Source organism: Bacillus yunxiaonensis, assembly GCF_037104695.1.
Classification (GTDB): domain Bacteria; phylum Bacillota; class Bacilli; order Bacillales; family Bacillaceae_G; genus Bacillus_A; species Bacillus_A yunxiaonensis.
The window spans coordinates 634,387-692,057 of the sequence record NZ_JBAWSV010000001.1 but is presented as its reverse complement, the minus strand read 5'-3'; the positions used below and the strand labels follow the sequence as shown (position 1 = coordinate 692,057).

Annotated in this window: 56 protein-coding genes and 3 pseudogenes (1 of these 59 running past the window's edge); 40 read left to right on the top strand and 19 right to left on the bottom strand. The window is 35.2% G+C overall.

The features are described from left to right. Positions 1-169 precede the first annotated feature (169 nt). The 6 genes from WAX78_RS03440 (at position 170) to WAX78_RS03415 (ending at position 4,901) form a co-directional block, all read left to right on the top strand. On the top strand, positions 170-811 hold the full coding sequence (locus WAX78_RS03440) for an FMN-dependent NADH-azoreductase (RefSeq protein ID WP_336480880.1): 642 nt from the start codon (positions 170-172) through the stop codon (positions 809-811). Between the two features lie 80 nt (positions 812-891). After that, positions 892-1,356: an NUDIX hydrolase gene (locus tag WAX78_RS03435; RefSeq protein WP_336480879.1), complete on the top strand. Its 465-nt coding sequence runs from the start codon at positions 892-894 to the stop codon at positions 1,354-1,356. A 402-nt stretch (positions 1,357-1,758) separates the two neighbouring features. Then, on the top strand, positions 1,759-2,187 hold the full coding sequence (locus WAX78_RS03430; protein WP_336480878.1) for a MarR family winged helix-turn-helix transcriptional regulator: 429 nt from the start codon (positions 1,759-1,761) through the stop codon (positions 2,185-2,187). Between the two features lie 35 nt (positions 2,188-2,222). Then, positions 2,223-2,861 (top strand): nitroreductase family protein, encoded by a 639-nt coding sequence (locus WAX78_RS03425; RefSeq protein WP_336480877.1) that lies wholly within the window; start codon positions 2,223-2,225, stop codon positions 2,859-2,861. Between the two features lie 86 nt (positions 2,862-2,947). Continuing rightward, positions 2,948-3,244, top strand: a complete 297-nt coding sequence (locus tag WAX78_RS03420) for a putative quinol monooxygenase (RefSeq protein ID WP_336480876.1) — start codon at positions 2,948-2,950, stop codon at positions 3,242-3,244. Between the two features lie 529 nt (positions 3,245-3,773). Further along, a complete protein-coding gene (locus WAX78_RS03415; RefSeq protein WP_336480875.1) occupies positions 3,774-4,901 on the top strand; it encodes an alkene reductase in 1,128 nt (375 codons plus the stop codon). Positions 4,902-5,093: 192 nt separating this feature from the next. On the opposite strand, the gene WAX78_RS03410 is transcribed toward WAX78_RS03415, so the two are convergent. From WAX78_RS03410 to WAX78_RS03390, 5 genes and pseudogenes are all read right to left on the bottom strand, one after another. After that, positions 5,094-6,047 (bottom strand): DUF4018 domain-containing protein, encoded by a 954-nt coding sequence (locus WAX78_RS03410; protein WP_461781919.1) that lies wholly within the window; start codon positions 6,045-6,047, stop codon positions 5,094-5,096. A gap of 103 nt (positions 6,048-6,150) precedes the next feature. Then, positions 6,151-7,316: pseudogene (locus tag WAX78_RS03405) on the bottom strand (DUF58 domain-containing protein). Beyond that, positions 7,313-8,242 (bottom strand): AAA family ATPase, encoded by a 930-nt coding sequence (locus WAX78_RS03400; RefSeq protein ID WP_336480874.1) that lies wholly within the window; start codon positions 8,240-8,242, stop codon positions 7,313-7,315. Before WAX78_RS03400 ends, WAX78_RS03405 begins: the two are co-directional and overlap by 4 nt. 140 nt (positions 8,243-8,382) lie before the next feature. Further along, entirely contained in the window at positions 8,383-8,742 is a 360-nt protein-coding gene (locus tag WAX78_RS03395) for a PH domain-containing protein (RefSeq protein WP_336480873.1), read from the bottom strand. Positions 8,743-9,204: 462 nt separating this feature from the next. Then, a complete protein-coding gene (locus tag WAX78_RS03390) occupies positions 9,205-10,104 on the bottom strand; it encodes a LysR family transcriptional regulator (RefSeq protein WP_336480872.1) in 900 nt (299 codons plus the stop codon). 291 nt (positions 10,105-10,395) lie between these two features. Here WAX78_RS03390 and WAX78_RS03385 point away from each other — a divergent pair. The 8 genes and pseudogenes from WAX78_RS03385 to WAX78_RS03350 all read left to right on the top strand — a co-directional run bounded on the left by WAX78_RS03385 (position 10,396) and on the right by WAX78_RS03350 (position 19,118). Beyond that, positions 10,396-11,687, top strand: a pseudogene (locus WAX78_RS03385) (purine/pyrimidine permease). Between the two features lie 36 nt (positions 11,688-11,723). Continuing rightward, positions 11,724-12,182, top strand: coding sequence for a nucleoside deaminase (locus WAX78_RS03380; protein WP_336480871.1), 459 nt, complete (start codon positions 11,724-11,726; stop codon positions 12,180-12,182). A gap of 123 nt (positions 12,183-12,305) precedes the next feature. Then, complete coding sequence (locus WAX78_RS03375; RefSeq protein WP_336480870.1) at positions 12,306-13,016, top strand: ankyrin repeat domain-containing protein; 711 nt, start codon at positions 12,306-12,308, stop codon at positions 13,014-13,016. Positions 13,017-13,123: 107 nt separating this feature from the next. Beyond that, positions 13,124-14,092: a DUF4822 domain-containing protein gene (locus WAX78_RS03370; protein WP_336480869.1), complete on the top strand. Its 969-nt coding sequence runs from the start codon at positions 13,124-13,126 to the stop codon at positions 14,090-14,092. A 522-nt stretch (positions 14,093-14,614) separates the two neighbouring features. Further along, positions 14,615-15,745 carry a DNA polymerase III subunit beta gene (gene dnaN, locus WAX78_RS03365; RefSeq protein WP_336480868.1) on the top strand — a complete coding sequence of 377 codons (1,131 nt, stop codon included), beginning with the start codon at positions 14,615-14,617 and terminating at the stop codon, positions 15,743-15,745. Between the two features lie 90 nt (positions 15,746-15,835). Then, a pseudogene (locus tag WAX78_RS03360) lies at positions 15,836-16,048 on the top strand (hypothetical protein); the annotation flags it as partial. 701 nt (positions 16,049-16,749) lie between these two features. Then, the gene (pdxR, locus tag WAX78_RS03355) at positions 16,750-18,198 is read left to right on the top strand and encodes a MocR-like pyridoxine biosynthesis transcription factor PdxR (RefSeq protein ID WP_336480867.1); all 1,449 of its coding nucleotides are present in this window, start codon (positions 16,750-16,752) and stop codon (positions 18,196-18,198) included. Between the two features lie 5 nt (positions 18,199-18,203). Next, positions 18,204-19,118, top strand: a complete 915-nt coding sequence (locus WAX78_RS03350; RefSeq protein WP_336480866.1) for a D-alanine--D-alanine ligase — start codon at positions 18,204-18,206, stop codon at positions 19,116-19,118. A gap of 391 nt (positions 19,119-19,509) precedes the next feature. Here WAX78_RS03350 and WAX78_RS03345 read toward each other — a convergent pair whose 3' ends face one another. After that, positions 19,510-19,755: a DNA alkylation repair protein gene (locus WAX78_RS03345; protein WP_098311155.1), complete on the bottom strand. Its 246-nt coding sequence runs from the start codon at positions 19,753-19,755 to the stop codon at positions 19,510-19,512. Between the two features lie 121 nt (positions 19,756-19,876). Here WAX78_RS03345 and WAX78_RS03340 point away from each other — a divergent pair, with 121 nt between their 5' ends. The 4 genes from WAX78_RS03340 (at position 19,877) to WAX78_RS03325 (ending at position 21,997) form a co-directional block, all read left to right on the top strand. Next, complete coding sequence (locus WAX78_RS03340) at positions 19,877-20,260, top strand: VOC family protein (protein WP_336480865.1); 384 nt, start codon at positions 19,877-19,879, stop codon at positions 20,258-20,260. Between the two features lie 14 nt (positions 20,261-20,274). Further along, complete coding sequence (locus tag WAX78_RS03335) at positions 20,275-20,838, top strand: GNAT family N-acetyltransferase (RefSeq protein WP_336480864.1); 564 nt, start codon at positions 20,275-20,277, stop codon at positions 20,836-20,838. Positions 20,839-21,016: 178 nt separating this feature from the next. After that, positions 21,017-21,511 (top strand): GNAT family N-acetyltransferase, encoded by a 495-nt coding sequence (locus WAX78_RS03330; RefSeq protein ID WP_336480862.1) that lies wholly within the window; start codon positions 21,017-21,019, stop codon positions 21,509-21,511. Positions 21,512-21,667: 156 nt separating this feature from the next. Continuing rightward, a complete protein-coding gene (locus tag WAX78_RS03325; protein ID WP_336480861.1) occupies positions 21,668-21,997 on the top strand; it encodes a cytochrome P450 in 330 nt (109 codons plus the stop codon). A gap of 323 nt (positions 21,998-22,320) precedes the next feature. Here the strand turns inward: WAX78_RS03325 and mle are convergent, their stop codons facing one another. After that, entirely contained in the window at positions 22,321-23,163 is an 843-nt protein-coding gene (gene mle / locus WAX78_RS03320) for an alpha/beta fold macrolide esterase (RefSeq protein WP_336480860.1), read from the bottom strand. A 499-nt stretch (positions 23,164-23,662) separates the two neighbouring features. On the opposite strand from mle, the gene WAX78_RS03315 reads away from it, so the two are divergent. The 5 genes from WAX78_RS03315 to iscB all read left to right on the top strand — a co-directional run bounded on the left by WAX78_RS03315 (position 23,663) and on the right by iscB (position 28,225). Continuing rightward, a complete protein-coding gene (locus tag WAX78_RS03315) occupies positions 23,663-23,953 on the top strand; it encodes a DUF3892 domain-containing protein (RefSeq protein WP_413789165.1) in 291 nt (96 codons plus the stop codon). A 702-nt stretch (positions 23,954-24,655) separates the two neighbouring features. Next, positions 24,656-25,510: an ABC transporter ATP-binding protein gene (locus tag WAX78_RS03310; RefSeq protein ID WP_336480859.1), complete on the top strand. Its 855-nt coding sequence runs from the start codon at positions 24,656-24,658 to the stop codon at positions 25,508-25,510. Further along, positions 25,503-26,159: an ABC-2 transporter permease gene (locus tag WAX78_RS03305; RefSeq protein ID WP_336480858.1), complete on the top strand. Its 657-nt coding sequence runs from the start codon at positions 25,503-25,505 to the stop codon at positions 26,157-26,159. Before WAX78_RS03310 ends, WAX78_RS03305 begins: the two co-directional genes overlap by 8 nt. Further along, positions 26,156-26,527 carry a GntR family transcriptional regulator gene (locus WAX78_RS03300; RefSeq protein WP_336480857.1) on the top strand — a complete coding sequence of 124 codons (372 nt, stop codon included), beginning with the start codon at positions 26,156-26,158 and terminating at the stop codon, positions 26,525-26,527. The genes WAX78_RS03305 and WAX78_RS03300 overlap by 4 nt, the downstream gene beginning before the upstream one ends. 450 nt (positions 26,528-26,977) lie before the next feature. Beyond that, a complete protein-coding gene (gene iscB / locus WAX78_RS03295) occupies positions 26,978-28,225 on the top strand; it encodes an RNA-guided endonuclease IscB (protein ID WP_336480856.1) in 1,248 nt (415 codons plus the stop codon). A gap of 330 nt (positions 28,226-28,555) precedes the next feature. Here iscB and WAX78_RS03290 read toward each other — a convergent pair whose 3' ends face one another. After that, a complete protein-coding gene (locus WAX78_RS03290; protein WP_336480855.1) occupies positions 28,556-29,974 on the bottom strand; it encodes a PQQ-dependent sugar dehydrogenase in 1,419 nt (472 codons plus the stop codon). A gap of 796 nt (positions 29,975-30,770) precedes the next feature. Here WAX78_RS03290 and ppsA point away from each other — a divergent pair. The 3 genes from ppsA (at position 30,771) to WAX78_RS03275 (ending at position 34,629) form a co-directional block, all read left to right on the top strand. Continuing rightward, positions 30,771-33,371 carry a phosphoenolpyruvate synthase gene (gene ppsA, locus WAX78_RS03285; protein WP_336480854.1) on the top strand — a complete coding sequence of 867 codons (2,601 nt, stop codon included), beginning with the start codon at positions 30,771-30,773 and terminating at the stop codon, positions 33,369-33,371. A gap of 409 nt (positions 33,372-33,780) precedes the next feature. Next, a complete protein-coding gene (locus tag WAX78_RS03280; RefSeq protein ID WP_336480853.1) occupies positions 33,781-34,350 on the top strand; it encodes a DJ-1/PfpI family protein in 570 nt (189 codons plus the stop codon). A gap of 81 nt (positions 34,351-34,431) precedes the next feature. Beyond that, complete coding sequence (locus tag WAX78_RS03275; protein WP_336480851.1) at positions 34,432-34,629, top strand: DUF4083 family protein; 198 nt, start codon at positions 34,432-34,434, stop codon at positions 34,627-34,629. Between the two features lie 122 nt (positions 34,630-34,751). Here WAX78_RS03275 and lsrF read toward each other — a convergent pair whose 3' ends face one another. The 4 genes from lsrF to WAX78_RS03255 are packed head-to-tail and all read right to left on the bottom strand — an operon-like array spanning position 34,752 to position 38,424. Continuing rightward, on the bottom strand, positions 34,752-35,534 hold the full coding sequence (gene lsrF / locus WAX78_RS03270; protein WP_253629719.1) for a 3-hydroxy-5-phosphonooxypentane-2,4-dione thiolase: 783 nt from the start codon (positions 35,532-35,534) through the stop codon (positions 34,752-34,754). Positions 35,535-35,547: 13 nt separating this feature from the next. Further along, positions 35,548-35,904 (bottom strand): cupin domain-containing protein, encoded by a 357-nt coding sequence (locus WAX78_RS03265; RefSeq protein WP_336480850.1) that lies wholly within the window; start codon positions 35,902-35,904, stop codon positions 35,548-35,550. Positions 35,905-35,929: 25 nt separating this feature from the next. After that, positions 35,930-37,492, bottom strand: a complete 1,563-nt coding sequence (lsrK, locus tag WAX78_RS03260) for an autoinducer-2 kinase (protein WP_336480849.1) — start codon at positions 37,490-37,492, stop codon at positions 35,930-35,932. Beyond that, on the bottom strand, positions 37,492-38,424 hold the full coding sequence (locus WAX78_RS03255) for a sugar-binding transcriptional regulator (RefSeq protein WP_336480848.1): 933 nt from the start codon (positions 38,422-38,424) through the stop codon (positions 37,492-37,494). Before WAX78_RS03255 ends, lsrK begins: the two co-directional genes overlap by 1 nt. A 199-nt stretch (positions 38,425-38,623) precedes the next feature. Here WAX78_RS03255 and WAX78_RS03250 point away from each other — a divergent pair, with 199 nt between their 5' ends. Genes WAX78_RS03250 through lsrB form a run of 4 tightly spaced genes read left to right on the top strand, consistent with a single transcriptional unit; the run spans position 38,624 to position 43,114 of the window. After that, a complete protein-coding gene (locus WAX78_RS03250; protein ID WP_336480847.1) occupies positions 38,624-40,117 on the top strand; it encodes a sugar ABC transporter ATP-binding protein in 1,494 nt (497 codons plus the stop codon). Then, positions 40,114-41,082 carry an ABC transporter permease subunit gene (locus WAX78_RS03245; protein WP_413789153.1) on the top strand — a complete coding sequence of 323 codons (969 nt, stop codon included), beginning with the start codon at positions 40,114-40,116 and terminating at the stop codon, positions 41,080-41,082. The genes WAX78_RS03250 and WAX78_RS03245 overlap by 4 nt, the downstream gene beginning before the upstream one ends. Beyond that, positions 41,079-42,074 (top strand): ABC transporter permease, encoded by a 996-nt coding sequence (locus WAX78_RS03240; RefSeq protein WP_413789152.1) that lies wholly within the window; start codon positions 41,079-41,081, stop codon positions 42,072-42,074. The genes WAX78_RS03245 and WAX78_RS03240 overlap by 4 nt, the downstream gene beginning before the upstream one ends. Further along, positions 42,071-43,114 (top strand): autoinducer 2 ABC transporter substrate-binding protein LsrB, encoded by a 1,044-nt coding sequence (gene lsrB, locus WAX78_RS03235; RefSeq protein ID WP_336480846.1) that lies wholly within the window; start codon positions 42,071-42,073, stop codon positions 43,112-43,114. Before WAX78_RS03240 ends, lsrB begins: the two co-directional genes overlap by 4 nt. Before the next feature lie 128 nt (positions 43,115-43,242). On the opposite strand, the gene WAX78_RS03230 is transcribed toward lsrB, so the two are convergent. The 3 genes from WAX78_RS03230 to WAX78_RS03220 all read right to left on the bottom strand — a co-directional run bounded on the left by WAX78_RS03230 (position 43,243) and on the right by WAX78_RS03220 (position 44,970). Beyond that, positions 43,243-43,524: a hypothetical protein gene (locus tag WAX78_RS03230; RefSeq protein WP_336480845.1), complete on the bottom strand. Its 282-nt coding sequence runs from the start codon at positions 43,522-43,524 to the stop codon at positions 43,243-43,245. Between the two features lie 200 nt (positions 43,525-43,724). Then, positions 43,725-44,174, bottom strand: coding sequence for a DUF5946 family protein (locus WAX78_RS03225; RefSeq protein ID WP_336480844.1), 450 nt, complete (start codon positions 44,172-44,174; stop codon positions 43,725-43,727). Positions 44,175-44,421: 247 nt separating this feature from the next. Continuing rightward, entirely contained in the window at positions 44,422-44,970 is a 549-nt protein-coding gene (locus tag WAX78_RS03220; RefSeq protein WP_336480843.1) for a DUF1572 family protein, read from the bottom strand. A gap of 171 nt (positions 44,971-45,141) precedes the next feature. On the opposite strand from WAX78_RS03220, the gene WAX78_RS03215 reads away from it, so the two are divergent. The 3 genes from WAX78_RS03215 to WAX78_RS03205 are packed head-to-tail and all read left to right on the top strand — an operon-like array spanning position 45,142 to position 46,745. Continuing rightward, the gene (locus WAX78_RS03215) at positions 45,142-45,693 is read left to right on the top strand and encodes a GNAT family N-acetyltransferase (protein ID WP_336480842.1); all 552 of its coding nucleotides are present in this window, start codon (positions 45,142-45,144) and stop codon (positions 45,691-45,693) included. Beyond that, a complete protein-coding gene (locus tag WAX78_RS03210) occupies positions 45,693-46,214 on the top strand; it encodes a cysteine hydrolase family protein (RefSeq protein ID WP_336480841.1) in 522 nt (173 codons plus the stop codon). Before WAX78_RS03215 ends, WAX78_RS03210 begins: the two co-directional genes overlap by 1 nt. Positions 46,215-46,241: 27 nt before the next feature. Further along, positions 46,242-46,745: a GNAT family N-acetyltransferase gene (locus WAX78_RS03205; protein ID WP_336480840.1), complete on the top strand. Its 504-nt coding sequence runs from the start codon at positions 46,242-46,244 to the stop codon at positions 46,743-46,745. Between the two features lie 508 nt (positions 46,746-47,253). On the opposite strand, the gene WAX78_RS03200 is transcribed toward WAX78_RS03205, so the two are convergent. After that, the gene (locus WAX78_RS03200; protein ID WP_336480839.1) at positions 47,254-47,808 is read right to left on the bottom strand and encodes a helix-turn-helix domain-containing protein; all 555 of its coding nucleotides are present in this window, start codon (positions 47,806-47,808) and stop codon (positions 47,254-47,256) included. Positions 47,809-47,994: 186 nt separating this feature from the next. Between WAX78_RS03200 and WAX78_RS03195 the strand changes: the two genes are divergently transcribed. Further along, positions 47,995-49,326, top strand: coding sequence for a D-serine ammonia-lyase (locus tag WAX78_RS03195; protein WP_336480838.1), 1,332 nt, complete (start codon positions 47,995-47,997; stop codon positions 49,324-49,326). A gap of 305 nt (positions 49,327-49,631) precedes the next feature. Here WAX78_RS03195 and WAX78_RS03190 read toward each other — a convergent pair whose 3' ends face one another. Further along, the gene (locus WAX78_RS03190; protein ID WP_336480837.1) at positions 49,632-50,141 is read right to left on the bottom strand and encodes a GrpB family protein; all 510 of its coding nucleotides are present in this window, start codon (positions 50,139-50,141) and stop codon (positions 49,632-49,634) included. A 255-nt stretch (positions 50,142-50,396) separates the two neighbouring features. Between WAX78_RS03190 and WAX78_RS03185 the strand changes: the two genes are divergently transcribed. The 4 genes from WAX78_RS03185 to WAX78_RS03170 all read left to right on the top strand — a co-directional run bounded on the left by WAX78_RS03185 (position 50,397) and on the right by WAX78_RS03170 (position 54,433). Then, positions 50,397-50,558, top strand: a complete 162-nt coding sequence (locus tag WAX78_RS03185) for a hypothetical protein (RefSeq protein ID WP_336480836.1) — start codon at positions 50,397-50,399, stop codon at positions 50,556-50,558. Positions 50,559-50,744: 186 nt separating this feature from the next. Further along, positions 50,745-51,734, top strand: a complete 990-nt coding sequence (locus WAX78_RS03180) for an NAD(P)-dependent alcohol dehydrogenase (RefSeq protein WP_336480835.1) — start codon at positions 50,745-50,747, stop codon at positions 51,732-51,734. Between the two features lie 485 nt (positions 51,735-52,219). Next, positions 52,220-53,245, top strand: coding sequence for a DUF2332 domain-containing protein (locus tag WAX78_RS03175; protein WP_336480834.1), 1,026 nt, complete (start codon positions 52,220-52,222; stop codon positions 53,243-53,245). A gap of 483 nt (positions 53,246-53,728) precedes the next feature. Beyond that, positions 53,729-54,433 (top strand): YoaK family protein, encoded by a 705-nt coding sequence (locus WAX78_RS03170; RefSeq protein WP_336480833.1) that lies wholly within the window; start codon positions 53,729-53,731, stop codon positions 54,431-54,433. Between the two features lie 629 nt (positions 54,434-55,062). Here the strand turns inward: WAX78_RS03170 and WAX78_RS03165 are convergent. Beyond that, the gene (locus tag WAX78_RS03165) at positions 55,063-56,229 is read right to left on the bottom strand and encodes an oxalate decarboxylase family bicupin (protein ID WP_336480832.1); all 1,167 of its coding nucleotides are present in this window, start codon (positions 56,227-56,229) and stop codon (positions 55,063-55,065) included. 376 nt (positions 56,230-56,605) lie between these two features. Next, positions 56,606-57,055: a YndM family protein gene (locus tag WAX78_RS03160; protein ID WP_336480831.1), complete on the bottom strand. Its 450-nt coding sequence runs from the start codon at positions 57,053-57,055 to the stop codon at positions 56,606-56,608. 110 nt (positions 57,056-57,165) lie between these two features. Between WAX78_RS03160 and WAX78_RS03155 the strand changes: the two genes are divergently transcribed. Both WAX78_RS03155 and WAX78_RS03150 read left to right on the top strand, forming a co-directional pair. Beyond that, on the top strand, positions 57,166-57,411 hold the full coding sequence (locus WAX78_RS03155; protein ID WP_336480830.1) for a DUF2651 family protein: 246 nt from the start codon (positions 57,166-57,168) through the stop codon (positions 57,409-57,411). 206 nt (positions 57,412-57,617) lie between these two features. After that, positions 57,618-57,671, top strand: the beginning of a protein-coding gene (locus tag WAX78_RS03150) for a DUF4020 domain-containing protein (RefSeq protein WP_336480829.1). 3,462 nt of this gene lie beyond the right edge of the window; only the first 54 of its 3,516 coding nucleotides appear in the window; its start codon is at positions 57,618-57,620; its stop codon lies beyond the right edge, outside the window.

Below are 57,671 nucleotides of genomic sequence, written 5' to 3'. Positions count from 1 at the left end.
ATCAGTGTAGTCCGAAGTAGAATTTGCAGTAAATAATCGTACTTTTGCAGTATACGTCATGATAAGTTAATGAGAATTCTTTCGAGCAGATATGAAATTTTTAATAAAAATCAAGATAAAAGGCAATATAAGGAGGGTTGAATTTATATTTCGAAAGGAAGGATAGCAATTGAGTAAAGTTCTATACATTACCGCAAATCCGAAACCAACTGATCAATCATATGGACTTACAGTTGGAGAAACTTTTTTAGAAGCATATCGTCACGAGGCTCCAAATGATGAAATTATTAATCTTGATTTGTACAAAACCCATATTCCATATATTGATGCGGATGTACTTAATGGATGGGGAAAGCTACAAAAAGGGACAGCGTTTGAAAATCTTTCTGCAGAAGAGCAAAGTAAGATTGCTGCAATTAATAAATTAACAGATCAGTTTGTAGAAGCAGATAAATATATATTTGTAACACCGATGTGGAATTTTAGCTTTCCACCGCTTATGAAAGCATACATTGATACAATTTGTATTGCAGGAAAAACATTTAAGTATACAGAAGAAGGTCCTGTTGGCTTGTTATCTGGTAAAAGGGCCGTTCATATTCAAGCGCGCGGTGGGATATATTCAGAAGGGCCAGCAGAAGAAAAGGAGTTTGGAGATCGTTATCTTCGGGCTATTATGGATTTTGTTGGAATTGAAAATGTGGATTCCATTGTTGTAGAAGGTATGAATCAAATGCCGAATGAGGCAGAGAGTATTAAAGAAAAAGCAATGGCACGAGCGAGAGAAATTGCGAAAGATTTTGCGGAATAATTAGAAAAAAACCCACAAATTTCTTATAATGGAATTTGTGGGTTTTTTATTTGTCAGATATATATGAGGAGGGAATCGGGATGGATATTGTTTTTACAGAGAACGGGAAACGCTTTAATTATCGCGTAGCAGCTGTATGTATTGAAAATGGAAAGGTTCTTCTTCATCGCGGGAAGGGAGATAACTTTTGGTGTCTACCTGGCGGACGAGTTCAAATGCTTGAAAGTAGTGAGTCTGCTCTTAAAAGAGAGCTGAAAGAAGAATTAGAAGTGGATGCAAATGTAAAACGATTAATGTGGATTGTTGAGAAGTTTTTTACTTATGATAATCATAAGTTTCATGAAATAGGCTTTTATTATGAAACGCATTTAGAGGATTGTGCTATTCCAAAAACGGGTTCTTTTATAAGAGAAGATGGTGGACGAGAATTTGAGTTTCAATGGGTTCCACTAGAAGAGATCAATCACTTTAATACGCAGCCTGCCTTTTTAAAAACAAAGTTAGATCATTTACCGCAGTGTGTAGAACATATTGTGACAAATTAAAAGAAAGGCGGCTCTGTACCGTTAAGGTTATGTATAATTTCAAACAAAAATAGACTGCCTCAAAAGGTACATATGTGCCTTTTGAGGCAGTCTATTTTTGTGAAATCTTATCTTTTAAAAATTGGATATAGGTCAGAGGAGAATAAGAAGAGGATATTATTGTTTTGTCTAGCATAAAAGACATCTGATTCTAAGCTGTATATGTGGAAATATAGTTGAATAATAATTCTGGTGAGCAAAGGGAATAGTAAATATAATTTTGAGCAGAAGAAGGGATAACTGCCCCTTAAAAAGAGGATAAAAACAAAATTATTGCTTTTCAAATAAAACTCAAGTATATTATTTGATATATCAACTATTGATGCATCAAATTTTTAGGTAATCTAAAAAAGGAGGGATAATTTGAGCGATTCATGTTCAAAGGAAGCAATTATTTTATATAAATTACATTTCCTCAATAAAGACATTAGTTCGAAATTCGAAGGTTGTACGGGGATTAGCCAGTCTAGACTTGAACTTTTACATCAACTTTATCTAGTAGATGAAATAAGTCAAAAAGCACTTCAAAAAGAAATCAATATTGACAATGCAGCAATTACCCGGCATTTAAAGCAACTTGAAGCTAACGAAATGATTACAAGACGTAAAAATCCGAATGATAATCGAATAACCCTTGTTAGTTTAACAGATGATGGTCGAAATAAAATTCACTCTTTTCAAGAGGAAAAAGAGCGATTTGCGACTTCTGTGTTAAAGGATTTTAACGAAGAAGAACGCGATGAACTTCTAAATATGTTAAATCGCATTCAAAAAAATATAAAAGAATTCTAATGTAAACATTAGACAGAAAAAGGGAGAATTCATCTATGATTAACACACAAAAAACAAATAATTTCACGGAAATTATCACAGGTCGTCGTTCTATTCGAACTTACGATCCTACTGTGAAAATTAGTAAAGAAGAAATGACAGAGATCCTTACAGAAGCAACTCTTGCACCATCTTCTGTAAATATGCAACCATGGCGCTTCTTAGTAATTGATAGTGCTGAAGGAAAAGCAAAGCTTGCACCACTTGCTAAATTTAATCAACGTCAAGTAGAAACGTCAGCGGCAATGATTGCTGTTTTTGGTGATTTGAATAATTTCGAAAATGGTGAAGAAATTTACGGAAAAGCGGTGGAACTTGGATATATGCCTTCAGAAGTAAAAGAAAGTCAAATGGAGAAGCTTACTGCTTATTTCTCAGCAATTACTCCGGAAGAAATGAAAGACGTAGTTTTAATTGATGGTGGTCTTGTATCGATGCAACTTATGCTTTCAGCTCGTGCTCACGGATACGATACATGTCCAATCGGTGGATATGAAAAAGACAAAATTGCAGAGGCATTTGGTTTAGATAAGGATCGTTATGTACCAGTTATGTTAATATCAATTGGGAAAGCAGATTACAGTAGTCACAAATCAGTTCGCCTTCCAATTGATAAAATCGCTCAGTGGAAGTAATTGTTAGAAGGGCACAAGGTTTCATTATTTGTGTGATTAACCTTTTATATATAAATACAAGTAGAACAGTGAGAGGAGACAGTACCATGATTATTATCCATGCAAAATTTCATGTGGATTCAGCAAAACAACAAGCGTTTTTAGATGAGATTCAGTCGCTAATCAGTGGTTCAAGAAAAGAAAGTGGAAATATGTCTTATGATTTGTACAAGGATACCGAAAAAGAAAATGTCTATACAATGGTAGAGGTATGGGAAAATGCAGAAGTAGTTGCTAATCATAATAAGAGTGAGCATTTCACTACTTTTGTTGGCAAAGCAAATCAATTTTTAATTGCGCCATTAGACATAAAAGCTTTTGATGGAAAACCACTACAAGGGTAATAACAAGGAGAGCGTATGAATACTCCCCTACTTAACTTCGTTTGAAGTAAGGGGTTTCTAACGTATCGAACACTGCGGAACGCTTAACGTTAGTGGAGTTGACACAATGGTGTGCTATTATAGACACCCAACCCCTCTATCCCATCAGTCTAGCTTTTGGGACTGCTTATGAGCCTACTGCAAGATCCCTAAGAATCATCAATGCGTCTTCGGCTACTTCTTAGGCTTGAACATTTTACATAGCAGAGCCAATAAGTACCTGCTACAACCTCATACGTTCAGTTTTCAAAGTACAACTTGTACATGGAAAATTATAACATATGAGTATATGTTTTTCTACGCAAAAAAGCCAATTCATCTCCCACCTATTTGTTGGTGCTACGCACCTTCACACAAATTGAGGAAGAAGTCTTCTTGGCTAAAATGATAAATTGACGCACTAGTTTGTGAAAAATTATGATACGGTTATAGACAGTTTCCATCGTTTCAATGAAATGTAGGTGGAATTTTTAATTAAGGGGGAAGAAAGATGACAAATTCAAATAATAAAATAGCCAGCATCTATGAAGGCACGAATATAAACAATTGGGGATCATTTCAAAACGTGGAAGAAACAAAGTTATTTGATCCGATTCAAATTGGAGCTTGGTCTCTTCGTAATCGTGTGGCAATGGCACCGATGACGCGTTGTTTTGCTAATGATGAGACAGGGGTAGTTGGAGCTGATGTAACCGAGTATTACCGGAAACGTGCGGCAGATGGTGTTGGTCTAATTATTACAGAAGGAATAGTGATTAGCCCAAGAGCGAAGGGGAATCCAGGTGTCCCAGGTATTTATACCGAGGAGCAAATTGATTCTTGGAAGTCAGTAACAGATGCAGTACATGAAGAAGGTGGAACAATTATTGCGCAAATATGGCATGTGGGACGTATGAGCCATCATGAACTAACAGGTGGATTCTTACCACAAGCACCTTCAGCTATTGCGGCACAAGGAAATGTCCCACGTTTTCGGAAGCCTTTTGATACGCCAGAAGCGATGACAATAGAAGAAATTCAAGAGACTATCGAACAGTATGCACAAGCTGCTAGGAATGCGATAGAAGCAGGCTTCGATGGGGTAGAAATTCATGGGGCACATGGGTATTTAATTGATCAATTTGCTTATGAATTTGCAAATCATCGAAATGATCAATATGGCGGAGATTTAAAACAAAGGTTAACATTTATGAAAGAAGTATTGAAAGCCGTTATAAGTGCGATTGGTGCAGATAAAACGCTTATTCGTTTTTCGGCATTTAAAGGTGATAACCCTAGCTACATGTGGGAAAATCCTGAAGCAGCAATTCAAACTTTCGTAGAGATGTTCTGTGAAGTAGGATTAACGATGATTCATCCTTCAACAATGAATTATACGCAAGTTATAGCTGACGGAAAAAACTTACATCAATTAGTTCGTAAATATTGGGATGGTATAATTGTAGGAGTTGGGAATTTAAATCCAAAAGAGGCAGAAGAAGCACTACAAGAAGGTACAATTGATGTAGCGGCATTTGGTAGACCATTGATTTCTAATCCGGATTTTGTTCATCGTGTTAAACATGGGGAAAGTTTAGAGGAATACGATGCAAAGCAGCATCTTGCTACATTAATATAAATAATAATAAAAGAAGAGCACATAAGGTGTTCTTCTTTTATTATGTAAGCAAAAAATATAAGAGAAAATAGCATGATAGGGGGAACCGAATTTATATTACTCTTATCATACTACTAAAAACCTCGATGACTCCAGTAGGAGAAGTCGAGGTTTTTAGTAGTATTGAGATTCAAGATTATTTTTTTCTTTCACTCATTTTCGATATTTGTATAATGTATGAACTTCTCTTTTAAATTTTTGGAGAAGTTCAGTATCATCACGATTTGCATACCTTGTAGCGTTATATGCATCGATAATCACATCGAATTGAATGGAGACCTCTTCGTCTCTATGAAGTCTTTCCATCCATTGTTCAACTGTTTCACCGCGTAGCCGATTTAATGGTGGTTTTAGTTTCTTTTCCAAATTAAAAATTTCTTTGCGAATTGCATTGTTTGGTGGTCGTAATCTTTTGTTACGCTTCTGTATGCTACCTTGTTCTGGACCAATAACGATAGGTTCATAGGAAGACATACGTCTAAAGTTTATTTCATGTCGTTTCTTAAATAGTTTCCATATCACATATATAGCGATGATTATGATAATAAAAACTGTGATAGATTGTAAATTTAATGGATTATATTTTTCTGGAAGCGGGGGAGGTGGTGTGTCACCTTTATTTAATTTGCTATTTAAAGAATCGGCTTTATGACTAAGTTCAGCTGTTAGAAAGAGCGGATTTAATATATAACCAGCCCCTAAAGCAATCCATTGCATCACATAAGCAATAATTATTCGACCATAAGCGAGTATAGGGATAAATAAAAAACTAACAATCGCAATGGCTGTAACTGATAATAATCGCATCATTTTTTGATTTTGATTGAAACTTGTAATCCATAAGGTTAGGAGCGTATATAAAATGAGTAATCCTATTTCCCATATGGATGGAATTTGCATATGGAGAAGTAAAGAACAGAAAGACCATAGAATTGCTCCTAATAATTTGTGAAATGGTGTAATATCATCTTTTGTGTACACAAGAAAAAAGAAAAACGGCAATAATATGGAGCCTACGGAAGAAAATAACGCCAAAGAATAGCAAACAATAACTTGTAAGATGAATAACGCTACGAACCATGATTTTTTCTTTTGCTTAGTTTTCATAATCGGTAGTAAACAAATATGACTGACTAGAAGAAATAAAATAATGTGTAAAACCTCTCTTTTTTCAGTCAATAAAGAGAGAAGGAGGAGAAGAATAAAATCATTAACGTATCGTAGCCATGTATTCAAGCTGTTCCACCATCCCTTCATTGTGAACAATATATGTTGGCTGCATAGTATATGGGGAATAGCCTTTTTAGAGAAGCCAAGGAAAAACATCGTAGACGATCTCACTCTCTTTCGCATCATATAATGAAGAAAACCATCTCGTGGTAGTAATGTACTATCTTCTGAAATACGTGCGAGTTCTTCTAATGCTTTCACATAATGCATTTGCCCTTCATTCAGCGTCAAATGCAACGGTCCATCTTCTGCTAAAATACTAATGAATAATTCAAATGGGATTTTCTGTTTAGTTGCAATTTGACAAATGTATGCTGCATACGAAATAATATCTTCCATATTTTCTTTCCATCCAAGTCCTTTATCTGAAGCAAGGCAAATACAGATAGTCCAGCTATAATCTTTTACTGCTTCATATTGCTTTGCCTGTAAACTTTGCATTTTCGCTGACGCCTTCCAATGGATGGAACGAAATGATTCTCTTTCATATTGTTTAACTCCGACAATTGACGTTTCATCATGAAAATAGGAAAAATTTGTTCTATAAGAGCCCATTAATAATTGCTGTATTTCTTGTAACCCAGCAACCTGTTTTGGAACAGGATAGACGATGATTTCAGTTTTCAATTTATGTATAACTGGTAAATGGACTTGAATGATGTTGAAAGGATCACCAATGATGCATTCAAACTGTTCAATTTGAAAAAACCCTCGTTTTGTGGCCGTGAAAGTTAAATCCAACTTTTGCTGTGAGTGAGCAGGCTGTGAAAATGGAAAAGAAAAGAATGTTTTTGATATTTGTTCTAGTCCTATGCTTGGATGAGTAACGAGTGATGGATTAACATGAAAGAAACATTTTCCGTTCACCAATGGCAGCCTTGCTTTATTTTGTAACATAATAGATAGTTGTCCGCTCTCTTCTGGAAACAATCTCGTTGTTTGTTTCTTATTCATAATTTGAAAATGATTTTCTATGTTAGTGACATATCGATAAATAAAAAAAGAAAACATGTAATAAAACAAAAATGGATATATGATAAATGACTGCGGTAAGTAGAATGTGAACAACAGTGAAATTGGAATCGTTAATTTAATCATGTAATTTTGAAACATTAATGAGACGGAGACAAGACGTTGCCCATTCATGTTTGCTCAATCTCCACCGGTACATCAACTTCTTGCAAAATTTTTTCTATAGTCTCTTGTTTTGTTGTGCGAAGAGCACCTTCCATAGATAAAATAATACGGTGTTTCCAAATGTAAGAGAGCAGGAATTGTACATCTTCTGGTGTGCAAAATTCACGATTACGTAAAAAGGCAAGAGCTTGGATACCTCTTACTAAAGCGAGTGTTCCACGTGGACTAATTCCGTTTGCGATAAAATCATGATTACGAGTTGCATTAGCAAGTTTGATGATGTAGCTCTCCAAAGGTTCCGATACATGAACATCTTTTACTTTATTTTGTATTTGTATAATATCTTCTAGTGAGATGACCGAATGAAGCTCGTCTAACGGTTTGTTCTTTCGAAAACGTCTCATCATTTGGAGCTCTTCTTCAGGAGTAGGATAACCAATCGAAATGGTCATTAAAAACCGGTCAAGCTGTGCATCTGGAAGGGGAAATGTTCCCTGTGATTCGATTGGATTTTGCGTTGCAATTACGAAAAATGGTTTTGGAAGAGGTGTGGATTGTTTTTCAAGTGTCACTTGCCTTTCTTCCATCGCTTCTAATAAGCTTGATTGCGTACGTGGCATAGCACGGTTAATTTCATCTGCTAATAATAAATTTGTCATAACAGGACCGAGACGTAGTTCAAATTCACTTATTTTTGGATTGAAGTATTCAATACCTGTTACATCACTAGGCAGTACATCAGGTGTGAACTGTACGCGGGAAAATTGGCCGCCAATACTTTTAGCAATCGTTTTTGCCAACAATGTTTTTCCTGTTCCAGGGACATCTTCTAATAAAACGTGCCCATCTGCTAATAAAGAAACTATGAGCAGGTCAATTACATTTTCTTTTCCGACAAATACAGAAGAGATGTTTTCTTTTAACTTATGTATCATGAGTTTATTCCTTTCTTATAAGTCTTTTTCTCTCGATTTTAACAAAATTTTCTGAAAAATAAAATCACTTTTCGTTATAATGCAATGTTAAGCATATGCGTAGATGTTCTGATAAAGTAAATAAATAAGTAGCCCTATGTTTACGAGCTACTTACAATTTGCTGTTGTATGATTGAACAAAGTTGTTTTCTTATATTTTGATCGTATATTTTTTCAAAACGTACCCAATCATCGTTGTAGTAAATAGACGTATGAGAGCTGAAGAAATAAGGATGTTCTTTTACTTCTTCAATACGTTCATATAAGTATTCTTCATATCTTTGAGAATTAAATTTGTTTTTCTCCTTATATACAAATAGCATTCTTTTATTTGTTGCTAGTATTATTCCTGGCATGGATGGCCCTCTATGCAGAAATAAAGATAGAGAACATTGTGTGTAAAAAAGGATCGTTTCGTTTTCGTGGAGTAAGTTTTTTACTGTATCTAGTAATGTTGGCATTACAATCACCTCTTTCTATATATAATGATTATATCATTTAAATAAAGTTCGATAATTTCCGTAGTTTTTTAAATAAAGTGACGGTGTTTATAAAAAAGACACGATGTTTTGAACAAAGTCGCGATGTTTTGCCCCTTTGGATTTGTTTATCTAAAGGGGTGTTTTTATAGTGAAAAGTGAAAAAAAGATCTGAACTGAAAGGCGGATTAAGGAACTGTTGAGCAGCAACAAATGGTTATCAGTACCTAAATCGTAAAAAGTTATCAAAAATAAAAGATGTCACATATTACATATAACTAATATGCGACTGTGAAATGATAATAAAGTCATTTCACAAATAATAAAGTTGTTTAAAAAATACCAATCATTGTATTCAACAATCGGGCCATATAGTTGAATAAATAAATCCCAATTTCTCAATTATGACACTGAGAGATTGGGATTTTGAATGCTAGAATATCCTTAACGCTGTAAATCCGTGTTTTGCTGGAGGTACCCCGTTAACAGTTTTGTAAAGTTTTGAGCGGCTTTTGATAGATAATGATTCTTCAGCCATATTAAGCCCATGGATGCAGATAGCTCTGTATCTGTAATTTTGAAAGCCTGGATATTGTAGTTTTTGTATTGTTTAATGACGGTTTCCGGAACAATAGCTTCTCCAAAATCACAAGCGACTAAATCTAATAAAAGGGAGATGTCAGAGCACTCGGCAATAATGTTCGGATGTAGTTGAGCTTTCGAAAATGCTTCCAAGATCATATAATGAACTCCCAATCCTTCTGTACTCGGTAATATCAGAGGATGGTTTTGAATGTCAGTAAGCATAACCTGATGATTAAAAGGCTGCTTTTTATTTGAAGTAATAAAGTAAAAAGGTTCTGTATAGAGATGGATAGCTGAAAAATCATCTAACTCGAGCGGTAATCGTATAATCGCCAGCTCTACAATCCTGTCTCTTACTAATTGACAAAGATGAGATGACTCATTTTGATGAACCTTATATGTAACCTTAGGATATTTTTTGTGAAATTGGTGAAGTAACTCAGGTAATCCGCCTACCGAAAAAGTATTGATACCTATCGTCAGTCTTCCACTTACCCCGTTTCCGACTTCCTTTACCTCCATTCTGGCTTCTTCCATTAACTGAGTCATTTGTAGCGCATACTTATATAAGGCTTTTCCTGCTTCCGTCACTTCTAAAAATTTCCCACTTCTCTCTATTAATTTCGTTCCTAATTCATCTTCCATTGTTTTCAGGTGCTGGCTTAGCGGAGGCTGGGAGATATGAAGTCTTTCAGCCGCAGCAGAAATTTTTCTTTCTTCTACAATTGCTATGAAATATCGCAGTTGTCTAATATCCATCGATGGAAAAAACCCCCTTCTTATACGGAAAACTTAAGTGAAATTAATTTTTTTTATATTTTTCATATACCACATTCTAAGATATCATAATTTTAGATGAAAAGAAATTTCCCGCAACGGCTTTAAACCGCAATGCATTTTTAAGCAAAAAAATTTTGCAGATGTTAGCTAGAACATCGAGATAGGTTAATAAAAGCTTTTCTTGTGGGAAATCTTTATTTTTAAGCCAATTAGAACTAATTTCTATTAGTACTTGGAAAAATAAATATTTCAATATGAAGGTGAAGCAATATGGGGAAACAACGTTTTTACGGCGCTTTAAGCATATTTCAATGGTTCTTTTTCCTGCTGGCCACTTCTGTTGCATTACCGATCGTAATCGGGGGAGTATTTCATTTATCGATCGAGGAAATATCCGATTTGATGCAACGAACTTTTTTTGTGGTGGGCATTAGCTCCTTTATACAAGGATGGATCGGACATCGCTATCCGATCGCTGACGGACCTGCAGGTTCATGGGTCAGTGTATTTGTATTTTAGCGGGTATGGCGATTCAGCAGGGGGAAAGTACGAAAGAAACATTACAACTTTTAGAAGGTGGTTTGCTGGTTACAGGATTTTTACTAGTTATTCTTGGCATAACCGGCCTGGTTAATCGGCTGCTGTTTTTGTTCACTCCTTTAGTTACTGGTTCTTTTCTTTTGATTCTGAGTCTTCAACTTAGTGGTGTTTTTTTAGAGGGAATGTTCGGAATACAAGGACAGTCCAATCTGGATTATCAAATAGCAGCGATTTCATTTGGCGTATTTGTTCTAGTGATAGTGCTATCAATTAAAGGAAAAGGATGGATGAAAAGTTACTCCGTACTGTTAGGAATTTTATTTGGGTGGTTACTATACTTCTTATTAGGAAAAACCCCCAATACGATTTCCACACCGGCTTCCTTCATTAAATTACCAGACATTTTTGCATGGGGGACTCCGAAGTTAAATGCTGGAATGGTTATAACCTCTATTATATTTACGTTTATTTTAGTCTCTAATACGATAGCGGCCGTTACGGCTGTTAAACAAGTGGTTCCCGAATCAGGAGAATCCGAAAAACAAACCATTAACCGCGCCAGTTGGGCAGGCGGTATTACACATGTTATATCAGCTCTTTTTTCGACAATTGGAATTGTGCCATTGCCAGTATCGGCGGGTTTTATCCGAATAACTGAGCAAAAACGAATAATGCCTTTCCTAATAGCAAGTTTAGCCTTAGCAGGTATAGCCTTTGTTCCGGCAATCGTCAACTTCTTAGCTATGCTTCCCGGCCCTATTGCTTGTGCCGCAAGTTTAGCATCCTTTGTCCAAATGATTGGGATCTCGTTTCAATCCCTTTTGAAAGACGAATTAGATCAACGTCGGCTAACTATATTAGGAATCACATTGCTAATCGGTATTGGATTAATGTTTCTTCCTAAAGGAATATTTCATGGTCTGCCTACTATTCTCCAATATATTTTAAGCAATGATCTCATTGTTGGTACGATCATCGTAATTGTACTAGAACAACTATGGGAAACAAAAAAATATGAGTGAAAAAATCATATTTAATTTTTAAAGGAGTGTTTTTAAATGAGTCACGAAGAATTCATGAAATTGGCAATCGAGTTAGCTTACGACAATACCAAAAACAAAAAAGGAAAACCATTTGGTGCAGTGATTGTTAAAGATGGTGAGATTGTTGCAAAGGGAGTAAATGATGTTCTTAAAACATACGACCCCACTGCGCATGCTGAACTTCTAGCTATCCGTCAGGCTTGTCGCACTCTTGGTACATCTGATCTTTCCGACTGTATACTATACGCAAGCGGGGAGCCTTGCCCGATGTGTTTAAGTGCCATTTACTGGGCGAACCTTAAACATGTTTATTATTCCTATACTGCACAAGAGGAAGAAGAAATTGGATTAGGAACAAAATACGTTTATCAGCAAATAGCTCTTCCAAAGGAACAACGAGACATTAAATTATTAAAGCTCAATAAAAATCATCATGAAAAGAATCCTTTTACTCTTTGGAAAGAAAAGAATTAATAAATAAATTATATATTTAACGGAACGTGTTTTCCGAGAGAAAAAGCCGCAGAATATAAAAATTTCACTCCTCACGTAAAAAGAGCAGAGCAAAAACAATATTAGAATAGAGGAGAATATTTTATGTGGAAGCGGATGATGGCATTTATAGGATGTATTCTCTTGCTTCAAGGTTGTATTTCTAACATTAGTGGAGAACCGAAAAAACAAGAAAAGGAGAAGGAAATCGTGAGCGAAGGATTAAATAAACAGTTGCTTCAAGCCGCAGACCATAGAGAGGCAGACACCATAAGCGAACTTATTAAGAAAGGTGCGAATATCAACGCACAGGACTCAAAAGGAAGGACTGCCACTATGATTGCGACATATAACAATGATGTAGAAACCGCAAAAGTACTTATCAAGGCAAGTGCGGATGTGAACATCAAGGATGATATGAAAAACAATCCCTTCCTGTATGCTGGTGCAGAAGGATATATAGATATTCTAAAACTTACAATTGAAGCAGGGGCCGACCCGGCGATTACAAACCGGTATGGAGGAACAGCTTTAATCCCTGCCTCAGAACATGGATATGTGGATGTAATAAAAGAACTTCTCACCCATACGGATATTGATGTGAATCATGTCAATAATCTTGGTTGGACAGCTTTATTAGAAGCGATTATTTTGAATGATGGAGACGATAAGCAGCAGCAAACGGTGCAATTGCTGATTGAACATGGTGCGGATGTGAACATTCCAGACAATAATAAGGTGACTCCTTTACAACATGCACGTGAGAAAGACTTTAAAGAGATTGAAAAAATTTTGTTAAAAGCAGGTGCAAAATAGTCGGATTGTATAAGATTCCAATCAGTACAAGCGAAACCGTATTACTACTATAAATAATAGACAATCATGTAAATTCACTACAATTATAAAATGAGGAGACGATAAAAATGAACAAAAAAGCAAAAGCAATATCATCAATACTACTCGGATTCACATTAGTTTTAATAGGGTGCAATGCTGGTGCTAACGCCCAAGAATATCATAGTAAACAGAAGCAAGAACAAGCTGTTAAAGAGACTAAAAAGGAAAATAAGTTAACCAAAGGTCAGGAAATGGCTAACATTCTTAGTAGCACAGATTGGCAAGGTACAAGAGTGTATGACAAAGATAATAATGACTTAACAAAAGAGAATGCAAACTTCATTGGTCTTGCGAAATATGATGCGAAGTCAGGAAGATATGAATTTTTTGATGCTATAACAGGTAAAAGTCGTGGCGATAAAGGAACATTCTTTATCACCAATGATGGGAAGAAGAGAATATTAATTTCAGAATCAATGAATTACCAAGCTGTTGTTGACATGATAAAACTAAATAAAGATGTTTTTACTTATAAAAGAATGGGAAAAGATGCTAATGGCAACGACGTAGAGGTATTCGTTGAACATGTTCCATATAAAGAAAAAAAGCTGTCTTTTACTGATCCGGACAAGCAGTTGGACACTACTACAGGAGATATTGTTAAAAACGTTGATGGAGATAAAATTTTAGGTAGCACCCTTTGGAAAGGAACAAAGGTATTAGATGAAAACGGCAATGATGTAACAAAATATAATTCAAATTTTATAAGTCTGGCAAAATTTAATGATAAGACTAATAAATATGAGTTTTTCAATGCTGAAACAGGCAAAAGCCGGGGTGATTACGGCTACTTCGATGTTGTACACGGAAATAAGATAAGAGCCCATGTTTCAATTGGAAATAATAAGTATGGCGCCGCCCTTGAACTTACCGAACTTAATAATAATAAATTTACGTATAAAAGAACTGGTAAAGACATAGATGGCAAGGACATAACTATATTCGTTGAACATGAACCTTATAAAGGTGATCTTAAACCAAAATTCACTAAATAGGGCTTGGTATGCAGACAAGAAGGGAATAGATTTCTCCGTTCCCTTCTTGTTTCCTTTAACAAGGGAAGAAATAGCTAGAATTTCTTTTGTCGAATTTAAACAGTGAGAAAATAAGTGAAATGACGGGAATAGAACAAAAGAGTGTGAAGCTTTCTGCTTAAGCTAACTAGCTAATAGAAGCTTCAGTGATCTTCAACAAACGGGCGCGATTGTTGAACAACATAGGTAGAAATGATCAAATTTTTTTTAAAAAACTAAACAAAAATCTGCTGGATAAGAATCCATTTTGATCATCTTTTTTCAAAATGGATTCTTTTTATTTATCGTAAAACTTGGGATTGCGAGGTATTTTTGATCAAACTTTATTTCAAAGCTATATCTAGAGCATCATTATATAGAAAGCTATTAGAAGGGAACAAATAGTCTTTTTTATCCAATTAAAAGATAGTTTAGTTAAATAGGAATTTTTAGGGATTTTGTCGAATTAGTTTCACTAACTATTAAAATGGAGTGAACTTTATTATGGAAATTATAATAAATAATGAATGTTTTAATAAAGCAATTTCAGAGGTTAGTAAAGCAGTATCTTTAAAAACCCCTTTTCCTATTTTGACAGGTATTAAGATAATTGCTGAAAAAAATTGCTTAATCCTTATTGGAAGCAATTCTGATATTATTATTGAAAAAGTAATACCTTTAATGATTAATGATGTAAAGGTATTGGAAGTTTATAAGACAGGTAGTATTGTTATACCTGCTAAATATTTAAGTGAAATTGCTAAAAAGCTCCCTAGTGATATACATTTAAAAGTAAATGAAAAACAATTAGTTACCATTCAGTCTGATGAAATTGTAATCAACCTAAACGGATTTAACCCTAAAGAGTACCCAAGCCTTCCTCAAGTTGATGAAGCTAAATACACTAAAATCTCCAGTATTGAATTAATGGAAATAATTAATCAAACTGTATTCGCAGTTTCTAAGAGCGAGTCCAGACCTGTCCTGACAGGAGTTAATATGTCTTTTAAAGAAAACCAAATTTCGTGTGTTGCAACAAATTCTCATCGGTTAGCACTAAGAGAACTTGCAATAGAAACAAATGTAAATGGTTCTTTCATTGTTCCGAGCACAAGCTTAAATGAGCTTACTAAGTTAATTAAAAATGAAACCGGTGAAATACATATTTATATAACAGATAGCTATATAGTGTTTAAATCAGACACTATCTCACTTTTTTCAAGATTAATTGAAGGTAATTATCCTAACATTTCGGGATTGTTACCAAAAGATTTGAAGACAGTAATTACTTTGGACACAACTCAACTATTAAAAGGTATTGATAGAGCATGCCTTTTTGCAAATGAATGGAGAAATAATAATGTAAATTTAGAAATAAAGGACGGTACAAAGATAAGAATTTTTTCTAACTCATCAGAATTAGGGAAAATAGAAGAAACACAAAATATCAAGATAATTAGCGGAGAGATTGAATTAAGTATTTCATTTGATGGAAGTTTTTTAATGGATGCTTTAAAAGTAATAAAAGAAGAAGAGGTAAGGTTAAGTTTTGGTGGTTCAATGAGACCAGTCTTAATTGAACCTGTTGATAATTCTTCATATCTTCAGCTTATTTCACCAGTGCGATCATATTAAATAGACCAGAACTTTATTACTGTTAGTAACGGTGATCTTTAATTGAACTGTTGATTTGGAATAAAGTTTGATACTTTATTTACACAGAAAGGAACATTAGGTATGAAAAAGTCAAGAGACGCTAAAGATTTAATAGATAGTTTAATACCAATGGGAATGATTTTTGGTTGTGCTATCGGTGTAATTTTCGGCATGTTTTTCAAACCAAGCTTTCTAGTATTTATAGTTAGTTTAGGAACTGGAATAGGCTATTTATTTGGAGTTATTGCTTCTGGAATTTATAGTAAGAAAGGGAAATCATAGTTTGAGAATATGAATACCGGTATAAATATTGCAGGGATAGGGTCTGTTATCATTATTGGAAGAAAAATTTCTGAGCCGGAAAAAGGGAAGTAAGGAGCTTAAAAAACAATAACTTATGAGCGATTGTGGAGAATCAATAGTAGAAAATGATCAAACTCTTTTATAAAAATTGAACAATAATTTATAAAAAAAAACCCCATTTTGATCAATCTTTTTTCAAAATGGGTTCTTTTAATTTAACGTAAAATTCGAGTTTGCGAGGTGTTTTTTAGAGAAAACTTTATTTTAAAGCTACACTTGTTTGGATTGAACTTTCTTCAAAACAAGCTCTTTTCTTTAGTTGATTTATCAATATTAATAGTATTATTTCAATCAAATTTTATTTCAAAGCTACATAAAGACTAAAAAAATACTAATTTCCTGTAAGTGTTTTAAAAGATAAAAAACAACTGTTTACGGTATAAAAATAGTACTATTACTAAGAGGGATTTTTTACTTCCCCTTAGGATAGCACTACATTAAAAAAGTTTAGCTTATTATTGGATAAGAGGGTGAAGTGAATTTAAATTTGCAACATTCTTCATCTCAAAGTTGTATGAATGGTGCCGAAAACCATACCGCTGGTTAAAGAAAATACATATGCTGTGGACCTTTTAGGATAGATATAGTTATGCAAAAATGATAGCAAGGGGGTCAAGGGAGTGTTTAATGATTTTAAACTTGTGGATGATCGTCCGTTTTATATTCAATTAAAGGATTATTTGAAAAAAATGATTATGAAAGGACATCTGCTGGAACACCAGAAGCTTCCATCTACCCGAGAACTTAGTAAATTATTATCGGTCAGCAGAAATACTGTTCTCACTGCTTACGCAGATTTAGAACAAGAAGGCCTAATCTATGCAATAAAGGGAAAAGGAAATTTTATAGGAAAAGTTAAAACATCCAAAACTCCATCCATCGAACTAAACTGGAAAGAAAAAGTCAATGAAGTTACCTTGTTAGCTGATGAATTAGATTTAATGAAACATGGTGTTCGCTGGGAAAAAGGCATGATTTCATTCAATAGTATTGCTCCAGACGAAAAGCTTTTTGATGTTGAGAATTTTAAAAGAGCTTTTCTGAATCGAATGTCTATTGAAGGGGATATCGTTTTGAACTACGGATATGCAAAAGGCTATAAACCTCTCATTAATTACCTGCTTCACTATATGGAAATGAAAGGGGTAGACATTTCCAATAAGGATATTTTGATCACGAATGGTTTCACCGAAGGGCTGGATATTTTATTGTCTTCTTTAGCGAAAAAGTCCGGTCGTATTATATGTGAAAATCCGACACATCATGCTGCCTTAAAATTGTTTCGATTACATGGACTTGATGTGCATGGGATTGAAATGAAGGATGATGGTATTGATATTGATCAAGTCGAGAAAAGTTTATCCGAAATGGATTTTGATTTCGCATATTTAATCCCGTCTTATCATAATCCGACTGGAATTGTCACATCCTCAGAAAAAAGGACTGAAATCATGAACCTTTTTTCGAAATATGGGATCCCTATCGTGGAGGATGGATTTAATGAGGAATTGCGTTATTCGGGTTCTCACCTAGCACCCCTATTAACATTCGCCGGGTCCGGCAACAATGTTATCTATATCAGCAGCTTTTCAAAAATTCTTTTTCCAGGATTACGTGTTGGTTGGATTTTAGCAGATAAAGAATTAATTCATTGCTTGGAAAGTGTGAAAAGGGCAAGAACGATTCATACATCTACACTGGACCAGGCAGTGCTTTATCAATATTTGCATGATGGTTATTTCGAAAAATATTTAAAAAAGGCCAAATCAGTTTATAAGAAAAAATATGAACTAGCTGTTCATGCTTGTCATCAATACATTCCTTTTCAAAGAATGACTGGGGATGGGGGACTTCATCTTTTTCTAGAGTTAGAAAAAGGAATGAAGTCACGTACACTTTTGAAAAAATGCTATGAAAAGGGAGTCGTTTTTTCTCCTGGGGACGTCTTTTACACGGATGGAAGGGGAAGTAATACGTTTCGATTAGGATTCTCTCGGTTAAAAGAAGCGGATATTCTTAAGGGAATTAAGATAATTGGAGATACATTGAAAAATGAAAATGGGAGTTGAAAAAAGTGAGAGTTGGCGTAATTATGGGAGGCGTGTCCTCCGAAAAACAAGTATCCCTCATGACTGGGGAAGAAATGATTGCACATTTGGATAAAAATAAGTACGAAATTGTGCCTATTCAACTAAATAACAAAAAAGAGCTTATTGAAAAGGTAAGGGATATCGATATTGCCTTGTTGGCGCTTCACGGAGAATATGGGGAGGATGGTACAATTCAAGGTACACTGGAATCGCTCGGCGTTCCATATACAGGAAGTGTCATGTTATCAAGCGGTATTTGTATGGATAAAAATATGTCGAAAAAATTGATTCGTTATGAAGGAATTCAAACCCCGGATTGGATTCATCTTTCGAATATGGAAGAACTTCAGCTTGATGAGGTCGAAAAAATGGGGTATCCGTTAGTGGTAAAACCTAATTCGGGTGGTTCCAGCGTAGGGGTAAAGGTCGTATACGATAAGGAGTCTTTACTATCCTCGCTTGAGGATGTATTGAAATGGGATTCCGAAATCGTAATTGAAAAATATATAAAGGGCGAGGAAATTACATGTTCCATTTTGGATGGAAAACTTTTACCGATCATTTCAATTCAACATACGGCCGAGTTCTTTGACTATCATGCGAAATATGATGATGCGGCTACGATTGAAGAGATTGTAGAACTTCCGGTCACAACGCAAAAGCGTGTCGCTGAGGCTGCAATGGCGTGCTATAGAGCATTAAAATGCAGTGTTTATGCTAGGGTTGATATGATTATAAAAGATGGAATCCCATATGTAATGGAAGTGAATACATTGCCAGGGATGACAAAAAATAGCTTACTACCAAAAAGCGCTCATGCGGTGGGAATCACCTATAGTAAGCTATTGGATATGATTATTGAAACCTCCTTACGGGTTAGGAAAAACGAAGGCTTTTAATAGAAATATAATTGTAGTGTTGAAATTTTAGGAGCTTTAGACTTAGTGGGACCGTATCTGCCTTAGTCCGTCTGATATTTTAATGGTATTAGAAAATATGATTTTGGAAAAAGAACACTATGTCTTATATTCTCTCCAAGAGTTATTCGTTTGTTTCAAGTGACTTCGAATTCATCCAGGTTCACATTTATCAATAATACAGAGGGATTCATTTTGACCAATCTTTTTTCAAAATGGATTCCTTTTTGTTTATTGTAAAAAAACTTGTTCCATTAGTATGTTTGATCAAACTTTATAGGGGGGGGTATTGCCCACGAATAGCGGGATAAATCGAACTCCATCGAAATTGAAAAAGTTGCTTATTTTACAAGCAACTTTTTCGTTTTAAAAACTAAAAAGATTGATTTTGTGCTGGTTTAATAAACTGTTCCGGGTTTTCGATTAATCCGCACGCAGCGCATTGTACGCGATATGTAGGACCTTGGTAGGCCATATGAAATGCACTCATATTTTCATTTGTATATTCTTCCTCGATTTGACCAGTTTGTGGATTTAATTTTACTGGTTTTGCTGTTTGTTCAATGATATTAAATCTTGTTCGGTTTGTTTTACAATTTGGACAAAGCATTGGTTCCATATCAACACACCTCCATTGTTAGCATTTGTTGATATGGCGGAGTTTATTCATAAGGAAAAACTCTATAAAGGATTTCTGCATTTTTTGTCAAAATAGTAAGAATGTAAAGGAGGAGAAGAATGTGAAGCTTCAAATGAAATACATCATTTTATATGCACAGCAATATGAGGAATGCATCCATTTTTATCGTGATATATTACAGCTACCGATAAAGGGTGAGCACGGTACATATGTTGAATTTGATACAGGTTCTACAATTTTGGCAATCAATAGTAGAAATGATGTTCAAGAGTTAACTGGTTTATCAATTCCGAAGACGTTATCGGAATCATCTACATTTGAGATTGGATTTGTGGTCGATGATGTTACGGAAACAATACATAACTTCAAAAAACAAGGAGTAACGGTGTTGGTAGAGCCTGTTACAAAATCATGGGGACAAACAGTTTCCTACGTTTCTGATCCAGATGGAAATTATATTGAAATTTGCAGTTCATTAGACTAAAGGAGCGGGAGAGTATGCACAAGTTTCCAATTTTAGAAACAGATCGTTTGCAATTAAGGGAATTAACGTTGGTAGATGCAGATGCGATGTTTCATTATTTTACGAAAGAACCTGTTATTCGTTATTTTGGAATGGATTCGTTTCAAAATATAGAAGAAGTAAAAAACGTGATTCGGAATTTTAGAGAAAGATATGAAGAGGGATCTGCATTTCGTTGGGGGATCGTATTAAAAGGAACAGATCAATTAATTGGCTCGTGCGGATTTCATTTAATTAATCACAAGCATAAACGTGCTGAAATCGGCTATGAATTAGATGAAACATATTGGGGAAAGGGATATGCGACAGAAGCGTTACAAGCTATTCTTACATATGGGTTTGAAACACTTTACTTTAAGCGAATTTCAGCTGTTGTATACCCGGAAAATGAATCATCTCGTAAATTATTACAAAAAGTAGGCTTTACGGAAGAAGGATTGCTTCGAAAATATATGATTCAAAATGATGTCGCGCACGATGCGATTATGTATTCGTTGCTGCAGGAAGAATGGGCAACATTACTTCAAAAAGTACGTTAATTACATGAATATGAATAAAGACAATATAAGACCTAAACCTTTAGTTTTAGGTCTTACAAAATATATCTTTTTATCGAAAATTTTTACAAATTATCAATCTTTATTATAAATGATCAGACCTTTTTATAAATTATCGAACTTTATTTTAAATCTACAACTATATTGGACGGTGTTATATATGAACGATAACCTTACCTTGAAAGAATATTCTTCTGATTATCAATCTCAAATTTTAGATTTAATTCTCTCCATCCAACAAGATGAATATAATATCCCTATTTCAAAAGAGGACCAACCTGATTTAGTTAGTATAGAAAGTGTTTACCAATCCGGAAGCGGTAACTTTTGGATCGCACTTTATCAAGGAAAAGTTGTAGGTACTATCGCTCTTTTAGATATTGGCAATCATAAAGTGGCATTAAGAAAAATGTTTGTAAAAAAGGACTTTAGAGGAAAGACATTTCAAACGGCGAGTCTTTTATTACATAATGCAATTGCATGGGCAAAAACAAAAGAAGTGAAAGAAATATATTTAGGAACGACATTGCAATTTGTAGCAGCACATAGGTTTTATGAAAAACACGGTTTCGAAAATATAGAACTTAACAAGTTACCTACCAATTTCCCTATCATGCAAGTGGACAAAAAATTTTATAAATACATTGTTTCCTAACTCAAAGACAATATAGAGTATTTCTTTGTTCAATAATCGGGCCAGATTGTGGAATAGCGCAGTTGATGGGTTATACTAAAAATCGGAAATAGATTGTGAAGAATTATACTTAAACTAACAAGACAGAATAGTTTAATTCAAGCAACTAGCTGAGTCGTGAAACAAGATACCGAGATCAGTGGACATATTTTGCGTAGAGGGGAGGAAGTGATTGTTTGGTTCGGATCAGCGAATCGCGATGAACAAGTGTTTACTAACCCAGATAAATTCGACATTCATCGAAAACCTACTACTAACCTTGCATTTGGAACTGGTATTCACTTTTGTCTTGGAGCATCTCTTGCTAAGCTAGAAGCTAAAATTGCGTTTGAAGTCTTATTAGATCGCTTTAAATATTTCAAGTTGTTACCAAATGAATTAAAACCAATTGTTAGTGAATTTGTATATGGTGTGAAATCACTGCCGATTGAAATGTTAAGAAAATAAAAATCAGCCGATTTCTCACATTAGGAAATCGGCTGATTTTTTATTAAAACGTACAACTTCTTTAATATGCTAACTGTCGCTTTTAAAAAAAGTCACGGTGTTTATAAAAAAGACGCGATGTTTTACCCCTTTGGATCTGCTTATCTAAAGGGGTGTTTTTATAGTGAAGTTACTCCACTAAAGGGCCATTATATTGAATAAGAGATTACATAAAACCTGACTTTTTTATGTAGCTAACAAGATTCTGAATAAGCCAAAAATGTTGATTCATCTACAATGTATAATACTGTATAAACGATAAAATATGAATGAACACTAATTTTTTATCGCGAACTAAGATTTACAACTGAGTCTATAATTTGGTCCCAGTCTTCGCTATGAATCTCATGGCCTGATCCATCAAGAGTCACTAATTCAGCATGAGGAATAGCTTTCGCAAGAGCAAGGCCATGCTCGTATGGGAGAGCTGGATCTTCTGTGCCATGAATAATGAGGACAGGTAGGCTAATCTCACCCATTCTATCGTAATACTCGTCTCCGCCTTGCAGCATGGCATGATTGAATCTGCTCGGCAGCTGTTTAGCGCGGGTAGCTTCTCTTTCCGCCAGTTTATATATTCTTACCTCCTCGTAAGGTTTGGAACCACATAAAGTTTTCCATCCACCCGCCAGATAGGAAATGACAGCCTCCCGATTTGACCAATCTATGGAAGTACTCTTCGCATGGTAATCCAGTATGCTTTGGTCCATTGGAGGCAGTTTTTCCATCTCAGTTCCGAACATACTTGATGCAATTAGGGTAAGCGTAAATATGCGTTCTGGATATCTCAGGGCAAGAATCTGACCGATCAAACCGCCCAGGGACATTCCAACGATATGGGCCCGCTCTATGGAATAAGCATTCAGGACTCCAACCGCATCGTCAGCCATGTCCGTTATTGTATAGTTAGAAGTACCAGGTTCATAAGTGACGGATCGCCCCAAATCACGATGATCGTACCGAATGACAAATCTCCCCTGATCAGCAAGGCGGAGGCAGAAGTCCTCATCCCACCAGTCTAATGAAGACATCGCTCCCATGATTAAAAGCACAGCAGGATCCTTAGGATTTCCAAAACTTTCTGTACATATATCTACTTTATTTACTTTCAGTATCTGTTCACTCATGTTTTTACCTCCTTTTAAATGATAAATAATTGGAAATCATATCCATACCTATTTCTGTTAATATGGGGATATTCCCTCCGTACTAAAGTTTGCTTTCCCTTTTTTATTTCTTATGCTGCTATGCATACTATTCCTTTTGATTTTGGATATTTGAAAATTAATGTTTAATGGTTAGTACTTATAAAACTATTACATCGTGGAAACAATCTTCATCTACTAATGTGATTGATAAAACAATCTCTAAAAACGCAAGTTATGTTATGACATTAAAGGGTGCAATTCTGTAGCAAGAATTGTGCTCGATCTTTATGTATTGGGCCACTATGTTGAATAAGAGCTGAAAAGCTGGATTAGGTTTGCATTTATGGAATGGAAGTATGAGAAACTGTAAAAACAATACATTTTGTTAAGGATCATAGTACATAAAACTAATAGCTTCCGAACATACTAATAAAATGTTTTGGAGGTGGGTTTTATAGATAAAAAAGACTTTCAAAAAATTTATAGTGAATACTTACAACAAGGGGAAGAGCAAGCTCAATTGGAAGTAGTTGAGGAAGTCGATTCAGGAGTAGAACAAATTGTTGCAGTCCGTAAAAATGATGAGGATGATATTATTGCTTTTAAAACAAGTAGTGGAAGAGAATTAGATTATATTACTGCTCTTGATGAAGCAAAATCAGGGAAGTTAGCTCATGTGGACGTATTTCATAAGTATGGCAGGGATATTATACGTAGTGAACCTGATGGTATGAAAGAAAATAACTTAGATAATTTACCTTCTTTTTAAACGGGTAAACCTCAAGAAGAGAATGTGAATTTGGATATTCTCTTCTTTACTTTACTAATTTACTGTGATCTTCGTGAACTTGCTGTAAGAAAATCATCAGTTATTCAATTATAGGGCGCGATTGTGGAGTAACACAGGCAGAAAATAATCAAGCTTTTTTATAAAACCGAAACATAAACTGCTGGATAAGAAACCATTTTGATTTACTATGTACTATTAAAGACAAGTGATAGTACATAGTAAATCAAAATGGTTTCTTTTTGATTCTCACTAAATAAGGGTTTGCAAAACATTTTTGAACAACCATTATTCCAAAGCAACACTCTACACATATTACTCGTTATAGTCGTAATTAGGGTTAACTTCAATTTTACCCTTGTACTTAATGACTTCAAATATATCTCCCATTTCTGCTTTCTTAAATGTTTTATCACCTACATATATTTCTTCTAGTTTTCCGTCTACCATGACCCTAAGAGTGTTTTTTTCTAAAGATTATATACTCTTTATATATGTTTTTGTTTATCATAACCGCTTGCTTATGTTCACCATTCTTTAGTAAGTCTCTACCTATTAATCCTTGACCTACTATTGTGAGGCATGAAAAATGGGTGCATATTGGAAAAATTGATAGTTAACTTTATAAGTACTCTGGCATATATTGTGCATATACGGTATACACAATAAAAAAGGAGGTTCTGTATGCTGGCATTAGACATTAGAAATTTAAATAAGAAATATCAAAATTTCGAGTTAAAGGATGTATCGTTTCAACTGGAAAAGGGTTATATTATGGGCTTTATCGGTGCCAATGGCGCAGGAAAAACAACCACCATTAAATCAATCTTGAACATGATTCAGCTTGATAGCGGCGAGGTATGTATTTTAGGCAAGAACATCGCCGAACACGAGATTGAATTGAAACAGGAAATCGGATACGCATTTAGCGGCATTGACTTTTATACTCGAAGCAAAATGAAGACGTTGACCAATGTGATTAAGAAGTTCTACACGAATTGGGATGATGAAACCTATTACAACTATTTACGAAGATTTAAATTGGATGAAAACAAAAAAATCGTTGAATTGTCGACGGGGATGAAGGTAAAGTACAGTTTGGCCCTTGCCTTATCCCATGGGGCGAAGCTTCTCATCCTAGACGAACCGACAAGCGGACTCGATCCAGCCGCAAGAGATGATCTGTTGGATATTTTTCAAGAGCTCGTGATAGATGGCGAGATCAGCATTATTTTCTCTACTCATATTACATCCGACTTGGAGAAATGCGCGGATTTTATTACCTTTATCGAAAACGGTCAAATTATCAACAGTTCTGAGAAAGATGAATTTATTGCCTCATATCACCTACTAAATGGTAACGAAAGTCAACTAAATCAGGTGAAAGAAAAGTTGATTTCCTATAAAATAAATTCATTTGGCTTTACGGGATTGATTCACTCCAAAGACTTCGATCCCTCCTCCGATATTAAAGCAACCACGCCGAGTCTCGAAGAAATCATGATTTACTTCTCAAGAAAGGAGGATATGTATGTATAACTTAGTGATGAAGGAGTTAAAATTAGGCCTAAATCCCATGTTTTTTGTATTACCTGTTTTGACAGGTGCATTAATGCTTGTTCCCGGTTGGTTATATTTTATTGTCATTCTGTATTTTTGCTGGATAACGATACCGATTATGTTTGCGGGATATAGAACTCAGAACGATTTGATATTTACCACTATGATGCCTGTAACCAGAAAAGACATGGTGAAGGCAAGGGTGTTCGTTATTGTCATTCTGGAATTATTGCATATTGTTAGTGCAATTATCTTTGGAATGTTTAATATTCGCTTATATCCGAATCAAACCTACTATTTCTTCGCACCGCACATGGGTTTCTGGGGACTATGTTTTGTCATGCTCGCGATCTTCAACATCATCTTTATTTCTATGTTTTACAAGACAGCGTATAAATATGGTGAAGCAACCTTCGCATCCGTTACAGCCGCCATGGTTTTTGCTGGAGTTGCACAATGGCTCGGAATCCAGAATTCTTTTATGTCTGACATTTTCAATGGTAGCGGTACTGACAATATGGCGCTTCAAATATCCATCTTGATCGCAGGAATCGTGATATTTATTTCATTCACCATGGTTGCTTATCGAATTGCGTATAAGCGATTCCTACAAGTGGAGATACAATGAACATAGCAATTTCGAACACATCTGAAAAGCCAATTTATCAGCAGCTTTTCGAACAAATCAGCGCCCAAATTTTGAAAGGCGAATTAGAAAGCGGCTATTGTTTAACACCAATTCGACAAGCAGCCAAGGAACTTCGTGTTAGTATCATCACCGTAAAGAAAGCTTGGGAAGAACTCGAACGATGCGGTTTGATAAATACAATAACAGGTAAAGGGTGCTTTGTAGCCGAATTCTCACCCGATGAGATACTGCGAATACGCAACGAAATGGTCATAAAGCAAATGGTTAGCGACATTTCATACTACAAATCCTTTGGTCTTACAATAGAAGAAGTTATTGAACTTTTGAAGAAGGCTTATACAGTTTAAATAAGGCGTTGTGATACGAAATGTGTTCTTTTTGCGCAGGAATCCCAAAGAAGCCCATCATTTTACGGGTGTGCTTTTTGTTTTTGAGTTAGATTAGTCAGGCAACTTTGCTTTGTCTATGGACCATTCAATTTTTTAAAATCTTTTCAACAGTCGGGCACGATTGTTGAACAATACAGGTAGAAAATGAGTTAACTACCCACCACTTAAACGCTAACACATTTTGAAGTGGGGGCTTGAAAAAAAGCCCTGATTGTCTAGCCTTGGTCTTTCGTGGACTCCGTTCGTAGGTTGCATACCCAAGAATGATTCCCTAGTTCTTGGCTCTATGGTGGCTCTGTAACAGTTCTGATTGGGAAGGAACGGTCAACCACAAGCCTTCTTGCACGAGAAGTTGCTAACACTTACAAACATTGGCGAAGGGAAACAAACTCTTAGGAGGGACAAAACATGCGTGTATTTGTCAAGAATTTACGAGGGGAACCACTTATGCCTTGCAGTCACCGCAAGGCACGGCTTCTTCTCAAACAAGGAAAAGCAATGATTGTGGGATACACTCCGTTTACAATTCAATTACAATATGCCACAGGTGAAGCGGTGCAACCTGTCACAATTGGTGTTGACAGCGGAGCAAAGCAAATAGGCATTGCAATTACAATAGAAGAAAAAGTGCTAGTAAAAGGAACCGTTGAGTTACGTCAAGACATCAAAGAAAATCTTACACTGAGAGCTACATTACGAAGAAGTAGAAGACAACGTAAAACAAGATATCGAAAAGCGCGTTTTCTTAATCGGAAAAAGAAAGAAGGATGGTTACCACCATCGATTCAAAGCAGAGTGGATAACCAAATTCATTGGATTGAAACATTCCGCTCGTTATTACCTTCACCAAAAGTAATTGTCGAAGTAGGAAAATTTGATGCACAAAAACTAAAAAATCCTGACATACAAGGAATAGAATATCAACAGGGGGATGCCTTTGGTTTTTGGAATATAAGGTATTACGTGTTTGTGCGAGATCAATATACCTGTCAAATTTGTAAGAAAAAAGGTGGGATCTTGCATACGCATCATATCATCGAAAGATGTAATAGCGGTTCGGATATGGCGGATAATCTTGTAACCGTACATGAAGAGTGTCATCAAAAATTTCATCAAGGAATAATCAAACATGTTTTCAAAAAACCAAAGCAGTATAAAGAAACTGCTTTTATGAATATATTGCGTTTGCAAATGATGAAACGTTTAGATTGTGAGATTACGTATGGCAGTTGCACAACACCGAAACGAAAAGAGTTACGTTTATCCAAAACACATGTACATGACGCCATTGCGATTACTAATCCAAAACGGTTACAAGAATATGACCAAAGTGGTGAATTTCGCATTAAGCAATTTAGAAAGAAAAAACGTTCTCTTCATGAGGCAACCGCAAGAAAGGGAAGGAAAACAAAGAATACAAGTGCAAAACGGAACAAGAAAAATACACCACATATAGATGAAATCTATTTAGGTGATAAAGTAAAGGTATTTGGACAAGTAGGATTTGTGACAGGATTTACAGGAAAAATGGTATACGTACAAGATATACATGGACAATATATACAAAATCCTTCTAAATCCTATAAGCAAGTGAAGATGTCAGATATGGAACGTATACACCATACGAACAATTGGCAGTTCTTACAAATCAGTTAGGCTATGCCTAACCGAAATTTATCCCCACCCCACCGCTGGGCTCTTGCCCGTCACGCGCTTGAAGATGGGGACTTCTTTCGGAAATACGTTAAATTTTTTATACAAACCAAACTGAAGTCTGCTAAAGAAGAAAACATTTTGATCAATCTTTTTTCAAAATGTTTTCTTTTTATTTATCATAAACGTGGGTTTGCGAGGTACTTTTGAACAAACTTTATTTCAAAACTACAATTCGCTCTATTTTGAAATTTTCTCCTTTTTTATCTTTATCGTCATAAATGTAGTAAATGTATGACAAATACTCCAACCGTCGAATTTTATGACTATAAATCACGGAACAATTTCAAAAACAGTACCTTGGTTAAAATCAGTCACTTTCATAGAACCATAAACGCCTAAATATAGTCTGGTTTGATCCAGATTCGTTCCCAAACTAACATAATAAGCTGATTGAGACCCAAAATTATAATCGGTATCAATAACACTAAAATCATTTAGTTCACACTCTGTACCTATCCTGGTATAAGCTAAAACTCCTCTAACGGGAGGTCGAGATTTTTCTTTTCGGGCAAAATCGGTAAACACAACGCTTCCCTTTAAATTTGGAATTCCATTCCCCATATATGACTGCACTGCTGTAAGTGCAGTTCCTCCAAACTTATCGGGTCTGGGATCTGTATGAAAATAACTAGTTAAAGGCTGTAGACGCCCTACTAAAGTTTTTACTGTTTCATCGTAATAAGCAATTGTTTTCTCATTCAAAGGCGGATTCTCAGAACAGCTCCTTATAAACGAAGTAGGAAAAGCACCTTCCCACCCTCGCCAACCAAAGTTAATAAGTCCTTCTTGGTCAGTTAAAGAAGCTTGGATAAGCTGAGTAACCGGTATTGGTTTATAATGAACGAATGAAAAAATCGACTCTACCAAATCCTGTCCGACAATCCCTACATATTTGATATACTGATTATAAAACCTTTGAAATGAAATGCCTGTTATATTACGAACCCCTTTGGCAATTACCGTAAGCGTTTCCTGAATAGGTGCGGGAAGTTCATTAAAACGCGTGACTACGGGTGGATTATTGATAAATGTATTCTTAACTACATCAATTTCAATTATTTTACCGGATATTTCCATATGATCCTGACTTAAATTAAATGGATCATAGCCTGCTCCACCATCACCAGTTGTTAAAACAAGTTTTCCGGTTTCAGGTGAAAAGTTTAAGCTATTGACACCATTATGATTAAAAAATGGTCTTCTTATGTTAAGTAATGTCCGTCGTTTTTGAGGTTGACCATTCGATTGTAAAATCCATTCTTCAACTGTATCAATATGATCATATTGAGTTTCTCTATTTGTCCACCTTAGGTTTAAAGTTCTGGGATCACACGGGTTAGGCTTGAAATGTTCAGAAAGAGCACCTGGACCTTGTGTTCCAGCTACTGAATAATGAAGATAAAACAGACCGTTATAATAAAATTCTGGATGAAATGCTAGTCCTAGCAATCCCCGTTCATCATATCCACTACCAGAAACACCTTCTTCAGAAGTACCTAATTTTATGACTCGCGGGCGAATATCTAAAAAAGTCTTTATAACTCCGTCTCCTATGTAAAAGATCTCTCCTACCTGGGTTGCAATAAATAATCTTTCAATTGAGTCACCCGGAAGTATAGTTGTTTTCAAAACAGTGGGTAAATTTATCTTACTTACAATGGGTCGTAAACGAACCTTAACTTTTATCAACTAATTTTACACTCCTTCTTATAGTTTTCTTTTATAAGAATATGATTAGAATTGTGCTATTAGTATCAAATTAGGGACGGGGAATTAGGGGAATTTCCTTTTAATATTGGTCCGTTTTTGGTAGGTTCTATGTGGATATTAAGATGGACAAATGGAAATTTCAAACTGTTTATATTACTCAACACAATTGTAGATGGTGTTTTTACTGTATGGATTTCAGTACATTACTGAAAGTAAAAGGGAATTTACTTAATAATATTGTGAATTAATCACTTAAAGTAACGGGTGCTTATCTTCAATAAGATCTTCCACAACCGGGCGCTTTAATAGGGTAACGAAAAAAGCCCAATTTCTTAATATTAATACTAAGAAGTTGGGCTTTTAATATTGGAATTTCTTAACGTTGTAAATCCGTATTTTCCTGACGCTACACTAAATGATTGGATATTTGGATATCATTTCTTGTGAGTCATTTATCTTGTAAAATGGGGATTTTCTTCCTTTGAATTTGCGACAATTATGGTCGTGTAAATACATTGATAAAAATGAGAAACTGTGTTAAATTTATACAGATGCACCAATAATGGATTTTTGTATAAATTATCCCTATTTTAATTATACATCATAAAATCCTTTTTAGTCAACTCCTATTTTTATTTTTTTAAAGGAGTGTTTGATATGAATATGGAACTTCGCCAGGAGCAAGAACGAGTGGACAGCGTAATTGGTTGATTAGATGAACAATTTTTGTCATATGATTCGTCTTGGTATTGAGCGATAAATGGGAGGGAAAGAAATGAAACCATATGTACTAGAGTTTCGGGAAATCGATAAAACGAGACAAATGTTGGTCGGTGGCAAAGGCATGAATTTGGGGAAACTATCGAAGATTCATGGAATACAAGTGCCAGAAGGATTTTGTGTTACCACTGAGGTATATAAAAGAGTCATTGGGAAAAATGTGGAGCTTCATCAATTACTGGATCAACTAACACTGTTAAAAGTAGGGGATCGAGATCAAATTGGTGAAATCAGCAGGAAGATTCGGAAAATCATTATGGAAGCAGAGATTCCTTCCGATGTTGTGAAAGCTGTTGCTTACTCTCTCTCTCAGCTTGGGGATGAACATGCTTATGCAGTGCGTTCCAGTGCAACTGCTGAAGATTTACCACATGCCTCTTTTGCCGGGCAGCAAGACACCTATTTAAATATCATCGGAAAAGAAGCCATTTTGCGGCACATCAGCAAATGTTGGGCTTCCCTATTTACGGATCGTGCCGTGATTTACCGTATGCAAAACGGATTTGACCATAGCCAAGTGTATTTATCCGTTATCATTCAACGGATGGTGTTCCCACAGGCTTCAGGAATTTTATTTACTGCTGATCCGATTACTTCCAATCGAAAGGTGCTATCCATCGATGCTAGCTTTGGACTAGGAGAAGCACTTGTCTCCGGCTTAGTATCTGCCGATTGCTATAAGGTGCAAGAAGAAAAGATCATCGATAAAATGATTGCAACCAAAAAACTAGCAATCTATGCCTTAAAAGAAGGAGGCACAGAGACCCAGCAGATCGATCCCGATCAGCAAAAGACTCAAACACTTACTGAACAACAAATTTTACAACTAGCACGCACAGGAAGACAGATCGAAGCTTATTTTGGTTGCCCACAAGATATCGAATGGTGTTTGGCTGATGGTACATTTTACATTGTCCAGAGTCGTCCAATCACGACTCTTTTCCCCATCCCTGAAGCGAATGATCAAGAAAATCACGTTTATGTATCTGTCGGTCACCAACAAATGATGACCGATCCCATAAAACCACTAGGATTGTCATTTTTCCTGTTAACGACTCCTGCTCCTATGCGTAAAGCTGGTGGGAGGTTGTTTGTTGATGTCACACATCAACTGGCTTCATCTATCAATAGAAACATTTTATTAAATGCCATGGGACAACACGATCCGCTCATGAAAGACGCACTTATGAACATCATTAATCGAGGAGATTTTATAAAATCGTTACCAAATGATAATAAAGCACCAAATCCCAGAAGAGGCAATACAGATATGCTGGCACAAATCGAAAACAATCCATCAATCGTTTCTGTTTTGATTAAGCGTAGTCAAACATCCATAGAAGAGTTAAAACAAAACATCCAAATGAAATCAGGATCAGATTTATTTGATTTTATTCTAGAAGATATTCAGGAATTAAAGAAGATTTTATTTGACCCACAAAGCTCAGCTGTATTTATGGCAGCTATGGATGCTTCAACATGGGTCAATGAAAAAATGAACGAGTGGCTAGGTGAAAAAAACGCAGCAGACATGCTTTCTCAATCTGTACCAAACAATATTACTTCGGAAATGGGTCTGGCGCTATTGGATGTCGCAGATGTGATTCGCCCTTATCCAGAAGTAATTGATTATTTACAACATGTAAAAGATGATAACTTTTTGGATGAACTGATTAAGTTTGTTGGTGGACGGGAAGCCCAAGACGCTATCTATGCTTATCTCAACAAATACGGAATGAGATGTGCCGGAGAAATCGATATTACTAGAAGTCGTTGGAGCGAACAACCAACTACACTTGTCCCCATGATTCTTAGTAATATCAAAAACTTTGAGCCGAATGCTAGCAATCGGAAATTTGAGCAAGGGCGACAGGAAGCTTTGAAAAAAGAACAAGAGTTATTAGATCGATTGCAGCAATTACCGGATGGTGAACAAAAAGCCAAAGAAACAAAACGAATGATCGACCTAATCCGAAATTTCATCGGTTATCGGGAATATCCAAAATACGGCATGGTTAATCGCTATTTCGTTTATAAGCAGGCTTTGATGAAAGAAGCCGAACAGCTTGTACAAGCCAAAGTTATTCGTAAAAAAGAAGACATATACTATCTTACTTTTGAGGAACTTCGCGAAGTCGTAGGTACAAACAAACTGAATTACCAGATCATCAGCAAACGAAAAGAAGAGTACAAACTATATGAAAAACTAACACCCCCACGTGTTATCACGTCTGATGGTGAAATCATTGCAGGTGAGTACAAACGAGAAAATCTCCCAGGTGAAGCTATTGTAGGTCTACCTGTTTCTTCCGGTGTTATCGAAGGAAGAGCACGTGTCATCTTAAATATGGAAAATGCGAATTTAGAAGAGGGAGATATATTGATTACCGCCTTTACCGACCCTAGCTGGACACCGCTGTTTGTATCTATCAAAGGCTTGGTTACGGAAGTAGGTGGTTTGATGACCCATGGTGCTGTCATTGCCCGAGAATACGGTCTTCCAGCAGTTGTAGGTGTGGAAAATGCTACGAAGCTGATCAAGGATGGACAAAGGATCAGGGTGAATGGAGTAGAAGGGTATATAGAGATACTATAATTCGTTACATTTAAATCATAAAAGAAGAGCATTCGAATTAGGAGAATCATTGACAACATGGTGCTTTGCGGTCCATAGTAAGAACCCCGCCACTAGGACATATAAGGGGGCAGTAACTGAAGATCGATATTAATGTCTGTTAAGATTATCTTGAAATCGAGTCTTCTGTTAAAGGGCGCTTTAATAGAGAAAGAATCACAAAAATTATCAAACTTTTTTATAAAAGGATGATTCAATTGAATATAAAAAAAGCGTGTTTTAATCAATTTTTTTCAAAACACGCTTTTTCTATTTTTTACACTTACACCACATATGGTAGTCTGGAAATAACAATATTATCCAATAAGGGGGGCTGAATTAAAGTTCTATAAGTAATAAAATAACACATATAAGGGAGAAGGGGTATCGCATGAAAAAAGTATTGTTTCTTGTCTATCCGCAATATGCTGATTTTGAAATAGCTCACGCATTATTTTTGCTTAGAAAAGTGGGGAAAGCAAAAATTACTACTGTTTCCGTAGATGGTAAACCAGTAGAGAGTATTGGTGGATTATGGACTCAAACTGAAGCGTCTTTACCTGAAATTAGAGTAGATGAGTTTGATTTAATTCTTATTTCTGGAGGAGACGGAGTTCGTGAAATACTAGATGAAGGTATTGTTAGTAATATGTTAATGAGTGCTTTTAATTCAAATATTCCTATTGCCTCTATATGTGCTTCTGCAATCTTGTTAGCGAAAGCAGGTATACTTAACGGTAGAAAATTTACGTGCCTTCAAAATACATATGAGAATCATAAATCACTTTTTGAAAGATCAATATATACAGGAACAGATATTGAAGTTGAAAACACGGTAATAACCGCAAAAGGTACTGCGTTCGCAGAGTTTGCAGTAGCTGTTTGTCAACTAATGGGTTTGTTGAACGAGAAAGAAAAATTAGATTCAACATTAAAGTTTTGTAAGGGAATAACCTCTTAATTTAACAATCTCTTAAGTAGAATATTAACAATAAAAATTAACAAATTCTAAAAATAAAGAAGAAACAGGGGGATAGATAGGATGGTAGATCATTTTTCAATTATAAATATCATTTTTAGTATTCTCTTTTTCGGTTTAATCATATTATTTTTTGTTTCACTTGGAGCGTTTATACGATCTCGACTCGTCAATCAATCTGGTCAAAGAGCTTCTTTAGTTGAAATTGAAAAGAAATTGGATAAAATTATTGGGATGTTAGAGGAGAAAGAAAAAAATTAATATTTTCAATTATACAAGCGAAAGAATATCTTAAAATTAGAAAAGAACAAGAAATGTGGATGAACCATGTTTCTTGTTCTTAATAATAACAAATATATCGAACATAAATACTATCTGAGTATTTAATTTATAATAGTATTATATAGTTCTAGAGCTTCTTTTACATTCAATCCATTTTTTACGATGCCATGAATAGATTGAATCATAGCAACTGGATGATCGGATTGCCAAATATTCCGTCCCATATCTACACCGATTGCGCCTTCTTGCAGTGCGTTGTATGTAATTGTTAGCACTGCTTCGATTGTATCTAATTTTGGTCCCCCAGCAATAACGACTGGGGCAGGACATGTACTTGTGATTTTCTCAAAGCCTTCACAGTAATACGTTTTAATAATATCAGCGCCCATTTCAACACATACACGTGAAGCTAGTGCTAAAAAGCGTGCTTCTCGTTTTTGAAGTTCTTTTGCTACTGCAGTAATTCCTAATACGGGCAAACCGTAATCATGTGCTTCAGATACAACATTGGCAAGGTTTGTTACAGTTTGTGTTTCATAATCAGATCCAACAAAGACGGATACGCCAACTCCAGCCACGTTATGACGCAGTGCCTCTTTTATTGGAGTAACAATTGTTTCATTAGCAAGATCCTTTCCAACTACAGTGGCACCACCTGACACACGAAGGACCATTGGAGTTTTACAATCTTCCGGTATACAAGAATTAAGAATACCGCGAGTTAAAAATAGGGAATCTGTATATGGGAGTAAGCTTTTTACTGTTTCATGAGGCTGTTCTAAACCGTGAATTGGTCCTAAAAAGTATCCGTGATCAACTGCCAACATAACTGCTTTTCCGTCAGGTAAAATAGTATTTAAGCGATTTTGAAATCCCCAAGTCATAGGATATCACTCCTTAATTACATTTTGGATTTTCTGTTTGCACAGTATCTTTTTCTTGCAGATGAGGCGATTTAATAAAGAGCGCTTTAAAATTTTGAGAAGAACGATTGATGAGATAGTGAGATTCATGAGGACGAACTTGTAAGACATCGCCTTGTTTAATAGGAACTTTTACATGATTAATATAGAAATCTATTTCACCTTCTAATGCATAAAAAATTTCTTCACAAGTTGTATGATAATGGTTTTGAAAATCTTGCCCTGGTTTAATGACGACAACACCTACATCAATATTAGGTCCTTTCACTAAATATTTTGGTCCATTATCACCGAAGCGATAAGAAAAATCTTCTTCATTTACTTTTAGCATGTTTTTCACTCCTTTATGTAACAATTTACAGAGCGCCAGGTGCAATCCACATATGAGAAGTAAACCCTTGATCAGCTAATTGTAGTTGCTGCTGGTATACAATTTTCCAGTTTTGATATAATTCTTGATACTGTTGATGGTTTTCGATATTTGGTATATACGTTGTCTCCCATTTTACAAATTGTTCAGAAACGGCTTCCATTGAATGATAAATACCAGCACCAACTCCTGCAACTATTGCTGTTCCTAAAGCGGCGGCTTCTTTCACTATTGGTACTTTTACAGGAACGCCTAATACATCAGCTACAATTTGACACCATAGCTTTCCTTTTGAAGCCCCCCCAGCAAAAACTACTTCTCTTGGGAACTGTCCTGTTAATTCTTCAATTAATTTTAAATTTCCATATGTTACAAAAGCAGCATTTTCTTCAATTGCTCGAAACATTTCCTTCTTCCCACATTGTTCAGAATCTAAGCTTAAATTTATAAAAGAGGGAGATGCATGGCGCCAAGAAATATAGTTCATGACATTAGAAAAAATTGGAATGATACCGTGTGATCCAACTGGCACATGCTTTGCTTGTTCCTCTAATAATTCGTAAGCATCGATACCTAGTTCTTTTGCTCGTTGTTTTTCTTCTTGACAGAAAGCGTCCCGAAACCAGCGCATAACAAGGCCTGGAAAAAAGGCAATTGTTTCGTATTGCCAAAGTGTAGGAAGAACGTGACAATTTACACGAATGCGAGCGTTTGGATCAGGTACAGGATTGTTTACATTTACTTCTTGTTGCCAAAAACTTCCTCCGCAAATGAATGTTTGCCCGCTTTTGACAACTCCAGAACCGAGAGAAGCCATTTGTGCATCTCCACCTCCAGTAACAACAGGCGTTCCCTCGAATAATCCAGTTTCTGCTGCACCTTGTTTTGTTACGTTTCCAATAAGAGTTCCGGCTTCATTTATTTGTGGTGAGAGAACAGAGGAGAGTCTGCATTGGACCACTAATTCTGGAGCCCAATTTCTATTTTGTAAATTGAAAATTCCAGTTGTACATCCATTGGAAGGGTCAACTTGTAATACGCCGCACAGTTTATATAAAATCCAGTCATTTAACATGGTAATAGAATGTACTTTCTTATAAATCTCTGGTTGGTGTTTCGCAATCCATCGTAACCTTGGTAATGCACCTAGAGCGAACGTTTGCCCTGATATTGTATATACATCACGTTCAATGTGAGGGTGTATTTGTTTAAGTTGTGTAACTTCAGCAGCAGCACGGTTATCAACATTTGCGCACGCCCAAATTTCAGTACCATCTTTGTCATATAAAACAAGCCCTTCGCGCATGCTTGTTGCACTAATTCCTTGAATAGAAGAAGGAGGAATACCACTTGTTTGTAGCACATCTTTTGTACAGTCTTGAATAAGCTTCCAGTTTTCCTTTACGTCAAAATCCATTGAACCTGGGTATCGTGGGTTTTCTATGTGAACCCATTCTCGTTGACTAACAGCAAGTTGATTACCTTGTAAATCAAATAAAACAGCTCGGATACTACCAGTTCCGGCATCATAAGCTAATAGAGCAGCCATTATACTCCACTCTCCTTTTCCAATAAAGAAAGGGCTGTTTCCTCATCGATAATCAATGTATGAATGTACCTGCCTTTCAATGCTCCGTAAATTGCATCAACTTTTTGTCTACCACCAGCTACTCCAACAACATGCTTCATATTTCGAAGTATAGAAAGAGGCGTACCGATGAGTCGTTTATGATGAGATAAATTTAGAATATCTCCATGAATGTTGTAGAATTGCCCAAGGATATCGCCAACACCATTTTGATTCCGAATGCATGTCATTTCACGAAGAGTCATTTTTTCTTCTTTCAAAATAGTTGCATCAGGAGATAGTCCACCGATTCCAACAACAGCAGTATTTGCAAATGATGCAACATGTAATATGTCTTTCACAGATGGTTCTGAAAGTATACTGTTCGCCATTTCGTTCGTAGAAGCTAAAAATGGCGAAGGGATAATATGGAGCTGTCCATGTACTTGATTGAGATAATTTTGTTTTTTAGGGAGGTAATAATTTACTCCTCCAGTTAGTGTAACAATAGAAAGATTCATAGATGAATCGAAATTGATATTTTCTAATGTTTTTGAGATTGTTTCTCCCCAGCCAATACCAAGTAGGTCGCCGTTTTGCAAATGCGTTTCTAAATATTGTGCTGCTGCTTTTCCGAGTGAATCAGAAAGATTTTCTTTTGGCGTTGGAATAATGAAAGCATCTATTAGTTGAAATGCTTTTACAAGTTCTCTTTCTATACTTAAACAGTATAAACCAGTACCTTTAATATGAAATGTAACGATTCCCTCAGTTCGTGCCTTCTCTAATAAACGGACAACTTTGTTCCGAGATATATGTAGTAATGAGGCGATTTCTTGTTGGGTAAGATGATCTTTGTAATAGTACCAAGCAGCTTTTGTTAACAAATTTTCTTCAAAGTTCAACTGTGTCATGCTTTTCATCCTTTCAACAAATGACCGATGTTTAAACATATGTAAGTATATTTTTATTTATACCGTCTGTAATGGGAGATTTACTTGAGAAAAAATAAGTTCTAGATATGAGGAAAAGGATATACAATGCTACAAAACAAGTAGAGCAAAAAATTAACGCCTGAAAAATTGTTTCCTATTAAAGGTAGGTGAAAGAAGCTTGGAACAAGTTCCTTTATTGGAAGTTAAAAATGTAAAAAAAGCATTCTTACAGCAACCTGTGCTAAAAGGAATCGATTTAACAGTAAAGAAAGGGGATATTTTTGCATTAGTTGGTGGTAACGGGGCTGGGAAGTCAACGTTAATGAAGATATTGACAGGATTGTACACTTATGATGAAGGAGAAATTAAAATAAAAGGGAGATCTGTTACCTTTTCCAGTCCATCTGAAGCTCATCGAAACGGTATTTATTTAGTTCCACAAGAACCGCTTATTTTTCCTAATATGACTATTGAAGAAAATATTCTATTAGGTATGAGGCGAAGCAAAAGAGAGCTTCGGGCGAAATTAGATGTACTCATGAGACAACTTAGATGGAATCTAAAGCTTGGTGAACGTGCTTCGTTGTTGTCTATTGCACAGCAGCAATTAGTAGAAATAGTTAGAGGATTAATAAGAGAGGCAGAGATTCTTATTTTAGATGAACCTACATCGACGTTAACAGCCAATGAAATTAAGAGTCTATTTGTTGTGATGAAAAACTTGAAAGAACAAGGAATTGGCATGATTTATATTACGCATAGGTTTCCAGAGATTTTTGCAATTGCAGATCAAGTAGCTATTTTACGAGACGGTGTAATTTCTAACCAAGGTAATGTAAATGAATTTACTTACGATATCCTATTACAGGGACTTCTACCAGAAGGTTATCAGCAAATTCAAAAGCGAGAGAGTTCATTTAACGAGACAGCGTCGTTAAAGCAAGTGTTACAAGTAAATCATTTATCTAGTCATAGATTTCGAGATATTTCATTAGAAGTAAAAGCAGGAGAGATTGTTGGAATTGCTGGTGTTGTGGGAGCTGGAAGAACGGAATTAGCTGAAGTATTATATGGTATTACATCTGCAACAGAAGGGAACGTTCTATTAGACGGGAATGAAATTACAACGTGGTCAACAAAAAAGAGAATTGATGCAGGAATTATATATGTACCTGAAGACCGAGCGGGGCATGGGATTTTTCCAATTGCTTCTGTACAACAAAACATGACCTCTGTTCTCTTATATCGTTTGAGTACATTTTTTTTAAATCAAGAAAAAGAAAGCGCTTTAACGCATGGGTATATTAAAAATTTTCGAATTATGGTTCACGATATACATCAAAGCATAGAGTCTTTATCGGGAGGAAATCAACAAAAAGTAGTGCTAGGGAAATATCTTGCTTGTCAGCCTAAGCTCATTATTTTAGATGAACCAACGCGTGGCATCGATGCAAAAGCAAGGTTAGAAATATATGACACGATTAAAGAACTAAGAGAAAATGGTTTAGCGGTATTGTTGATCTCCTCAGATTTAGAAGAAATCATGAATTTGGCAAATCGTGTGTATGTAATGCGAAATGGTAATATCGTTTCACATTTAGAACAGGAAGACATTTCATTGGATCGCATTACACGTTCTGCTTATGGGGGAGAGGGGGTTTCAAATGGATGAAATATATTACATATATATTGAAAATGCGTGAAACCTCTATTATAGGGCTGTTATTTTTTTATATTATCTTTGTTAGTGTAATAAACAAAGATTTTCTACAATTTGATTCTTTTTCGATTATTTTAAAATCAAGTCTCATTTTAATCATTCTCGCAATTGGTCAATCATTTGTACTATTCACAAAAAATATTGATGTCTCGGTAGGATCAATAATGGGTTTATGTGCTGCTTTATGTGGAATGTTTTTGACGAGTGGAAATAATGCTTTTAGTGCAATTATAATTACACTTTTGCTCGGTGCGTTTATCGGAATTGTAAATGGCGTAGGTGTAACAAAGTTTCATGTTCCAGCAATTATTATGACGCTAGGGATGCTTGGTATTATTCGAGGTTTGATGATTATATATACAGAAGGAAAATGGATCGAAGATATTCCAAATGACTATAAAAAATTATCATCCGTAACATGGTTAGGGATTCCGATAACAGTTTGGTTCATCGGACTATTATTAATAGCTGCTTATCTATTCCTAACAAAGATGTCGTTCGGAAGATATTTTTATGCAGTAGGAGATAACAAAGAAGGTGCAAGACTAATTGGGATTCCGGTATCGTTTGTGCAAATTTTAGCCTTTATGATTTCGGGCATTACTGCTGCAATTGCTGGATGTCTATTTGTTATGAATATTGGGTTTGTACCGAATCAAACAGGAACAGGAATTGAACTGCAAGTAATCGCGGCTGCGGTGCTTGGTGGTATTAGTTTAAAAGGTGGTACGGGATCAGTTTTTGGTGCAGCTTTAGGAGCATTGTTTTTAGAGGTGATTAGTAGTTCATTAGTATACTTAAAAATCCCAGCCTTTTGGAACAACGCAATTTCAGGATTTTTATTATTACTTATTATTATTCTGGATAGCGTAATACAGAAATGGAGGAAACAGAGGCAGAGGGAGGTGGAAGTATGAAGTCTATTCAATGGCTCTTTCGCTGGGAGGGAGCACTCCTTCTTTTGTTATGTATGGAGTTTACCGCTTTTAGCTTATTAAATGCAGATTTTTTTAATATAGGGAATTTATTGTTTAGTATTAATGATTTTATTTTTATTACAATAGCCGCGATACCGATGACATTTGTCATTATTACGGGAGGAATCGATGTTTCAGTTGGGGCAGTTATGGGGCTTACATCTATTCTTATCGGTGTATTGTGGATAAATGGGGTATCTATTGTCATTGCTGTAATAATTGCTCTTATCATAAGCGTATTAGCTGGTTTTTTGAACGGTGTTATTATTCAAATGACATCTGTTGAACCGCTAGTTGTAACTTTAGGAACAATGTTTTTATATTCGGGTATCGCTCTTGTAATTTCGGGTGGTTCTAAAGCAACTGGATATGAAGGAATTAGCGGATTGCCAGATTCATATGTTCAGTTTGCTAATGGGATATTTTTAGGGATTCCTAATTTATTTTGGTTACTCCTTATTATGACTGTTTTATTCTCTATTCTGTTGCGCTATACAAAATATGGTCGATATGTAATTTTAATAGGCATGAATGAAAAAGCAGCTAAATATTCTGGAATTCAAACGAAGCGAATTGTTATTTTAGCATATATGCTTTCTGGTTTAGGTGGTGGATTAGGTGGAATATTTCTAACGGCTTACTTTGGTTCAGCTCGAGCGGATTTAGGAAATGAAGCAATTTTACCAGTCATTACAGCAGTTGTATTAGGCGGTGCTCTTATTACTGGTGGAAAAGGAAGTATAGTAGGAACTGTTCTTGCCAGTATTGTTATTGGAATTATGCAATATGGGCTGCAGATGACAGGATTAACAAATGAGCAATCTAATGTTGTAATCGGTGTTATTTTAATTCTTTCTGTTATGGTACGCCATTCCAAGATAAGATATTTCTTTATCAAAAAAATTGTTTCACATAGGGAGGAAACAACATGAAAAAGAAGCTAAGTGTATTCATCGTTTTATTGGTGTTTGTTGTTTCTATGATGGCATGTACAAACACAAAATCAGATGAAAAAAAATCAAAAGATGTGAAATTCGCCTTTATTCCTAAATTAACTGGAGTCGGTTTCTTTACATCGGGTGGAGAAGGCGCAAAAGAAATGGCGGATAAGCTCGGTGTAAATTTAAAATACGATGGACCTTCTGAGGCAAGTGTATCAGGGCAGGTAAAATATATTAATAACTTTATTAATCAAAACTATGATGCGATTATGGTTTCATCTACTTCTGTCGACGGTTTATCACAAGCTTTGCAACGTGCAAAGAAAAAGGGGATTACAGTATTAACATGGGATTCTGACGTTAATCCGAAAGATCGCTCTTTCTATATTAGTCAAGGAACACCAGAACAATTGGCCAATTTGCTTATTCAAATGACTGCTTCGCAAATTGGTGATAAAGGAAAAGTAGCATTCTTCTATTCTAGTCCAACAGTAACAGATCAGAATCAATGGGTTACAAAAGCGAAAGCAATTATAAAAGAAAAATATCCGAATTGGGAAATTGTGACCACCCAGTATGGTGAAAATAATGCTCAAAAATCACTAGCAGTAGGTGAAAGTATTTTGAAAACATATCCAGATATTAATGCAGTCATTTGCCCTGATGCAACTGCATTACCAGCAATGGCACAAGCTGCAGAAAATTTGAAAGTGGATAAGAAAGTTGTTATTACTGGTTTTTCAACACCTAATGTTATGCGTGATTATGTGAAGCGTGGTACAGTTCAACAGTTTGGCTTGTGGGATGTAAAACAACAAGGTGCACTTGCAACCTATGTTGCAAATGAAATGGTTGTAAAGGGTAAAAAGTTAAAAGTTGGTGATAGCTTTGAAGTTCCTGGTATTGGAAAAGTTAAAGTGGAACCAAATTCAATTCAAGGATACGATTATGAAGCAGAAGGAAATGGAATTATTGTATTGCCAGAACGGGTTGTGTTTACAAAGGATAACATTGAAAAATATAATTTTTAATAGAGTGTTTATAAAGAAAAATTAATTATAATGATGAATATTTTCAAATGAAGAGCAACCTAATATGGTTGCTCTTTTTTATGGAACGGCTCTATTAAATAACATTGTTAATTATTATAACCATTAAGTTAGCTTATATTTTTAAGCCAAGTTATAATACGAATAACTTGGAAAGGCTCAAACCAATTGATTAAAAACAGAACAATAAAAAAAGACATTAATGAAACAAACTTTAATTTACCTGCTTCCTTTTTAGCAATGGCGATAAAACTTAATATAATTCCAATTAATAAACAAATAACCCCAATAAGGACAATAGGTTCAAAATATCCCTCTATAATCCAATTTAATCCGAATAAAAGTAGCCCTAAAACAATAAATCCTATTGACCATATGCTGAATGGCTTCATAATCACCCTCCTTTAAATAACTTAGATCGAAAAGTGGTTTCTAGATATAGAAACAAAAGGAGCAGATGCAGCCCCTTTTATTTCTTATCATAAGGCTCTGTTAAACTAAAATGTTGATAAGTGAATATGAACAATGACTGTCTAAATTTTACAGTCATTGTTCAACTAACGTACTCCGTTAGTTGAATATACGTATTACATTATTTTTTAAAATCCTTTCGAATTGTTTCTTTCCATTTATTGATGTTGTTTATTGCATTTTTCTCTCCACCACTATATAAATCTTCAATTGTCATTGACCATCTTCTATATATACGTTTTCTTTTGTGGTTTGGCAGTGGATTGGTTATTTTACCTACTTTTGAAACGAGTTCCCTATTTTTTCTAAGAATATAACCAGTATCCCAATTATTATCATAAGCTTCAGTGAATAAGTTTATCAAATGATTATATCCATCTTTAGTATAGTTAGATGGGTGTTGAATCATATAACAAGAAACAAGCCAAAAGTGTAAATCATATAATTTAGGGTCGTTATGCTCCCAAACCAGTGGGAATTGAAACATCTCGTAACAGGAAAGTCCATCTATTTCATTTGCTCCACATTCAATACATTTACCAGATTCCATTATTGTATTATTGTCAACCATTGTAGTTAAATCCTCCACTGATATACTTGCTCTTTTTGGGTATGTGTTAATTTATCAATGTGCTTTAGTAGATTACTAAATGCTTTGCTCATTCTTGCTTCCTCCGCGAATGTTTGTTCTTATAACAATTATAATAAGGATTCGGGAATGTATTAAATATTAACACTATACTTTAACAGAGCCTATCATAAAAACGGACAATATTTTATCACCATTTTTACCTTTGATTGTCCCAAAAGTATGATTTTCATTTATTCTCTAGATTTTTATGTTTGCTCATGAGTTTCTCGGTATATTCAATCGATTTTCCTCTAGGAACAGAAAGGCATTTCCATTTCTCACTTTTATGTAACTTTCCTACATATACAATTTGGCCAATATGATAGGAATAATGTGATATTTGCCTTTCAATGGCTTCAATTACAGAATGAGCCTCTCCGCGTATATAAATTGTCTTTTCTAAATCTTTTTCTTGCAAACTAGTCAATGTTGTAAATAAAACTTCCCATCCCTGATTCCATGCCTCATATAAGGCTGTTTTGGAGGGGAATTCCCCAGTAAATTCATCATCACGGTTTCTAGTTGATTTTTCCCCATCTGTTGTTAAAAAATCAGTCCATCTAGAAAGCATGTTTCCCCACATGTGTTTGATGATAACGGCGATACTATTAGATTCTTCATTCGGATATATATGGAGTTCTTCGTAACTTAATTGATCCATAGCATCTTCGCCTAACTTTTTCATAGAATGAAATGTTTTTAATACACAGCGTAAATACTCCTTTTCAATTCCCATTATAAACACCTTCCTAAAAAATACTTTTTATAAAGGATTCGATATGTACCTGTTTTAACCTTTTATTTGAACGTAGTGGAAAATAAAGTTCTTAACAGCCCTTTCTTTCATAAAGAAGGGTTGTTTCATTAAAAGTCGAATACAGTAATGTTGCAAGGGAGGAGTAATCATATGTTATTTCAACAAGGAGAGCTATCTACTCGATACATAACGGAGGATGATATTCAAACATTATCAAACTGGTTATCAAATCCTGAAGTTTTACGTTTTTATGAAGGGCGAGACAAACCACAATCAGTAGAACAAGTTCGAGAGCGTTATATAAGTAGTTCTGAAGATAAAGAGAAAAAGTGTATTGTGGAATATAAAGACCGAGCTATTGGCTATGTACAAATGTATCCTTTAGATGCAGAGTGGAAAGCGTTATATGGATATGGTAAGAAAGAGAATGTATGGGGAATGGACCAATTTATTGGAGAAACAGCATACTGGAACCGAGGAATTGGTACAGAGCTTGTGCAGGCTGCAATTACATATATCAGTAACGAATTAGGTGCAGTAGTAATTGCGATGGATCCAAGAGTAAGTAATGAACGAGCAATTCGTTGTTATGAAAAGTGTGGTTTTCAAAAAGTGAAAGTATTGAAAGAGCATGAATTACATGAAGGAGTATTGGAAGATTGTTGGATGATGGAGTATAAAAAAGAAGGGAGAATTTGCTGATGAAACAAGCACTTGTAGTAATTGATGTGCAAGAAGGAATGTATACAGTAGGTATCCCTGTACATAATGGCTCTAGATTATTACAAAATTTGCAGGAGGTAATTCAGAAATGTCGTTCGCATGAAATTCCTGTTATTTATGTGCAACATAATGGATCTAAGGATCATCCATTAGAAAAAGGAACAGCAGGTTGGCACATTCATTCTAAAATTACTCCGATGTCAAATGAGGTTGTAGTGGAAAAAGAAACACCTGATTCTTTTCATGAAACGAACCTTCGGGAAGTTTTGCAAGAAAAAGGAATTGAACATCTTTATATTTGTGGATTGCAAACCGAATATTGCGTAGATACAACCGTTCGCCGTGCCTTTAGTGAAGGGTATAAAGTAACACTCATTCATGGTGCACATAGTACGTTTGATTCAGAGCAATTACGTGCAGAAGATATCATTCAGCACCACAATAAAGTGTTAGCCTGGTTTGCGAATATAGCAAATGTACAAGATTTAAAGTTAAATTAGAAAAATAATAACTAGGAGGTTTCCACTATGACGGCTTTTTTTAAACCTATGGCGTTCCAGCTGAAAACCGAACGACTTGACCTGAGTATGTGGGAGGAATCCGATGCAGCCTGGTTGAGAAAACTAATTGGTGAACGTGGTGTGGACATGCCGACTCTTGACGCCGCCCGTAGCCGGATTATCGAGATGCGCAAGAGAGCAGTCGAAAATGGCATTTCCCTTCTCACTATTCGCCGCCGAGACGAAGGTGATTTCATCGGATACTGTGGCTTGATTATCGGTCGTTCCACACTTGAAGAGCCTGAGATCGCATATGAGTTGTTCCGCAGCGTTCACCGTAAAGGCTATGCGACTGAGGCAGCATCCGTGGTCCTGGACGCTGCGATTGCTACCGGGCGCAATAGGCTTTGGTCGACTGTAGGCGCTTGGAATATTGCGTCCTTCCGAGTGCTAGAAAAGATAGGATTTGAGCGGCATCACAGCACGTGGGACGAGCGCGGCGAGATAGTTTGGAACGTACGCGATCTTTAGAGATTTCGACTTGATCCGAAACTATGGAAAAGGAGAAAAGGTCATTACTTTAGGGGAGAATCCAGATACAGGTAAAAGGACTGGTTTATAACCCAAATAGTGATAAACTATAACCAATACGAAGCATTTACTCCTGCTGAAGCAGTGACAAAAAAAGGTGGCTGGACAAAAATCTTATTGCACGAACTGAGTGCTTATCTTGAATAAGATTTAAGTGACGATCTTCAACAATCGGGCGTGGTTGTTGAACAACTTAGGTAGAAATAATCAAACTTTTTTATAAAAACCAAACTTAAATCTGCTTAGAAGAATCCATCTTGATCAACCTTTTTTCAAAATGGATTCTTTTTATTTATCATAAAATTTGGGATTGCGAGGTATTTTTGATCAACCTTTTTTCAAAGCTACATAAATCCCTAGAAATGATGGCTTATTTATGAGTAAATTTAGTTTTTCATTAAGTCCTTACACAGTTCTTCTCGACGAAATTAGTTAATGTCATGCTGAGTTAAAAAGTAGGAGGCGTAATTGCAAAAATTACTACTGCTTTCTCTTTATATGGATTTTCCCATTTATGCTTCATATAAGATGGGATTTTTACACTATCACCTGTGTGTAAAGTTAGCGTTTCTTGATTTAAATATAGAGTAACAGTTCCCTCTAAAACAAATGCAATTTCTTCACCTTTATGCTCCACTGGTTTTTCGGAAGAAGAAGATTGTGGCGATAATGTCATAAGTGCAAGCTCGAGGGCTCCAGTTAAATCGGGAGATAGTAATTCATATGACAAATGTTCACTTTCAGAAAAGCTAATTTTTTTTCTTTGATTGGCTCTTACAACTAAGCTTTGAGCACTGGTAGCTTCCAAAAAGAAATTAAACATAGGAATATTTAATGCATTAGATATTAATTTTAGGGTTTGCAGGGATGGATTTGCAGATCCTTTTTCGATTTGACTTAACATAGAAGGTGTGACATTGACGAGTGTTGCCAGTTCTCGACTACTCAAGCCTTGTGCTTTTCGGTATTCTGCTATTTTTTGTCCGACATTTATATCATTCATGTTGATTCTCCTTGTATATGAATTATTAAAGGTTTTTTTATTAAATTTAATTAAAATTTATTAATATATATTTAATTTATTTTATTTATGTGTTAAATTTAGTTTAATTATAATAAATAAAATTAAATTTTAAAATGCTAACAACTAACATTAATTAAATAAGGATAAAGAAGGGAGAATTCACAAATGAAGAAGTATGATAGCACAGCTATACAAATCTTAAAAGAAAAGCACCCTTTACTAAATCAACTCGTTTTGACGGAGGAAGTATTTTGGGTTAACCCTAATAAAGAAGAGTTTGAAACCGGAATTAAAAAAGCTCCTCTTACTACAGATGATGTAAAGGATGCAGAGGAAAGGTTAAAACGATTTGCACCGTATATTGCGAAAGCTTTCCCTGAGACAAAAGATACGAATGGGATCATTGAATCTCCTTTAGTAGCAACTCCTTCTATGAAACAACATTTAGAAGAAGAGTATGAGCAGCATATCGTAGGTGAATTGTTACTAAAATGTGATAGTCAGCTTCCGATATCAGGATCTATTAAAGCAAGAGGCGGCATTTATGAAGTTCTTAAACATGCAGAAGATTTAGCTTTAGAACATCATTTATTAAATGAACAAGATGATTATTCCATTTTAGATAGTGATCAATTCCGCACGTTCTTCTCGCAATATTCAATTGCAGTAGGTTCAACGGGGAATTTAGGGCTTAGTATTGGCATTATGAGCGCGAAATTAGGATTTAATGTAACGGTTCATATGTCGGCTGATGCAAAACAGTGGAAAAAAGATTTACTTCGAAGCAAAAATGTTACAGTTATTGAATATGCAGCGGATTATAGTAAAGCAGTAGAAGAAGGAAGAAGACAAGCAGAAGCGGATCCAATGTGTTATTTCGTTGATGATGAGAATTCAAAAAATCTGTTTCTAGGATATGCTGTAGCTGCTTCTCGCTTACAAAAACAACTGCAGGATCAAAATATTGTTGTTGATGCTGACCATCCATTATTTGTTTATTTGCCATGTGGTGTCGGCGGAGGTCCTGGCGGCGTAGCATTTGGTTTAAAATTATTGTTTGGTGATCATGTACATTGCTTCTTTGCGGAACCAACTCATTCTCCATGTATGTTAATTGGTTTACTGACAGGTCTTCACGATGAAATTTCCGTCCAAGACTTTGGTATTGATAATGTTACAGAAGCTGATGGTCTTGCGGTAGGAAGAGCATCGGGATTTGTAGGAAAAGTAATTGAACCTTTATTAAGTGGATGTTACACAGTTAGCGATCAAGAATTATATAGACTATTAAAAGCTTTTGTCGATACAGAAGGAATCAAGTTGGAGCCGTCAGCATTGGCAAGCGTATACGGACCGGTTCAATTGTTCAAACAACAGCAATATATACAAGAAAATCACTTGCAAGAAAAAATGAAGCAAGCAACGCATATCATGTGGGGAACAGGTGGAGGAATGGTTCCGCCGCACATTATGGAAGAATATTATAAAAAAGGATAAATAACTTATAAAATCAAGGAGATTTTTTAAGTAATCTTTATTGTAGATTAAAGTAGCTTATTTGTATGAGTACATCACTTATTTAAAGTGGTGTACTTTTTATTTCGGGCTGTTTTCGTATTGTGTAGAGAGAATAAAGTTGTCAAATTTTATTCTTAGAAATACAATAATCGCCTACCCATAAATTTGGTAGGTGATTATTAAAGTTGTTTAAAAATTGCTTTACTACTTTCATAAAACGATATTTCGTGAACAATAAAATTATTTAATTTTGGAAGGCGAGTAGTTACACATAGCCTCCTTTTTTAATTATTTATTTTAGCTAATATAGATTTAACAAAGTTTGTTTTATCATCTGCATATTTATGTTTATTATTGGGATTAGCTTGTGAAAGTTGAATCTTTAATTGTTCATACTCAATTCGAGCAGTTTTATTATTTTTTAAGTAATCTCTAAAACACAATTGTTCAATTAAATATTTATTACCCTTTTCATGCATATGAATTTGATGTGTTCTCGGTTCTCCCTTATTAAAATAATACCTTTCAGGTAATACATCTTTTCTATATCTATAATTTAACTGTTCTAACTTAGCAATACATTTCACACCATTTTCAAAATTCTTTAATTCAATCGCAATATCAATAATCGGTTTTGCACTCAAGTGTGGAATAGCAGTACTTCCAATATGGTGTATTGCCAAAATGTATTCTCCAATTTGTTTTTCAATTAATTGTTTCTCTTTTAAAAATTTGACTTCCCATTCCTTAGTCCAAGGAACTAAAAAAACTTCACCACGGGGTAATCCTAACATTTGATTAACTCCTCCTGCATACGCACCTTTTCTTTATGAACTAAATATCGAAATATTCTATCTTTTATTATATAGCATACAAATAAAAAGATGGTGTGAAATTCCAATTCAGACCATCTTTTTAAATAACTATTTTATTTTTAAAAGGACTTTATTATTTTTTAACAACTTTATTATTTGTGTACATGAATAATTGTTGTTTTTTACCAATACCGCTAGGATCTTGCTATAATTGCGATCTAGGAGGCGGTAAGTATGTGGCAAAACGTATACCAAGGTTTCTTAGAATTATCGAAATCTGAACAATTAAAGTTATTTAATGCGATTAAAATTACATTGTTCCCAGCAGTTCTCTTTCGCCTATCTTCCTCGTTTCTCTTTGAATCTTGTGGTGGGAGTCTTACTGCCCGCAAGTAGCGAAAAAAAACGGCCTTTCCTAATAATTGTCAGGGAATTTATATTGAAATTAATAGAAAAGAATAATGTCTATTAAACTGATAGGGCAGGAAAGTTTAAGAACGGTTTTTGGAGAGTGAACCATTGGTCTATTTATCCGTAAGATGCGTATCATATTAATGAATATAACGGATTAGAGGTGGATAAATGAAAGCAATTGTGTACACAAATTACGGTCCCCCTGACGTTCTTCAACTGAAAGAGGTAGAAAAACCTATTCCTAAAGAAAATGAAATTTTGGTAAAAGTAAAAGCGACAACCGTAACAGTAGCAGATATTCGGTCACGGAGTTTTACAGTTCCTCCCGCTTTTTGGCTGCCTGCCCGAATAGCACTTGGTTTTAGACAACCTAAAAAAGAGATATTAGGGATGGAGTTAGCTGGAGAAGTTGAGTCAGTTGGAAAAGATGTCAAAACGTTTAAGGAAGGTGACCAGGTTTTTGCAGCATCTCTGGCGGGCTTTGGTGCTTATGCCGAGTATAAGTGTTTGCCGGAAGATGGTCCTGTATCTATTAAACCTTCCAACATAACTTTTGCAGAAGCCGCTGCCATTCCAATTGGAGCACGCACAGCATTGTATTTTCTTAGGAAAGCTAATATTCAAAGCTGTCAAAGGGTTCTAGTTTATGGTGCTTCAGGAAGTGTAGGAAGTTATGCAGTTCAGCTTGCCAAGTATTTCGGAGCAAACGTTACAGGGGTATGTAGTACCATAAATTTGGAATTGGTAAAATCTCTGGGAGCCAATCAGGTAATTGATTATACAACAGAAGATTTTTTAAGGACAGATGAGAAATATGATGTTATCTTTGAAGCGGTAAACAAGAGTTCCTTTTCAGCTTGTATGAAAGTGTTAAAGAAGGATGGTACATATATAAATGTCACTGAACCGCTACCAAGCCTTCAAATGCTATGGACTAAATTGACAAGCAGCAAGAAATTTTTATTGAGTCGAAATCCACCTGAAACTGCAGAAGCACTGCACTTTCTTAAAGAACTTGTTGAGATGGGGAAGTTAAAAGTGGTTATTGATAGGTACTATGAGTTTGAAGAGATAGTTGAAGCTCATAGATATGTAGAGAAAGGGCACAAGAAGGGAAATGTAATCATAAATGTGGAACATAACAATAAATCCCAATAAATGAAGAACTAAATGCATGCCTCTTAGGTGAATAAAATATTTTGAGCTTAGTAGTGTAAGTCGCCATATAATTAATAATAAGTTTGTGAAGAAATCTATTTAAAGTAACGGGGCTTTAGTTTAATAAGGATCTAGAAAATAACAGAGAAAACTCGTCAATATTTCAGGTGAGTTTTCTTTTTTATACCGTATTAACGAGTAGTAAAACCCTACTGATGGAAGTTTTACTTTATAACGATAACTTCTCAAAGCGGATTAACTTGTCAATTTGAAATTAAAGAATGTATTTTCTAAGGAGGATACTCTTTTTATATCATTAGCAACAATTTTGATGAAAAGAGCCTTATTTTTTTATTCTTTCTTTATGGTTTTATATATTGCCATAACAAAACTGAGGTAATGGTGATTTACCATAACCTCAGTTTCAGTTATAATGAGTGTGTTTTTAAAATTTAGAAAATTCTAACTGGTAAGGAGGAATTAATTTGAATAAATCTCAACTATCTGAACGATTTAAGAACTTTGCTAAAGTTGAATGTAGGGGTTCAAGTGAACTTTATGAGTATTTATCTATTGAAATTTCAGAAGATGATGAATTGATAGAGTTAAGTGCAAATTCTCGAGAAGGACAACCAGTGCCTAATTTATTTTTAGGGGCTGTTCATTATCTTTTGTTAAAAGGAAAAGAACATGTTTTAAAAGAGTATTATCCAAGTATGACTAAGAACCCAAGAGAAATAGAAGATTCTTTTATTCATTTCAAGGATTTTTGCCGAATATATAGAGACGAAATTGTTTCACTCCTAAAAAGTAAATTAGTACAGACTAATGAAGTGAGACGCTCGGCTTATCTATATCCTATTTTTTGTTATATTTACAACGTTGTAAAGAAACCTTTATCATTAATAGAAATTGGAACGAGTGCTGGTCTGCAATTGTTATGGGACAAGTATAGTTATTCATATGGAACAAATGAGATTTATGGAGATAAAGATTCAAATGTCCATATAACATCTGAAATAAAAGGAAATCATACGCCACCATTTCTTTTAGCTAGTCCCCCAGTAGCTTCAAAGGTAGGATTAGACTTACATATTAGTGATTTAAACGATTCAGAAGACTATTTATGGTTAAAGTCGCTTATTTGGCCTGAACATGAAGAAAGGTTAGCACTTTTTGAAAGTGCAGCTAAATGTTTTATCGAGAATCCAGTCAAGCTTATAGAAGGAGATGGAGTGGCACTACTTACAGAAGTTGCAGAAAAACTTCCAAATGATACTGCTATTTGTATTTTCCATACTCACGTTGCAAATCAAATACCAGAAGGTTCTAAGTATGAACTAATAGAAAAAATAAAAAAAATTGGAAGTAAACGAGATGTTTTTCATCTTTACAACAACATGTGGGATCGAAAACTTCATCTTGATTATTTCTTAAATGGTATAGAATATAATCAAACTATCGGGGAAACAGATGGACATGGTAGATGGTTTGAGTGGAACTTAAAGTAGCGTATAGGGAGGAAGCGTTAACTAAGATAGGTATAGACGTAATTTTCCTAATTGAAATTTAAATTAATAAGTATTGATGACTATAACTTATGGTAACCCCAAAAGTGATTCTTTGTAAGAACACTTTTGGGGTTATTTTTGATAAAGAGAGCTATCCTTTTCGTGCTGCTTTGTACGTTATCAGTAACTGTCATGCCGGAGATAATTTTCCGTTAAGCTGATACTCTGTTATAACGGTAACATCTTTAAATGTGAACGAGATGAAACAAATAAAATATGTTAAATAATTGTGTTGATTATAGTAAAAAAACTTGGTATGGTTATACATTGTTATAGCTAATATGGGAAAAAGAAAAGAGAAGCGAAATCAAGATAAGGATTGCTATTCTACTGTGAAGGATTTTAAAGGAACGCTGTTTTTGTATAAACAGAATATTAACTATAAATAAATATTTTCAATATAAGGTACAAGGAGATAATAATATGAAAGACAAACTAAGTACAATCCCCTCATTATCTTCAAACTCTGTTTATTTGGGTGTTTTGTTAGCTGTAGTTGGAGGTTTTCTAGATGCGTATACTTTCATCAGTAGGGATGGAGTGTTTGCCAATGCGCAGACAGGGAATGTAGTATTACTAGCTATACGAGCAGCTAACGGAGAATGGCAAAATGCTTTGCTTTATATCCCGCCTATTTTAGCTTTTATGTTAGGGGTTTTAATATCAGAAGTAGTAAAGATTCCTCATATAAGGCATTTATTGCATAGTTATAGACGCTCTATTCTTATACTAGAATGTATTGTTTTAATCATTGTAGGTATCTTGCCAAAAAGTATACCTAACATAGTGGTAACAGTATGTATTTCGTTTGTATCATCTTTACAGATCTCTACTTTTAATAAACTAGACAAGTGGGCCTACAATTCAACGATGACAACAGGTAATCTTCGAATTGCAACGCAGGCAGCATATTTAGCATTCAAAGAACATGATCAGGAAGAGAAAAAACGATTTACAGAATTTCTTGTTATCATTTTTTCTTTTATATTTGGTGTGCTGTTAGGGACTTTTTCCACCACTCATATAGGGATTAAATCTATTTGGATTGCATCCGGAATTTTAGTGATTGCTCTTATTTTGTATCATAAAGATAGAGGTTATTGGAGAAAATCCTTAATGTCGAAATAAAAAAATTGAAAAGTGCTGCTTTGATAATCCCTTATGTGGAGTGGAGCACGTTGGTAACATTAAAATCATAGATCGGTAAAGAATTCCCTCAAATTGATAAAAAATCTTGAGAATAATATGTAATATTAAATCTGTAATTATTAAGAATTAGACAATATGATTACACGACGACACATGTTGTTTAACAATGTAGTTTTAAGGTGTATCAACAATTTGGTTGATACACCTATTTTTTATGGGTTTTCCGTCTTTTCATTACTACATCCATTTAAGTTGTTGGATTGAAATAAAGTTTAACTGTTTATAAAAGGTCGTACCGTTTTGAAAAATGTTTAACCGTCTATAAAAAAGATGAACCGGAATAATCTAAATTTCGGTTTTTTATTGAGCCATGGGACAGGTGTTTCGTTAAAAAATGTTTTAGATTATAGAAAAGAATATTAGGCGATTAAAAAATAGTTGTAGACTGAAAAGGTAGTTTCTGTACATGAAAGCACTTTTTGTTAACATAAAACCAAATTATCACAAAATCTTTAATAGTTCCTTCAAATCGCTTCTTGAAGGGGGATGTTTACATATTAGTGTTATCCGAAGTTGAATGAATCGTTAACAAAAGAAAGCACAATCATCTATTTGATGACAGGCCATTTTTCCTTGCGTAGCGCGTTCATTAATTCTGGACTTACATGTAAGTGTTCCTCTACTAGCTCTTTTGGAGTCAGCGCCATCCATTGGTTCAATGACACGTCAGCAAAGCGATTACTCTTGAACATCTCCAGAAACCATAGGCTTTGATGGCCTGTGTTTTGGATATAATGTCCCATAGCGAACGGTACATATCCTACATCGCCGGATCGGTAATTAAAAGTTCGGGCTGTGCCATTCGCTGCAAATACCGTCATGCGCCCAGTTCCGGTGAGGTAATATTGCCACTCATCATTATTCGGATGCCAATGCATTTCTCTCATTCCGCCTGGCTTGATTTCCACCAACGCCGCCGCAATTGTAGTTGAGATGGGGAAGTTGGTGGAATCAACTATACGTACTGTTCCGCCCGGAGTTACAATCGGATCTTGTGCAAGCAGCCGATGTGTGAAGTTTTTTGGCACAGTACCGTAAGGATCTGAAACCTTCTGACTTTCTAGTGAGCCAGGCACCTTTGATTGAAAAATGTATCGCTGTTTTGTAGGGATATGAGCAAAGGCGCTTTCCGGTACATCGAAATTCGCAGCCAGCACGTCCTTTGGTGTGTGGGCGAACCAATCAGTAATAGAGAAGGTATCGAAGTCGGAGAAGTTGCCATCGTCGAACACGAGCAGAAATTCGCAACCTTCTTCCAGTCCTTGAATCGAGTGTGGAATTCCGGATGGAAAGTACCACAAATCCCCCGCGCTAACATCGGCTACAAAATTCCGCCCGTCCTGGTCGACTGAGGTAATTCGTGCCCGCCCTAAAATCATGTAGGCCCATTCAGCTTGCTTATGCCAATGTAACTCACGCACACCACCGGGTGTCAGCCGCATGTTCACTCCCGCAAGCGTGGTCGCGATTGGTAGTTCTCTAACCGTTATTTGCCGTGACCAACCGCCATGATTTAACTGCATATTGGTGTCGGAAAAAGAGAACTTTAAATTAGGAATCGTTCCGGTGTCGGTGACTGGTGGAATTAACATGTCAGGGTTTTCAATATCTCGCATGATGTCCCGGGGACCAAAATCGGTCGCGCCAGCGCCATCATCTCTTATAGGGTGTGGTATATTTCCATAATCAGTTCTCTTCGAAGATCGTGATTCCACAAAACATGCTCCTTTCTCATTACAATGTACTGCAATGCCTGTATGATTGCTTGTACCAATATATGATATAAACGTGTTTGGTATGCAGATATACAGAATAAAGGGAGAGGCGAGGAAATGACGATGTACATCTTATTCACATCAAGTTAACATAACATCATCGGAAGTTCAAATGGAATGGACAGTTAGCTTAACCACATTTCAAAACTTTCACTTTCTGTGTCTTTCAGTAAAAATAATGGTTCTTAGGATTTTTTCAATTGAATTTAAGGTTAATAACTACTGACGTTATTGTAATCGAAAAAGTGATCTTGCAAGAGATCACTTTTTTGTTATCTTTGATAGAATATTATCGTAAATAGCTGTGCGAAATGTATTATTTCCGTTTTTTTGCATCTGTAACATTCTGTTCTTCAGCAAACTCTGTTCCATAAGCTAACGATCGATGGAAATTAACACCTTTTCTTTCGCTTGTTTGCCCAGTAGAAATACGGCTGAGTAAATAACGGTGAATAAAGACTTCTGCTACTGTAACTACAATTGCTGATAAAATACTTCCCCAAGCAATTTGCATATAATTATCTAAAAGTACGCTGCCGAAAATCCATACACTCATATAAGTGAAAAGAAAATCAACCATGATTGCAGCAGTATTTCCTGCACGTGGTAAGACGATTAGATCTCCTAACATATACGAGGCAATTGTGATAAATAGACTAAAGGAAAAGATGTCAACGATCGTTGCATCAAAGAAAAAATCCAAGCCAATTGCAAAAGCAATCATGCAGGATACAAATTTTAAAAGCAGAATAGTAATATGATTCATCATCTGAACCTCTCTTTTTCTATTTAGTTTGAATGAAAAAAGGGAGTTTATACATGGAATTTTAAAGTTCAAATTGTAAGGTGTTTATATACCTAAATAGGAGTGAGATAATGACTCAATTATTAATCAATCCGATGTTTTTAGTACTCATTTTGTTTCCAGTTATTACGGTAATTTTAAGTGCAATCGCTTATGTAAGGTTAAAAAAATTGTTTGTTATGCCCTTAATCATATTTTTGCTTTCATTAGTCTTTATGTTTATGTATGCAAATGAATCATTTCTCTTTTGGGTAATTGCATATCCAGTGTTATCAATATTAGTTGGGCTTTTGTTCAAATATATTTTGTCTAAATGAATTTAGTGATTTGAACTGCTGTTTAACTTTAAGTTGAAGGGTTTTTGAATGAACTGAAAGGAAAATGAAATATTATTCTCAAAGGTAGAACTGATTTTTAAAAGTAAAAATTTTTATCACCCTTTATTTATCTGAATGTTAAAAAAACGAAAAAAATGTTATATTAAAAAGAGAAAATTAACATTTTTAGGTAAGGAGAGATCGAGATGTGGATTACTTCAGAGGTAGAAATTCCAGATGAACTATTTGATAAACTCGAA

Excerpts from the sequence above, each read along its gene's own strand:
- WAX78_RS03155 (WP_336480830.1), top strand. The coding sequence starts at position 57,166 with ATGACTCAATTATTAATCAATCCGATGTTTTTAGTACTCATTTTGTTT.
- WAX78_RS03415 (WP_336480875.1), top strand. The coding sequence starts at position 3,774 with ATGACAAATTCAAATAATAAAATAGCCAGCATCTATGAAGGCACGAAT.
- ppsA (WP_336480854.1), top strand. The coding sequence starts at position 30,771 with ATGAAACCATATGTACTAGAGTTTCGGGAAATCGATAAAACGAGACAA.
- WAX78_RS03435 (WP_336480879.1), top strand. The coding sequence starts at position 892 with ATGGATATTGTTTTTACAGAGAACGGGAAACGCTTTAATTATCGCGTA.
- WAX78_RS03310 (WP_336480859.1), top strand. The coding sequence starts at position 24,656 with ATGCTGGCATTAGACATTAGAAATTTAAATAAGAAATATCAAAATTTC.
- mle (WP_336480860.1), bottom strand. The coding sequence starts at position 23,163 with ATGAGTGAACAGATACTGAAAGTAAATAAAGTAGATATATGTACAGAA.
- WAX78_RS03335 (WP_336480864.1), top strand. The coding sequence starts at position 20,275 with ATGCACAAGTTTCCAATTTTAGAAACAGATCGTTTGCAATTAAGGGAA.
- WAX78_RS03185 (WP_336480836.1), top strand. The coding sequence starts at position 50,397 with ATGTGGCAAAACGTATACCAAGGTTTCTTAGAATTATCGAAATCTGAA.
- WAX78_RS03265 (WP_336480850.1), bottom strand. The coding sequence starts at position 35,904 with ATGCTAAAAGTAAATGAAGAAGATTTTTCTTATCGCTTCGGTGATAAT.
- WAX78_RS03230 (WP_336480845.1), bottom strand. The coding sequence starts at position 43,524 with ATGAAGCCATTCAGCATATGGTCAATAGGATTTATTGTTTTAGGGCTA.
- WAX78_RS03375 (WP_336480870.1), top strand. The coding sequence starts at position 12,306 with ATGTGGAAGCGGATGATGGCATTTATAGGATGTATTCTCTTGCTTCAA.
- WAX78_RS03225 (WP_336480844.1), bottom strand. The coding sequence starts at position 44,174 with ATGGTTGACAATAATACAATAATGGAATCTGGTAAATGTATTGAATGT.
- dnaN (WP_336480868.1), top strand. The coding sequence starts at position 14,615 with ATGGAAATTATAATAAATAATGAATGTTTTAATAAAGCAATTTCAGAG.
- lsrB (WP_336480846.1), top strand. The coding sequence starts at position 42,071 with ATGAAAAAGAAGCTAAGTGTATTCATCGTTTTATTGGTGTTTGTTGTT.
- WAX78_RS03160 (WP_336480831.1), bottom strand. The coding sequence starts at position 57,055 with ATGAATCATATTACTATTCTGCTTTTAAAATTTGTATCCTGCATGATT.
- WAX78_RS03170 (WP_336480833.1), top strand. The coding sequence starts at position 53,729 with ATGAAAGACAAACTAAGTACAATCCCCTCATTATCTTCAAACTCTGTT.
- WAX78_RS03255 (WP_336480848.1), bottom strand. The coding sequence starts at position 38,424 with ATGACACAGTTGAACTTTGAAGAAAATTTGTTAACAAAAGCTGCTTGG.
- WAX78_RS03280 (WP_336480853.1), top strand. The coding sequence starts at position 33,781 with ATGAAAAAAGTATTGTTTCTTGTCTATCCGCAATATGCTGATTTTGAA.
- WAX78_RS03330 (WP_336480862.1), top strand. The coding sequence starts at position 21,017 with ATGAACGATAACCTTACCTTGAAAGAATATTCTTCTGATTATCAATCT.
- WAX78_RS03275 (WP_336480851.1), top strand. The coding sequence starts at position 34,432 with ATGGTAGATCATTTTTCAATTATAAATATCATTTTTAGTATTCTCTTT.
- WAX78_RS03420 (WP_336480876.1), top strand. The coding sequence starts at position 2,948 with ATGATTATTATCCATGCAAAATTTCATGTGGATTCAGCAAAACAACAA.
- WAX78_RS03195 (WP_336480838.1), top strand. The coding sequence starts at position 47,995 with ATGAAGAAGTATGATAGCACAGCTATACAAATCTTAAAAGAAAAGCAC.
- WAX78_RS03305 (WP_336480858.1), top strand. The coding sequence starts at position 25,503 with ATGTATAACTTAGTGATGAAGGAGTTAAAATTAGGCCTAAATCCCATG.
- WAX78_RS03410 (WP_461781919.1), bottom strand. The coding sequence starts at position 6,047 with ATGAAAACTAAGCAAAAGAAAAAATCATGGTTCGTAGCGTTATTCATC.
- WAX78_RS03210 (WP_336480841.1), top strand. The coding sequence starts at position 45,693 with ATGAAACAAGCACTTGTAGTAATTGATGTGCAAGAAGGAATGTATACA.
- WAX78_RS03400 (WP_336480874.1), bottom strand. The coding sequence starts at position 8,242 with ATGATACATAAGTTAAAAGAAAACATCTCTTCTGTATTTGTCGGAAAA.
- WAX78_RS03380 (WP_336480871.1), top strand. The coding sequence starts at position 11,724 with ATGAGTCACGAAGAATTCATGAAATTGGCAATCGAGTTAGCTTACGAC.
- WAX78_RS03390 (WP_336480872.1), bottom strand. The coding sequence starts at position 10,104 with ATGGATATTAGACAACTGCGATATTTCATAGCAATTGTAGAAGAAAGA.
- WAX78_RS03200 (WP_336480839.1), bottom strand. The coding sequence starts at position 47,808 with ATGAATGATATAAATGTCGGACAAAAAATAGCAGAATACCGAAAAGCA.
- WAX78_RS03370 (WP_336480869.1), top strand. The coding sequence starts at position 13,124 with ATGAACAAAAAAGCAAAAGCAATATCATCAATACTACTCGGATTCACA.
- WAX78_RS03180 (WP_336480835.1), top strand. The coding sequence starts at position 50,745 with ATGAAAGCAATTGTGTACACAAATTACGGTCCCCCTGACGTTCTTCAA.
- WAX78_RS03215 (WP_336480842.1), top strand. The coding sequence starts at position 45,142 with ATGTTATTTCAACAAGGAGAGCTATCTACTCGATACATAACGGAGGAT.
- WAX78_RS03425 (WP_336480877.1), top strand. The coding sequence starts at position 2,223 with ATGATTAACACACAAAAAACAAATAATTTCACGGAAATTATCACAGGT.
- WAX78_RS03345 (WP_098311155.1), bottom strand. The coding sequence starts at position 19,755 with ATGGAACCAATGCTTTGTCCAAATTGTAAAACAAACCGAACAAGATTT.
- lsrK (WP_336480849.1), bottom strand. The coding sequence starts at position 37,492 with ATGGCTGCTCTATTAGCTTATGATGCCGGAACTGGTAGTATCCGAGCT.
- WAX78_RS03220 (WP_336480843.1), bottom strand. The coding sequence starts at position 44,970 with ATGGGAATTGAAAAGGAGTATTTACGCTGTGTATTAAAAACATTTCAT.
- WAX78_RS03395 (WP_336480873.1), bottom strand. The coding sequence starts at position 8,742 with ATGCCAACATTACTAGATACAGTAAAAAACTTACTCCACGAAAACGAA.
- WAX78_RS03240 (WP_413789152.1), top strand. The coding sequence starts at position 41,079 with ATGAAGTCTATTCAATGGCTCTTTCGCTGGGAGGGAGCACTCCTTCTT.
- WAX78_RS03300 (WP_336480857.1), top strand. The coding sequence starts at position 26,156 with ATGAACATAGCAATTTCGAACACATCTGAAAAGCCAATTTATCAGCAG.
- lsrF (WP_253629719.1), bottom strand. The coding sequence starts at position 35,534 with ATGACTTGGGGATTTCAAAATCGCTTAAATACTATTTTACCTGACGGA.
- WAX78_RS03190 (WP_336480837.1), bottom strand. The coding sequence starts at position 50,141 with ATGTTAGGATTACCCCGTGGTGAAGTTTTTTTAGTTCCTTGGACTAAG.
- iscB (WP_336480856.1), top strand. The coding sequence starts at position 26,978 with ATGCGTGTATTTGTCAAGAATTTACGAGGGGAACCACTTATGCCTTGC.
- WAX78_RS03205 (WP_336480840.1), top strand. The coding sequence starts at position 46,242 with ATGACGGCTTTTTTTAAACCTATGGCGTTCCAGCTGAAAACCGAACGA.
- WAX78_RS03245 (WP_413789153.1), top strand. The coding sequence starts at position 40,114 with ATGAAATATATTACATATATATTGAAAATGCGTGAAACCTCTATTATA.